43 protein-coding genes (1 of these 43 only partly in view) are annotated in these 57671 nt (G+C 72.8%); 24 read left to right on the top strand and 19 right to left on the bottom strand.

Annotation, left to right across the window (positions count from 1 at the left end; genetic code table 11):
- Together ACRX5S_RS01730 and ACRX5S_RS01725 are read left to right on the top strand one after the other, a co-directional pair.
- Window positions 1-406 carry the 3' portion of an NADPH-dependent FMN reductase gene (locus ACRX5S_RS01730; RefSeq protein WP_436770860.1) on the top strand. Its footprint begins 377 nt before the window's first position, so 406 of the gene's 783 nt are visible here — the last part of the coding sequence; the start codon falls outside the window, past its left edge; the stop codon is at window positions 404-406.
- Between the two features lie 607 nt (window positions 407-1013).
- On the top strand, window positions 1014-1505 hold the full coding sequence (locus tag ACRX5S_RS01725) for a carboxymuconolactone decarboxylase family protein (protein ID WP_436770859.1): 492 nt from the start codon (window positions 1014-1016) through the stop codon (window positions 1503-1505).
- A gap of 92 nt (window positions 1506-1597) precedes the next feature.
- Here ACRX5S_RS01725 and ACRX5S_RS01720 read toward each other — a convergent pair whose 3' ends face one another.
- A complete protein-coding gene (locus ACRX5S_RS01720; protein ID WP_436770858.1) occupies window positions 1598-3148 on the bottom strand; it encodes an MFS transporter in 1551 nt (516 codons plus the stop codon).
- 104 nt (window positions 3149-3252) lie between these two features.
- Window positions 3253-4182: an NADP-dependent oxidoreductase gene (locus tag ACRX5S_RS01715; RefSeq protein WP_436770857.1), complete on the bottom strand. Its 930-nt coding sequence runs from the start codon at window positions 4180-4182 to the stop codon at window positions 3253-3255.
- Between the two features lie 98 nt (window positions 4183-4280).
- Here ACRX5S_RS01715 and ACRX5S_RS01710 point away from each other — a divergent pair, with 98 nt between their 5' ends.
- On the top strand, window positions 4281-4928 hold the full coding sequence (locus tag ACRX5S_RS01710) for a TetR/AcrR family transcriptional regulator (RefSeq protein ID WP_436770856.1): 648 nt from the start codon (window positions 4281-4283) through the stop codon (window positions 4926-4928).
- A 123-nt stretch (window positions 4929-5051) separates the two neighbouring features.
- On the opposite strand, the gene ACRX5S_RS01705 is transcribed toward ACRX5S_RS01710, so the two are convergent.
- The 3 genes from ACRX5S_RS01705 to ACRX5S_RS01695 all read right to left on the bottom strand — a co-directional run bounded on the left by ACRX5S_RS01705 (window position 5052) and on the right by ACRX5S_RS01695 (window position 9056).
- A complete protein-coding gene (locus ACRX5S_RS01705; protein ID WP_436770855.1) occupies window positions 5052-5669 on the bottom strand; it encodes an HAD family hydrolase in 618 nt (205 codons plus the stop codon).
- Window positions 5670-5847: 178 nt separating this feature from the next.
- Complete coding sequence (locus ACRX5S_RS01700) at window positions 5848-7560, bottom strand: MFS transporter (protein ID WP_436770854.1); 1713 nt, start codon at window positions 7558-7560, stop codon at window positions 5848-5850.
- Between the two features lie 413 nt (window positions 7561-7973).
- Entirely contained in the window at window positions 7974-9056 is a 1083-nt protein-coding gene (locus ACRX5S_RS01695; RefSeq protein WP_436770853.1) for a hypothetical protein, read from the bottom strand.
- Window positions 9057-9488: 432 nt separating this feature from the next.
- On the opposite strand from ACRX5S_RS01695, the gene ACRX5S_RS01690 reads away from it, so the two are divergent.
- From ACRX5S_RS01690 to ACRX5S_RS01680, 3 genes are all read left to right on the top strand, one after another.
- On the top strand, window positions 9489-11222 hold the full coding sequence (locus tag ACRX5S_RS01690; protein WP_436770852.1) for a SpoIIE family protein phosphatase: 1734 nt from the start codon (window positions 9489-9491) through the stop codon (window positions 11220-11222).
- A gap of 710 nt (window positions 11223-11932) precedes the next feature.
- Window positions 11933-13963: an ATP-binding cassette domain-containing protein gene (locus ACRX5S_RS01685; RefSeq protein WP_436770851.1), complete on the top strand. Its 2031-nt coding sequence runs from the start codon at window positions 11933-11935 to the stop codon at window positions 13961-13963.
- A 129-nt stretch (window positions 13964-14092) separates the two neighbouring features.
- Window positions 14093-15313 carry a serine hydrolase domain-containing protein gene (locus ACRX5S_RS01680; protein WP_436770850.1) on the top strand — a complete coding sequence of 407 codons (1221 nt, stop codon included), beginning with the start codon at window positions 14093-14095 and terminating at the stop codon, window positions 15311-15313.
- A gap of 82 nt (window positions 15314-15395) precedes the next feature.
- Here ACRX5S_RS01680 and ACRX5S_RS01675 read toward each other — a convergent pair whose 3' ends face one another.
- Entirely contained in the window at window positions 15396-16085 is a 690-nt protein-coding gene (locus tag ACRX5S_RS01675; RefSeq protein ID WP_436770849.1) for a TetR/AcrR family transcriptional regulator, read from the bottom strand.
- Between the two features lie 116 nt (window positions 16086-16201).
- On the opposite strand from ACRX5S_RS01675, the gene ACRX5S_RS01670 reads away from it, so the two are divergent.
- On the top strand, window positions 16202-17164 hold the full coding sequence (locus tag ACRX5S_RS01670) for an alpha/beta fold hydrolase (protein ID WP_436770848.1): 963 nt from the start codon (window positions 16202-16204) through the stop codon (window positions 17162-17164).
- Between the two features lie 667 nt (window positions 17165-17831).
- Here ACRX5S_RS01670 and ACRX5S_RS01665 read toward each other — a convergent pair.
- Entirely contained in the window at window positions 17832-20093 is a 2262-nt protein-coding gene (locus ACRX5S_RS01665) for an MMPL family transporter (protein WP_436770847.1), read from the bottom strand.
- 324 nt (window positions 20094-20417) lie between these two features.
- Between ACRX5S_RS01665 and ACRX5S_RS01660 the strand changes: the two genes are divergently transcribed.
- The 4 genes from ACRX5S_RS01660 (at window position 20418) to ACRX5S_RS01645 (ending at window position 24421) form a co-directional block, all read left to right on the top strand.
- Window positions 20418-21842, top strand: a complete 1425-nt coding sequence (locus ACRX5S_RS01660; protein ID WP_436770846.1) for a tetratricopeptide repeat protein — start codon at window positions 20418-20420, stop codon at window positions 21840-21842.
- 32 nt (window positions 21843-21874) lie between these two features.
- Window positions 21875-22789 (top strand): SDR family NAD(P)-dependent oxidoreductase, encoded by a 915-nt coding sequence (locus tag ACRX5S_RS01655; RefSeq protein ID WP_436770845.1) that lies wholly within the window; start codon window positions 21875-21877, stop codon window positions 22787-22789.
- Between the two features lie 154 nt (window positions 22790-22943).
- Window positions 22944-23537, top strand: coding sequence for a TetR/AcrR family transcriptional regulator (locus ACRX5S_RS01650; RefSeq protein WP_436770844.1), 594 nt, complete (start codon window positions 22944-22946; stop codon window positions 23535-23537).
- Window positions 23534-24421 (top strand): LysR family transcriptional regulator, encoded by an 888-nt coding sequence (locus ACRX5S_RS01645; RefSeq protein ID WP_436770843.1) that lies wholly within the window; start codon window positions 23534-23536, stop codon window positions 24419-24421. Before ACRX5S_RS01650 ends, ACRX5S_RS01645 begins: the two co-directional genes overlap by 4 nt.
- Before the next feature lie 204 nt (window positions 24422-24625).
- Here ACRX5S_RS01645 and ACRX5S_RS01640 read toward each other — a convergent pair whose 3' ends face one another.
- Window positions 24626-25492 carry an NlpC/P60 family protein gene (locus ACRX5S_RS01640; RefSeq protein WP_436770842.1) on the bottom strand — a complete coding sequence of 289 codons (867 nt, stop codon included), beginning with the start codon at window positions 25490-25492 and terminating at the stop codon, window positions 24626-24628.
- 679 nt (window positions 25493-26171) lie between these two features.
- Here ACRX5S_RS01640 and ACRX5S_RS01635 point away from each other — a divergent pair.
- Both ACRX5S_RS01635 and ACRX5S_RS01630 read left to right on the top strand, forming a co-directional pair.
- A complete protein-coding gene (locus ACRX5S_RS01635; RefSeq protein ID WP_436770841.1) occupies window positions 26172-26564 on the top strand; it encodes a DUF302 domain-containing protein in 393 nt (130 codons plus the stop codon).
- Between the two features lie 160 nt (window positions 26565-26724).
- The gene (locus ACRX5S_RS01630) at window positions 26725-27966 is read left to right on the top strand and encodes an amidohydrolase family protein (RefSeq protein ID WP_436770840.1); all 1242 of its coding nucleotides are present in this window, start codon (window positions 26725-26727) and stop codon (window positions 27964-27966) included.
- Window positions 27967-28026: 60 nt separating this feature from the next.
- On the opposite strand, the gene ACRX5S_RS01625 is transcribed toward ACRX5S_RS01630, so the two are convergent.
- Window positions 28027-32769, bottom strand: a complete 4743-nt coding sequence (locus ACRX5S_RS01625; protein ID WP_436770839.1) for a sacsin N-terminal ATP-binding-like domain-containing protein — start codon at window positions 32767-32769, stop codon at window positions 28027-28029.
- A 278-nt stretch (window positions 32770-33047) separates the two neighbouring features.
- On the opposite strand from ACRX5S_RS01625, the gene ACRX5S_RS01620 reads away from it, so the two are divergent.
- Window positions 33048-33512, top strand: a complete 465-nt coding sequence (locus tag ACRX5S_RS01620; RefSeq protein ID WP_436770838.1) for a cell wall hydrolase — start codon at window positions 33048-33050, stop codon at window positions 33510-33512.
- A gap of 61 nt (window positions 33513-33573) precedes the next feature.
- The gene (locus tag ACRX5S_RS01615) at window positions 33574-35058 is read left to right on the top strand and encodes a hypothetical protein (protein WP_436770837.1); all 1485 of its coding nucleotides are present in this window, start codon (window positions 33574-33576) and stop codon (window positions 35056-35058) included.
- A gap of 87 nt (window positions 35059-35145) precedes the next feature.
- Here the strand turns inward: ACRX5S_RS01615 and ACRX5S_RS01610 are convergent, their stop codons facing one another.
- Window positions 35146-36444: an MFS transporter gene (locus ACRX5S_RS01610; protein ID WP_436771139.1), complete on the bottom strand. Its 1299-nt coding sequence runs from the start codon at window positions 36442-36444 to the stop codon at window positions 35146-35148.
- 283 nt (window positions 36445-36727) lie between these two features.
- Between ACRX5S_RS01610 and ACRX5S_RS01605 the strand changes: the two genes are divergently transcribed.
- Complete coding sequence (locus ACRX5S_RS01605; RefSeq protein WP_436770836.1) at window positions 36728-38923, top strand: MMPL family transporter; 2196 nt, start codon at window positions 36728-36730, stop codon at window positions 38921-38923.
- Between the two features lie 67 nt (window positions 38924-38990).
- On the opposite strand, the gene ACRX5S_RS01600 is transcribed toward ACRX5S_RS01605, so the two are convergent.
- The 3 genes from ACRX5S_RS01600 to ACRX5S_RS01590 form a co-directional block, all read right to left on the bottom strand.
- Window positions 38991-40568, bottom strand: a complete 1578-nt coding sequence (locus ACRX5S_RS01600; RefSeq protein WP_436770835.1) for a SpoIIE family protein phosphatase — start codon at window positions 40566-40568, stop codon at window positions 38991-38993.
- Window positions 40569-41067: 499 nt separating this feature from the next.
- Complete coding sequence (locus ACRX5S_RS01595) at window positions 41068-41709, bottom strand: response regulator (protein ID WP_436770834.1); 642 nt, start codon at window positions 41707-41709, stop codon at window positions 41068-41070.
- 6 nt (window positions 41710-41715) lie between these two features.
- Entirely contained in the window at window positions 41716-43038 is a 1323-nt protein-coding gene (locus ACRX5S_RS01590; protein WP_436770833.1) for a sensor histidine kinase, read from the bottom strand.
- A 181-nt stretch (window positions 43039-43219) separates the two neighbouring features.
- Here ACRX5S_RS01590 and ACRX5S_RS01585 point away from each other — a divergent pair, with 181 nt between their 5' ends.
- Window positions 43220-43786, top strand: coding sequence for a GlcG/HbpS family heme-binding protein (locus tag ACRX5S_RS01585; RefSeq protein ID WP_436770832.1), 567 nt, complete (start codon window positions 43220-43222; stop codon window positions 43784-43786).
- Between the two features lie 100 nt (window positions 43787-43886).
- Here the strand turns inward: ACRX5S_RS01585 and ACRX5S_RS01580 are convergent, their stop codons facing one another.
- Window positions 43887-44450: a carboxymuconolactone decarboxylase family protein gene (locus ACRX5S_RS01580; RefSeq protein ID WP_436770831.1), complete on the bottom strand. Its 564-nt coding sequence runs from the start codon at window positions 44448-44450 to the stop codon at window positions 43887-43889.
- Between the two features lie 143 nt (window positions 44451-44593).
- Between ACRX5S_RS01580 and ACRX5S_RS01575 the strand changes: the two genes are divergently transcribed.
- Entirely contained in the window at window positions 44594-45508 is a 915-nt protein-coding gene (locus ACRX5S_RS01575) for a metallophosphoesterase family protein (RefSeq protein WP_436770830.1), read from the top strand.
- Window positions 45509-45537: 29 nt separating this feature from the next.
- A complete protein-coding gene (locus tag ACRX5S_RS01570) occupies window positions 45538-46197 on the top strand; it encodes a 4'-phosphopantetheinyl transferase family protein (protein WP_436771138.1) in 660 nt (219 codons plus the stop codon).
- Here ACRX5S_RS01570 and ACRX5S_RS01565 read toward each other — a convergent pair.
- Entirely contained in the window at window positions 46182-46793 is a 612-nt protein-coding gene (locus ACRX5S_RS01565; RefSeq protein WP_436770829.1) for a TetR/AcrR family transcriptional regulator, read from the bottom strand. The two genes, ACRX5S_RS01570 and ACRX5S_RS01565, sit on opposite strands and share 16 nt — an antisense overlap.
- A 120-nt stretch (window positions 46794-46913) precedes the next feature.
- On the opposite strand from ACRX5S_RS01565, the gene wrbA reads away from it, so the two are divergent.
- The 3 genes from wrbA to ACRX5S_RS01550 all read left to right on the top strand — a co-directional run bounded on the left by wrbA (window position 46914) and on the right by ACRX5S_RS01550 (window position 50373).
- Window positions 46914-47531: an NAD(P)H:quinone oxidoreductase gene (gene wrbA, locus ACRX5S_RS01560; protein ID WP_436770828.1), complete on the top strand. Its 618-nt coding sequence runs from the start codon at window positions 46914-46916 to the stop codon at window positions 47529-47531.
- Window positions 47532-47847: 316 nt separating this feature from the next.
- The gene (locus tag ACRX5S_RS01555; RefSeq protein WP_436770827.1) at window positions 47848-48753 is read left to right on the top strand and encodes a LysR family transcriptional regulator; all 906 of its coding nucleotides are present in this window, start codon (window positions 47848-47850) and stop codon (window positions 48751-48753) included.
- Window positions 48754-48837: 84 nt separating this feature from the next.
- Window positions 48838-50373 (top strand): YfcC family protein, encoded by a 1536-nt coding sequence (locus ACRX5S_RS01550; RefSeq protein WP_436770826.1) that lies wholly within the window; start codon window positions 48838-48840, stop codon window positions 50371-50373.
- A gap of 63 nt (window positions 50374-50436) precedes the next feature.
- On the opposite strand, the gene ACRX5S_RS01545 is transcribed toward ACRX5S_RS01550, so the two are convergent.
- The 3 genes from ACRX5S_RS01545 to ACRX5S_RS01535 form a co-directional block, all read right to left on the bottom strand.
- Window positions 50437-51213, bottom strand: coding sequence for an ABC transporter ATP-binding protein (locus tag ACRX5S_RS01545; RefSeq protein WP_436771137.1), 777 nt, complete (start codon window positions 51211-51213; stop codon window positions 50437-50439).
- Window positions 51214-51378: 165 nt separating this feature from the next.
- On the bottom strand, window positions 51379-52446 hold the full coding sequence (locus tag ACRX5S_RS01540; RefSeq protein ID WP_436770825.1) for a FecCD family ABC transporter permease: 1068 nt from the start codon (window positions 52444-52446) through the stop codon (window positions 51379-51381).
- A complete protein-coding gene (locus ACRX5S_RS01535; RefSeq protein ID WP_436771136.1) occupies window positions 52443-53405 on the bottom strand; it encodes a FecCD family ABC transporter permease in 963 nt (320 codons plus the stop codon). The genes ACRX5S_RS01540 and ACRX5S_RS01535 overlap by 4 nt, the downstream gene beginning before the upstream one ends.
- Window positions 53406-53889: 484 nt before the next feature.
- Here ACRX5S_RS01535 and ACRX5S_RS01530 point away from each other — a divergent pair, with 484 nt between their 5' ends.
- Together ACRX5S_RS01530 and ACRX5S_RS01525 are read left to right on the top strand one after the other, a co-directional pair.
- Window positions 53890-54948 carry an ABC transporter substrate-binding protein gene (locus ACRX5S_RS01530; protein ID WP_436770824.1) on the top strand — a complete coding sequence of 353 codons (1059 nt, stop codon included), beginning with the start codon at window positions 53890-53892 and terminating at the stop codon, window positions 54946-54948.
- Window positions 54949-55159: 211 nt separating this feature from the next.
- Window positions 55160-56014 (top strand): siderophore-interacting protein, encoded by an 855-nt coding sequence (locus ACRX5S_RS01525; protein ID WP_436770823.1) that lies wholly within the window; start codon window positions 55160-55162, stop codon window positions 56012-56014.
- Window positions 56015-56207: 193 nt separating this feature from the next.
- Here ACRX5S_RS01525 and ACRX5S_RS01520 read toward each other — a convergent pair whose 3' ends face one another.
- Window positions 56208-57443, bottom strand: a complete 1236-nt coding sequence (locus tag ACRX5S_RS01520; RefSeq protein ID WP_436770822.1) for a hypothetical protein — start codon at window positions 57441-57443, stop codon at window positions 56208-56210.
- Between the last annotated feature and the right edge of the window lie 228 nt (window positions 57444-57671).

Here is a 57671-nt window from a genome sequence, read left to right as displayed (position 1 = left end):
CCTTGCACAGACCGCCTCGTCCGCGTTCACCGTGCGGCGGCGCCTCGACGCCGCCGACGCATACGTGGTGGTGACACCCGAATGCCACCACGCGTCGGCGGTGCGGCGGCTCGTGGACCGGCACGGGCGACCGTGGCAGGCGAAGCCGGTGGGGTTCGTGTCCTACGGCCGCACCGACGCGGGCGGGTTCGCGGTCGAGCGGCTGCGCCCGCTGTTCGCCGGTGTGCACGCGGTTCCGGTGCGGGAGCAGGTGACCCTGCCGTACGCCTGGGAGCTGTTCGACGAGGACGGCTCCTCACGGCAGCCCGCAGAATGCGAGGAGGCCGCGCAGGCGATGCTCGACCAACTCGCCTGGTGGGCCGTCACGCTGCGACGCGGCCGCGAACGGCGACCTTACGCCGCCTGAGTCGGGCGCACTGCGGGCGGGGCTCCGAATCTCCGACGCATGGACGGAGCGACTTCGGCCGAGCGCTTTGGGTGCGACGGCCTGGAACGAACGTCCTCGACCGAGCGACCTCCGCTGAACAACGCCGATCCCGGCGTCCCAACCAAGTACCCCCCGAGCCCGAGCGTCTGGCCCCGAGCGTCCGACACCGAGCATCCGAGACCAACGTCCGCCACCCAATGTCCGACACTGAACGTCCGACACCGAACGCCCAAGACCAAACCCCGAGCGCCGAACACCGGCCGGGGGGTGCACGTCCCCTGGGCATGTCTTCACCCTCCCGTCGGCCAGTCCGTCCGCGGGGCCGTGGTGCGTTCGCGCCGGGCCCGCTCGGCGCGCACCCGTGCGCGACGCCGCCAGCGAGCATGCGCGCGCGTACGTGCAGCCGCGTGGTTCGCGGATCCGGCGGCGGGGGCGAAGACATGCCCGCAGCGCCTCCCATCCGGTGTTCGTGCCCGTCGGGCGCACGTCCGGTGCCCTCCGCCGGACATGCGCCCGCACGTCCCGCCGCGGCCGTCGGCTTTCCGTCACGTCGACGGCCGCGGCACATCCGCCGCAAGGAGCCCCTGTGTACCGTCAGCGCATCGACCTTCCGGCGGCCGCCTCCGGGGGGTACCAGGCGCTGGCGCGGCTGGACAGCCTGATCCGCCGCGACGGGCTGGTGGACGACCGGCTGCGCGAGCTGGTCAAACTGCGGACCTCGCAAATGAACGGCTGCGCCCTGCACCTGGAACACCACTCGCGCGAGGCGCTGCGCCTCGGCGAGACCCCGCAGCGCCTGCACCAGTTGGCGGGCTGGCGCGAATCCCCGCTGTTCTCCCCGTCGCAGCGTGCCGGGCTCGCCCTCGCCGAGGCCGTGACGCACCTCGGGCCCGAGGGCGTTCCGGACGACGTCTATGCCGAGGCCGAACGACACTTCGGCCCGCAGCAGTTGGGCAACCTGATCCTGACTGTCGCGGTCACGAACGCGCTGAACCGCATCGCCGTCACAGCCCGGCTCCAACCGGAAGCGCCAGGGTTGGCGGCTCCGGGAGCGACGTCGGCTCCCAAGCCGTCCTGACCCTTCCGGATGCGATTGAGCGTCGTGCACCGTACGGGAACCGCGGACCGGATCGACGACCGGGCCAAGGCCCGCACATGCGGCGTTGGGCCTTACGTGGCAATCGGTTCGTGACCGCCGACCGGCCGGGCATCCGCCGCATCGGCTCCGGGGGCACTGGGCGCTCCGGAGGCTCCTGAGGCGCCGGAGGCACCGGAAGTTCCAGAGGCTCCGGGGGCACGGGGCGCTCCGGAAGCTCCGGAGGTGACGACCGCGGTCCCGGTCGTGGGATGTCCCGCCGCCGGGACCCGCAGGTTCCGGACCTCGGGTGCCGCCAGCGCGCCCGCGGTCACGACGGCGATCAGTGCCGCGCAGAACAGGAGTGCGGTATGCGGGCCGACTGCGTCCGCGAGGGGCGCCGCGGCGATGAGTCCCAGGGGGCCGAACATGAAGGAGCCGAGCCCGTCGTACGCCGCGACCCGCGACAGCGCCTCGCGCGGGATCTCCCGCTGCATCGTGGTCTCCCACATCACGCCGAAGACGTCGAAGGCGGCTCCGGTGACGAAGGCGCCGAGGGCGACGACGTACACCGGGGCGCCGATGCCCAGCAGCGAGATGGGCAGGGTCACCGCGAAGATCATCACGGTGGCGACCATCAGGGGCCGCCGCGGGCGGATCCGGATGGCGAGGAAGACGCCCGCGAGCGTGCCCAGGCCCTGTCCGGCGAGGATCATCGACCAGGCCGGAGCACCGCCCAGGTCGGCCTTGGCGACAACCGGGCCGAGCACTCCGAACGCCGCCTGCATCGCGGCGATCACGAACGCGAACTGGAGGACGATCACCCACAGCCACTGCCGGGACGAGAACTCCCGCCAGCCCTCCCGGAGATCGCTCACCATCGAGGTGCGGGCGCGCGAGCTCGCGGGCGGCAGGCGCAGCGCCGCGAGCAGGACGGCCGAGATCACGAACCCGGCGCCGTTGACCGCCAGCGCCCATCCGGACCCCACCAGCGCCACCGCGCCGCCCGCCGCGGCCATGCCGAGCAGTCGCGCGCTGTTGACGCCGAGGCGGAGCACGCCGTTGGCGGTCTGGAGGTGTTCGTCCGGGACGACCTCGGGCACCACGCCGGTCAGCGCCGGGTAGTAGAGCGCGAGGGCGATGCCGGTGACCGCGGCGAGCAGCGCCACTCCCGGCACCGGCGCGTGGCCCGTGACGAACATCGCGGCCAGGGTGAAGAACGCCGCGGCCGAGGCCAGTTCGGCCGTCATCATCAGCCGCGTGCGGGATATCCGGTCGGCGACCACCCCGCTGAAGAGCATCAGGGCGATCTGCGGCACCGTCTGGGAGGTGAGGACGACGGTAAGCGTCGTCGCACTCGCCCCGGGCAGGTCCAGCACGCCGAACGCCAGCGCCACCGGCCCGAAGGCGGCCGCGAGGACGGAGATCGTGCGGGCCAGGAACAGCAGCCGGAACCGTCGGTCGGCGAAGAGATCGCGTCCCCGGATACGGACCTCCCCTGCGGGTGGCGAGCCGCGCCGGGGACCGCTGTGTGTGACGGCGTCCGGCCCTCGGGCCCGGTCCGGGGCGCCGTCGGGAAGCACCGTGCCGCGCCGCGGCCGGTCGGTGCGTGTGGTTTTGTCCTCGTGTGCCTTGCGACCGAACACGTCGGCCCACCACCCTTCTTCGTGCGTTCCGTCGGGGCCCGTGCCGAGGTGCGGTTCGCGGGGCGTTGCCGAGACCTGCCGCCGTTCGGGCCGGCGGTGGCGGCTCAGGGCAGGTCGACGGCGATGACGAGCTTGCCGCGGCCGTGGCCGCCCTCGATCTCGCGGTGCGCGTCCGCCGCGTCGGCGAGCGCGTACGTGCCGCGGATGTGCAGGGTGAACACCCCCGCGGTCCACAACTTGGCCAGTTCCGCGAGGAGTTCGCCGCTGCGGACGCCGCGCCACTCCGGCAGGCCGAGTTCGCGCGCGTCGTCGTCGGAGATCATGGTGAGGACGCGGCTCCGGTCCTTGGCCAGTTCGACGGAGTCGCGCAGCGCCTCGGCGCCGGCCGCGTCCAGTGCGGCGTCGATGCCGTCCGGGGCGATGGCCCGCACGCGGTCCACGAGGCCAGGGCCGTATGTGACGGGAACCGCTCCCAGCGAGCGGAGGTAGTCGTGGTTGCGCTCGCTCGCCGTGCCGATCACCGTCGCCGCGCCGCGCGCCTTGGCGAGCTGCACGGCGATGGTCCCGAGGCCCCCGGCGGCCGCGTTGACCAGCAGGACGTCGCCGGGGCCGACCGCGAGCTGGTCGAGGGCCATGTGCGCGCCCTGGCCGTTGGCGGACAGCGCGGCGGCGATCTCCCAGGGCATGTCCGCGGGCTTGGCCGCGAGTTGGTCGGCGGAGACGACGATGAACTCGGCGTACGCCCCGGTGGTCGCGAAGCCGAGGACCTCGGCGCCGGGCGCGAAGTCCTCGACGCCCTCCCCGACTTCGTCGACGACCCCGGCGAACTCGTTGCCCGGTACGGCGGGCTTGTCAGGGAACCCGGGCGTCATCGCGGGTGGGAACCGCCCGGCGCGCAGGCCCGCGTCGAAGGGCAGCACGCCCGCCGCCCGCACCTTGACGCGCACCTGGCCGGGTCCGGCGTGCGGGGTGGGGATCTCGGCGAGGTGCAGGACCTCGGGTCCGCCGAACGTGGTGACGACTGCTGCCTTCATGGCGGTCTGCCTTTCGAGCGGGCGCACGAATAACGGAGTGGATCGCTCCGATAAACTATAACGGAGCGATCCACTCCGCAATGGCTATCCTGGTGGCCATGAGCACAAGCGAACGTCCGCGCAGGCGTGGCCGGCAGGCCGAGGCGGCGCGCAACGACCTGCGGCTGCTGGCCGCGGCCCGCGAGGTCTTCACCACCCTCGGCGCGGACGCCCCCGTCTCCGCGGTCGCCGAGCGCGCGGGCGTGGGCATCGCCACTCTGTACCGGCGCTACGGCACCAAAGAGGAACTGCTCCAGAAGCTCACGGTGTTGGCCGCCGATCAGTACTCGGCGGCGGCGCGTACCGCATTGGCCGCAAGCGATCCGTGGGAAGGGCTCGCCGGATACGTGCGGGACTGCGTCGCGTTCGGCCCGGGGTCGCTCGCACCGATAGCCGGGACCGTGCGGTTCACCGTCGAGATGGAGCAGGCGGGCCGCCGCTCGGACGAACTCGCCGAGTTGGTCGTCGCGCGCGCCCACGACGCGGGCGTGCTGCGCGCGGACGCCACGACCGTGGACGTGTTCCTCGTGATCGAGCAGTTCTCGCGCCGCCCGCCGGTGCCCACAGCCGAGGACCCGAACGCTCGTGAGCGCCTGGTCGCGCTCGTCCTGGACGGCCTGCGGGCCCGCCCGGACAACGCCGAGTTCCCGCTGCCCGGCCACGCGCCCAGCGCCGCGCGCTACGACGAACTGTGGAACGCGCCCTGAGGCCGGCGCGGCATCAAGAGAACGAGCCGCGGAACGAGCCATGGAACGAGCGATGGCACAAGCCGAGCCCGCGCTCGTTCGGTACGCCCGTCGGCCCCCACACCGGTGGCCACGCGGAAGCCGTCAGCGGACGGCCGCCTGGAAGGCGTCCAGCCAGGCCGGGAACCCGGTGAGGTCGTCGAGGACCACGTCCGCCCCGGCCGCGCGCAGGTCCGCCGCAGCGATCGGCCCGGTGGCCACGGCGACCGACGCCGCCCCGGCCGCACGGGCGCCCGCGATGTCGCCGAGGTGGTCGCCGACGTACACCGAGGCTCCGTGCTCGCGCAGGGCGGTCGCCTTGCCGTCGCTCCACAGGCCGCCCACCACGTCGTCGACGGCCAGGCCGAGGTGCCGTACGTGCACCTCCGCATTGCCGCGCGCCTTCGCGGTGACGACGATGACCCGCCCGCCGTGCCGGCGCACCGCGGCGATGGCCTCGCGCGCGCCCGGCAGCAGGATCGTGCCGGGCACGGCCAGTTCGGGGTAGATCTCGCGGTAGCGTGCGGCCAGCGGCACCACCTGGTCGGCGGGGAACCAGACGGCGATCTCCTGCTCCAGCGGCGGCCCGAGGCGCGACACCACGAGGTCGACGTCGATCGCCACGCCGGTCTCCTCCGCGAGGACCGCCCACGCCGCGCCGATGCCGACGCGCCCGTCGATCAGCGTCATGTCCAGGTCGAAACCCACCACCAAGTCGCCCATTCCAGGCACCATAGCGGGCCGCCCGGGAAAGCCCGCGGGCCCGGCCCGCGCAAGGGCGGCCCGGGGAAGGCCCGCAGGTCCGCCCCGACCGCCCTTCCACCTGAACCTGAAAACACACGCTCGAACGCACAGGGAGGGGACGGCCCCGGTGCCGTCCCCTCCCTTCTGCGAGCCGCCGTCAGTGCAGCGTGCCGCCGGTCGCGGGGGTGCGTCCGGCCCGCATGACGAACGCCAGGACGACGCTCACGAGGCCGACCGCGGCCATCGCCCAGAAGACGAGCGTCCAGCCCTCGTCGGTGTAGACCTGGGTGACGTCGATGGTCGTCGGCGGTCCGCCGGTCGGCGACGGCGCCGTGACCTGGTACGGGTGCGCCGACACGATCGCGGTGAGGAGCGCGGTGCCCACCGCGCTGCCGAAGGACTGGGTCAGGCCGAGCATGCTGGCCCCGATGCCCTGCTGCTCCTGCGGCACCGCCTCGACGATGAGGTTGTTCGCGGCGCCGTAGTACATGCCGAAGGCGATGCCGTACACGATGCTGATCAGCAGCAACTGCACCCAGCTTCCGTGCCACAGCGCGTACATGACCATGGTCGCGGTCATCAGGGTCATCGCCCAGATGTACGGTTCGCGCAGGCCGCGCCGCTTGCCCCACTCACCGGCGGCCGGGCCGGTGAACATGCCCGGGATCGCCTGCCACGCGGTGATGTGCACGGCCAGCGCCATGAGGCTGAAGCCGAGCGCGTACCCGAGGTCCCCGTCGAACACGAGCACCTGGCGCAGCGTGTCGGCGGAGGCTCCGGACTGGGCCGCGAAGCCCTGGACGACGCCGTTGTCGACGACCTCCTTGTCGATCTGCGCCATGTACGCGACGGCGTACGCCTGCACGCCGATGATCATGTTGGAGAACAGGCCGATGGCGAGCACGATCGAGACGCGCGGGGTGCGCAGCAGCTTCGGGTCCATGATCGGCTCGGGGGCGCGCAGCTCCCACCAGTAGAAGGCCACCAGCAGTGCGATGCCGCCGATCAGGTAGATGTACGCGGTGAACTCGCCCCAGCCCCACTGCTGCCCGTTGGACAGGTAGACCAGCGCGAGCGCCGCGCCCGCGCCGACCAGGATCGAGCCCAGCCAGTCCAGGTTCTGCTTGACCTTGAGCTTGGTCTCGGGGACCACGATCCAGAAGATCGGGATGAGGACCAGCATGTAGATCGTCAGGAACCAGAAGATCGAGCGCCAGCTCCAGTGGTCGGTCAGCCAGCCGGTGAGGAACGGCGAGGCGAGGGCGGAGACGCCGAAGCCGGTGGCGATGACGCCGATCGCGAGCGGCACGTACTTGCGCGGCATGAGGTCGCGGATGAGCCCGGCCGCGATGGCGGCCATGGCGAAGGCGGTGGCCTGGAGGCCGCGGCCGACCAGGAACATCGCCCAGCTCTCGGTGAGCGCGCAGATCAGCGAGCCGGCGAGGAAGGCGATGCTGCTGGCGAACAGCACGAGCTTCTTGCCGACCAGGTCGGCGAGCTTGCCGAGGATGGGCGTCGTGGCGCCGCCGACGAGGCCCAGGATGATGATCATCCAGCTCACGTTGTCGCCGGCCGTGGGGAAGTCCTGGCCGACCTTCTGCACCGCGGTGGAGACCATCGAGTACTGGAGCGGCACGACCTCGGAGAACAGCACGATCACCGCGAGCACGCTGAACACGCGGGCCTTCGAGGCGCCTTCGAGGCGGCCGGTGACGTCGTCGCCGGACGGGTCGTCCGCCACCGCGGTCTTGGCGGGTGGTTCGGGCGGGGGCGCGGCGGCCGAGCCGGACGCGGCGGGGGTCTCCCCCGGCGTCTCGGCCGGTGGCTCCTCCCCCGGCTTCCCAGTCGGCTTCTCGGTGTTGTCGGACACGCTTTTCCTCCCGAGCGGGCGGTGGCTGTACGGGTGGGCATGGCGAAGCAGACCGAGGGGACGACACGGCCTTGGGACGGAACCTGATCATCCGGTTCCGCAACGGGAGGCTTGTGTAACAGCAGCGCCGCACGATGTGAAGAGTGCCGCCGGGACCGCGGACGCGACCGAACCGGCGGTTGGCGCGCGGCAATTGACCAGGTCAACCATCGCGCGGACACCGTCCGTCACCGCAGGGCTGAGTGAAACCTGTTGCTCTTTTGACCGCAGCCCGCGAACCCCGGCCGGGCTCGGTTTCGAGCCGGGAAAAGGAAGATCACCCACGCGCCCGGACGTGCTGAAACGACCCGGCAAAACGGCAACGCGTTCTAGTACGCCGGGCCGCAGCTCTCACCCGGCCTCGGCGCCGCGCGCTACAGGCGCGGAGTGTCGAAGAAGTCCCCGGAGGTCAGGTCCCGGTAGAAGTCGCCGATCGCCTCGCCCGTCAGCGGCCGCGGCGAGAAGCCGTCGAAGTACGTCAGCGGCACGTGCACGGTCAGCAGCAGCGCCACCACCACGACGCCGAACTGCACGGACTTCAGCCCGACCTGGAAATCACCGAACCAGAACCAAAGAATGATCAGGAAATTAACCAGCAGCAGGAACGCCCAGCGCTCCCGGTCCCACCCCGCGAGCGTCGCCATGGCCGGGGCCAGCGCCGCCAGCACCGACATCACCAGCAGCTTCGCGGGACGGTTCCCCGCCCGCGCGAACAGCACCAGCGCGACGGCGATCAGGATGATGAGCGGCAGCAGATAGAGGAAGACGTCCTTCTGCGAGTACATCTTCCAACTGTCCTCCTGGGTCCGCGAGAACAGTTCGAGCGCGTCCCCCCGCACCGGGAAGTGCGCGTCCTCCAGCTTGCGCTGCAAGGCCAGCGAGGTGCCCGCCGAGGTCGGCTTCGCGGTCAGGATCAGCAGGCCGGTGGCGCACGCCGGAACCGCGGCGACGATCGTCCGGGACAGCGGCAGCGTACGCAGGCAGGCCACGAAGAACAGCGGCAGGACCGTCAGCGCGGTCAGCTCGTGCACGCACATCGCCAGGACCATCGTCAGCGACGCGGGGATCCACCAACCCCTGCCCAGCATCCACAGCGCGCCGAAGAGCAGCAGGTAGAGGACCTGGTCGAAGTACCCGACCTCGTGGAACAGGTAACCGCCGGTGGGCAGCAGGAAGAACGCCAGGATCAGGAACCGCCGCGCGGGCAGCCGCGTCACGACCGTCTGGTACACGAGCACGGACAGCAGGCCGGCCAGGATGAGGAACGAGAGCAGCGCGTACATGCGGTACCGGTAGCCGGCCGCGTCGGCGATCGGATCCATCAGCGTGCCTACCAGGAACCGGCGGTGGAACCCGTCCTGGAACGACACCGACTGGAGGGTCGCCGACCACGCGTTGGGCATCCGTATGCCGGTGTACGCGGCGACCAGCACACAGGCCAGCGCGGCCGACGTCATCGTCCAAATGTGCCGCCGTCCGAGCGGTTCCCGGACCTCGGCGGGCGGCACCTCGCCGCCTCCGCCGGACCGGGCCGCCGCCGTCTCTGGGTCGCTCGTTGCCGAGCGGGTTCGGCGAAGCACCAAGGACACGGATCTGACCTCGAATCAGGGGACCTGACGGAGTGGGCACATGAGCGGCCGGCCCGGGGCACAATAGCGTCCACGCAGCTCGGCGGCACATTTCGCGCCGGTCCGCGAACGCCTTGGTTCGCCGGATGGACGCCGTGCACAACTCTATCCGGTGGCCGTCGCCGGGGTCGGCGTCCGCGGCGCGGGCGGGACGCGCGCGTGCACCCGTCCGGGTGGGAGCACGTGCGCCCCGGCGCCGTACGGCGCACGATGGACTCCGGGCGCCCGTCCCCAAGTCGGCCGCGCCCGGGGAGGACGCCTGTGACACCGGGTGCGCAGCCGTGGGTCGACGAGCAGATGCTGGCGCTCCTGCTCGACGGGACGGCGGCCGGAGTGGGGGTTCTGGACCTCGATCTGCGGTACGCCTTCGTCAACGCCGCCCTGGCCCGCATGAACGGCGTCCCCGCGGAGGACCACATCGGCAGGCGGATCGCCGACGTGCTGCCCGGGTTCGACGCGGCCGAGGACGAGCTGCGGGCCCTGCTGCGCGACGGCCGCCCGCGCGAGATCACCACGAGCGGCCAGACCCGCGCGGACTCCCCGCACCCGACGCGCTACTGGTACGGCGTCTACCACCGCATGGAGCACGGCGGCCGGCCCGTGGGCATCGCGGCGGTCCTCGTCGAGGTGAGCGAGACGCAGCACGAGCACCACGAGCTGATCCGGGCCCGGGAGCGCCTGGAGGTCTTCGACGCCGCCATGCAGCGGATCGGCACGACCCTCGACATGGACACCACGTGCGTCGAACTGGCCGACTTCGCGCTGCCGCTGCTGGGCGACATGGTCGCGGTCGACGTCTTCCCCAAGGGACACGCCGAGATCGGACGCGGGGTCGTGCACGGGACCCTGCGGATGCACCGTGCGGCACTCGCGTACGTGCCCGCCCTGCGGCCGGTCGCGGAGGCCGTGCACCAGCCCGGCGGACCCATCGACTACCAGGAGGGGTCGGCCGTGCACCGGGGCCTGGCCTCGGGCGCGCCGGTCATGGACAACTTCGCGTCGCAGGAGTCGATGCTCCGCAACGCCCCGAACGTCGGGCGGCTCGGTCCCTACCTGGCCGCCGGGGTGCACTCCGGGCTGCTGGTGCCGCTGTCCGCGCGCGGCCACGCGATCGGAACGCTGACGGTGCTGCGGGCGGGCGACTCACCGGGGTTCTCGGCCCAGGACGTCGTGGCCGCACAGGAGCTTGCGGGACGCGCGGCGGTCGCCCTCGACAGCGCGGTGCACTACACGCACGAGCACGCGGTCGCGCTGGAGCTCCAGCAGGCGCTGCTGAACGAGCCGCGCGGCCCGCACGCGGACGTCGAGATCGCCTCGCGCTACCGGCCCGCCGGGGCGTCGGTGCTGGTCGGCGGCGACTGGTTCGACGCGATCGCGCTGCCGGGCGGGCGGACGCTCCAGGTGATGGGCGATGTCATGGGTCACGGCGTGGCCGCGGCCGTGGCGATGAGCCACTACCGGTCGATGCTGCGGGCGCTCGCGGCGGCCCATCTGCCGCCGCACGTCATCCTCGGCCGCCTGGACGAGATGATCGCCGCGGCCGGGTTCGAGCGGGCGGCCACGTGCCTGCTGGCCGTCGTCGACCCGGCCCAGGGCGCGTGCACCGTGGCCAACGCGGGGCACCTGCCGCCCGCGGCGATCCTGGAGCAGGGCGTACGCCTGCTGGACGTCCCGGCGGGCCCGCCGCTCGGCACCGGGGTCGGCGGCTACGAGTCGGTGGTGATCCCGTCGTGGCCGGGCCCGGTACTCCTGCTGTACACCGACGGACTGGTCGAACGCCGCGGCGAGGACATCGACGCGTCCCTGGCCCGCCTCACCGCCCTCCGCCTCCCGCGAGACGCGTCCCTCGACCTGCTCGTGGACACGATCCTCGACGAGCTCGGCTCCGGCGCCGAGGACGACATCGCCCTGATGGCTTCGAGAATCCGCCCGGAGGCCTGGCCCCCCGACCGACCGCTTCCCCCGCGACGTCGCAGAAGGCCGGAGGGTGGGTGAGGGAAAGGAGAGAGGGGGTGAGCGTGACCGCGTGAGGGGTGTGGGGGTGTGGGGTGAGGGGGTGGGGTGAGCGCGTGCGGGGCAGCGCGTGAGGGGGCCAGCGCGTGCGGGGCAGCGCGTACGGGGGCAGTGCGTGCGGGGCTCAGCGCGTGAGGGTGACCGTGTGAGGGGTGAGGGGTGAGCGCGTCCGGGGGGCAGCGCGTGCGGGGGTCAGCACGTGAGGTGGGCTTGATGCGTTTTGACAGCCACCGTGTGAGGGGTGAGGGGTGAGCGCGCGGGGCGTGCCCGCGTGAGGGTGGCTGCGGGAGGGCTGAGGGCTGCCGGGCGGGCGCGGGGGTGACCGCGCGCAGCGGGGTGAGGTGTGACTGCGGGAGTTGCCTGACCGCGTGAGCGGGAGACCACGTGCGCGGTGAGTACGTGAGCAAATGACCGCGACCGGCGGGTGAGCTCGGGGGCGGCGCTTCTTGCGCCCGGGTGCACGGCCTGGGCCGAGTGCGGGAGCCGGGAAGGGCGTGACCTGGGAGGGCGCTTCTGGTCCGCCGTCACTCACACATCGGCTCCTTGCGCAAGGGCGCCCGGGGCGAACTCCCCTCCCCCTTGCTGTGCTTCGCGCGCCCCCTGGGGATGGCTTGGCGGACGGCCTCGGCGCGGACAGAGTTGTGGTGCGCTTTGGACTGCTGTCGCGTGGGTCTTCCGGGGGGAGTGATCGGGTGAGCGGCTGGTGGCGGGTTTGGGGGCGGGGGCGGGGGCGAGATCGCGCGGCGGAGGCGGTCGCGGACGGGGTGGCGTCCGGGCACGAGCTCTTCGGCGGGGACCTGAAGGTCGACCACGCGTACTACCGGCACAGCGCGGCCCATCTGGAGCTGACGCTTCTCGATACGTTCCGGCAACTCCCGCGGCTGGTGGCGCAGTCCGTGCGTCTCGCCTGGCAGGCGGATCGCGGCGCGATGGTCATGGTGGCGGCCGCGGAACTCGGGCAGGGCCTGACCGGCGCGTTCAGTCTGCTGGCCACCAACCAGGTCCTGGTCGGGCTGTTCGCGCAGGGGCCGACGCCCGACCGGGTGCGCAACGCCCTGCCCGCACTCGTCGCCGTCGCCATCTCCGGCGCCCTGACGGCTCTGCTGCACGCGCTGTCGACCGTCGCCGCGGGCCGCCTCGAACCGAAGGTCGAACGCGCCGCCGAGGTCACACTCATGACCAAGGTCGCGCGCGTGGAGATGCGCACCCTGGAGGACGGCGACTTCAAACGCCTACTCCAGTCGGCCGGGTGGGGAACCGACGCGTCCCGCCGGATGATCGGGCACAGCGTCGGCATCGTGAACGCGCTGATCTCCCTCGCCGCGGCGAGCGCGGTGCTGACCGTGCTGCACCCGATCCTCCTGCCTCTCCTGATCCTCATCACGCTCCCCCAGGCCTGGGGTGCGGTACGGGACGCCCGCCGCCGCTACCGCTCGACCCAGGCCTGGATCGACCACGGACGCCAGCAGCACGAACTGGCGTGGCACCTCAAGGACCGCAACTCCGCGCAGGAAGTCCGCGTGCACGGGGTCGGGGCGTACCTGCTGCACCATTACCGCCGCATGGCCGCCGCCCGGGAGGCTGAGGAGACGCGGCTCGCCCGGGCGGAGGCCGTCACGGGGCTCACGTCGTCGTCACTGTCCGGCCTCGCGTCGCTGCTGACGTACGCGGTCCTGGCCTGGCTCGTGCTCTCGGGGCGCACCGACCTCGCAGCGTCCGGCACCGCGGTCCTGGCCATCCGCACCGGCACCGGCGGCCTGTCGCGCCTGGTCACCGAGGTCCAGGCGACGTACCGGCAGAGCCTCTACCTGGCCGACTACGAACGCGCCTGCCAACTGTGCGACGAACACGCGATCCCCGAAGGGGGCGTCCCCGTCTCGGCGTTCCCGTCCCGGATCTCCGTCGAGAACGTCTCCTACACCTACCCCGACCGCGAGAAGCCCGCGATCGACGGCGTCTCGCTGACTCTGGACCGCGGTGAAATCATCGCCCTGGTGGGCGAGAACGGCTCCGGCAAGACCACCCTCGCCAAGCTCATCGCCGGTCTGTACCGCCCCGACGACGGCCGCATCCTGTGGGACGGCACCGACGACAACGACCTCAACCGGGACGACCTCTTCTCCCAAGTCGCCCTGGTATCACAGTCGTTCACCGAGTGGCCGTTCACCGCCGCCGCCAACGTCGCCATCGGGCGTCCCCGCTCGTCGCCCGAGCGACCGGGCCTCACGACGCCCCGCGCGGCGTACCCCGACGCCCGCCTCAGCTCGGCGGCCGAGTACGCCGAGGCCGACAGTGTCATCGACGAACTCCCCAAGGGCTGGGGGACGTTGCTGGACCGCTCGTACGTCGGCGGCGTGGCGTTGTCCGGCGGCCAGTGGCAGCGCCTCGTTCTGGCCCGCGCCCGCTACCGCGACGCGGCCCTGATCATCGCGGACGAACCCACCTCGGCCCTCGACGCCCGCTCCGAGATAGCCGCGTTCTCGAAGATCCGCTCCCTCGCCGACGCCGGGCAGACCGTCATCCTGATCACGCACCGCCTGGCCAGCACCCGCCTGGCCGACAAGATCTACGTCCTCGACCACGGCCGCCTCATCGAACACGGCACCCACACGACCCTGATGGACGCCAATGGCCCCTACGCCGACATGTACACCCTCCAGGCCGCCCAGTACGGCCGCGACGCAACGAAGGCCGACGACGGCGCACCGCTTGACACGGTCTGACAACGGGACCCGGGACGTGCGGTCGGCGGGTGACGCCACGCGACGAGGGCGCGGCCGAAAGGCGGAATTTCGTCGTGTTGCACGGCCGGGTGCCGGGTGTGGGCGTACGGCGTCCTCATGCTTCCGGTGATGCCTCACGTCACTGTCTCGTCGGAAGGGCGCCGGATGGGACTCGCCAAGCGGATCACCGCCAAGGGGGCGGCCGTCGCGCTCGTGACCGGGATCGCCCTGGCGCCCGGCGCGGCGCAGGCCGGTCACGGCGGTGCGGACGGGAACGGCTACGGCGATGGAGGCGATGAGGAGCTGCGGCGGCAGCTGGTCGAGCTGACCGCACGGCCGGACGGCCCGCCCGGCGTGATCGCGGTGCTGCACGAGGACGGGCGCAGCAAGGTCTACCGGGCCGGGGTGTCCGAGGTGGGCACGACGCGTCCGCCCACACCGCACGACTTCATGCGGCTGGCGAGTGCGTCGAAGGCGTACAGCGGCGCGGTGGCGCTGTCGCTCGTCCGCTGTGGCCTGTTGGACCTCGACGACACCCTCGCCGAACGCCTGCCGCAACTGCCCGCCGCCTGGGGAGCGGTGACGCTGCGTCAGTTGCTCAACCACACCAGCGGCCTGCCCGACTTCAGCGACGCCGAGTCGTTCCGCTCCGTCATCCGGGCCGATCCGCACCACGTGTTCGACTCACGGCGCCTATTGGACTTCGTGGCCGACAAGCCGCTCAACTTCCCGGCGGGCGGCCGCTACCAGTACTCGAACTCCGACAACATCGCCGTCGCGCTGATGGCCGAGGCGGCGACCGGGCAGTCGTACCAAGACCTCCTCGCCACCCAGGTGTTCCGCCCTCTGGACCTGCGCCGCACCAGCCTGCCGTCCGGGTTCGAGATGCACGAGCCGTACATCCACGGCTACTTCGTCGACCCGCCCGACGCGCCCGAGGACGTCAGCGAGTTGTTCGGCATGTCGGGCGTGTGGGCGTCCGGCGCGGTCACGTCGACGCCGGCGGAAACCGGCGACTTCATGCGTGCGTGGGCGAGCGGACGACTGGCCGGTCCCGCGGAGTACGCGCAGCAGACCGCGTTCGTCGGCGGCGGCGCGTCCGAGCCGGCGGGCCCCGGGCACAACGACGCCGGTTTGGGCATCTTCCGCTACACGACCCGCTGCGGCGTGGTGTACGGGCATACCGGCAACACCGCCGGATACACCCAGTTGGCGGCGTCCACGCCCGACGGTCGGCGCTCGCTGACGTTCTCGGTCAGCGTCCAGGTCAACAAGACGGCCGATCCGGTGCTGTTGGAGCGGCTGCGGGCCGTGCAGGAGGACTTCGTCTGCGCGCTGCTGCGCGACTGAGCGGATCGCGGGGCACCGCGGGCGCCGGATGCCCTGAGTAGCGCTGGACTCAAGGGGGTTCGGTCGCTCGCGTCCACACCGGTCAAGGGCGCAGCAGGCCTGTGAGCACGCCTGTCACGATGCGGGTGAAGAGTTGCTCCACCGGCTCCGGTTCCGCGCTCTGGTCGGCGAACGCGGCGGCCAGGTAAGGGTGTTCGCCCGCGGCGGCGACGTGGGTGAGGTACGCGGCCTGGGCCTGCTGCCACTCCGGGATCGTCCGGCCGCCGCGGGCCTGGGCGACCTCGGTGCGCGCCAGCGCCGCCACGACCGCGCTCAGTACCGCGATGGCCTCCAGTTTGTCGCGGGTCGGGACGTCGACCTCCGCGACGGCGGCGAGGGCGTGTTCGAGGTAGGCGACGGTGCTGGGGCCGAGCGGTGTCCGGGTCGCGGTCGCGTCGAGCAGCCAGGGGTGGTCGAGGGTGACGCGGCGGGTCTCGCGGGCCAGCGCGAGCAGGTCGGCGAGCCAGTCTCCGGTGCGCTCGGGGAGGCGGATCCCGGCGTGTGCGCGGTCGACCATGAGTTCGACGAGTTCCTCGCGGGTGGCGATGTAGCGGTACAGCGAGGCCGGGCCGGCTCCGAGCGCGTCCGCGACGGCCCGCATGGTGACCGCGGCGAGGCCCTGGGCGTCAGCGAGCGCGATACCGGCCGCGGCCAGGGCGTCCCTGTCGTAGCCGGGCGCCGGGCCGCGCGAGGCGCGTTCGGGGCGGAGCCAGATGCTGTCGGCGGCGGCCACGGCGACCTTCCCCTTTCTGCGAACGGCGTATGCAGTAGGGTACTGTGCAATAACTGCGAACAACGATCGCAGTTATTGACCGGGTGGACCGCCGACCCCCGGGAAGGGAGACCACCATGACCACGGCCGCCACCGACGGCTCCGGGCAGACCGACACGCCGGTCCCGCCGATCCCCCGCACCTGGACCGCGACGCAGTACGCCCGCAACGGCGGCGTCGACATCGCGTACGACCGCCTCGAAGGCTCGCGCGGCGAACCGCTGCTCCTCGTCATGGGCCTCGCCACCGCGCGCTTCTGGTGGCCGGACGGGCTGAGCAACGCGTTCGCCGATGCCGGGTTCGAGGTCGTCCGCTACGACCAGCGCGACGCCGGCGAGTCGACGCGGATGCCGGAGACCAAGACCGGAAACCCCTTCAAGGCGCTGTTCGGCAAGCGCGGCGAGGCATACACCTCGGAGGACATGACCGACGACGCGGTCGCGGTGATGGACGAACTCGGCTGGGAGCGCGCGCACATCTTCGGGCACTCGATGGGCGGGCTCATCGCGCAGCGGGTCGCGCTGCGGCACCCCGACCGCGTGCTCAGCGTCACCTCGTCGGCCGCGGTGCCGAGCGACGTGGCGGGGCTGCGGGTGCTGCGCTACCTGCGGTTCGGGCTGCTGGCGAAGCTGGCGCGCACCAAGTTCCCGGACGGCCGCGAGGGCGACATCGAAGCCTCGCTCGCGGTGTGGCGCGGGGTCGCGTCGCCGGGCCACCCGTTCGACGAGGAGGCCGCCCGCGCGTGGGTGGAGGCCGAGGTCGACAGCGGGCCGCGCGACAAGAAGGCGCAGAGCCGCCAGATCGGCGCCCAGTGGCACGGCGCCAAACTGTCCGAACTGCGCCACCCGACCCTGGTGTTGCACGGCGAGGAGGACCCGATCCTGAAGGTGCGGGCCGCCCACGCCACACACAAGCTGGTACGCGGCTCCCGCCTCGTCACCCTCCCGGGCGTCGGCCACGACCTCCCGGCGGCACTGTGGAACGACGTCGCCGGGGAGGTCGCAGCCCTGGCCGCACGCGCCGCCCAACCACGCACCTGACGCCCCGCGCCCTCACCACCGATCAGGATCCGCACCCGCCGACTGTGCGGGAACAACCCCCACCCACGCGGCCGCCGTCCGACCGTTCGCCTCCGGCGCGGGCGGAGAGGGAAGGGCGGACAGCAGGGGCAAAAGGACGACGACGCGCGCACTCCAAGTGGCGGCCTCGACAGCAGCGGGCGCTCCACATGCTCTTCCGCGTCACCCATCGCCCCGGCCGTTGCACGAGCAGATCGCCGCCTCAAGGGCGGCGAGCAAGGGGAGAGGCATGACGCGGAAGGGCGAGTCGGAGAGCGAGAGCGGAACGGGAGCGGGGAGCCCGAGCGGAGGGGGCACAGAGCGGAACGGGGGCGGGGAGCGGGAGCGGAGAGGGTGGAGCGGGAGCGGAGGATCGGAGCGTGGTTGGGGGCGGCAGAGCACGGGGGCGGGGGCCTGGCACGCGGATCGCGGCGGCGTAACTCAACGCCTTCGTCCAACTCCTGCGGGTCGGCGCATTGTTCGGTGATGACGAGCGAGGCGTTCGGACACCGCGAGACCCGAGGAGATGCGTACCGCATGAGGATCCTGCCGGGGGCGGGCGGCGTCGGGTCAGGGCCCGCAACTCCCCTGCGGTCAGGAGGAGTTGCGGGCCCCGGTGGCACGGTTCACGCGTCCGACATTCGACCCGTCAGCCTACGTGCCCGCTCGGGGTGTACGGCGGCGTCGGAGGCGCGGCAGGCGCGGTCGGCACCGCGCGGCGCCCGGCACCGGGCAGCTTGCCCGGCCACCAGTTGCGGTGCCCCAGCAGGACCATCAGCGAGGGCAGCACCACGATGCGCACCACGATCGCGTCGATCAGGACCGCGGCCGCGAGGCCGACGCCCATCTGCTTCATGTCCAGCATGCTGAGCGTCGCGAAGACCGCGAACACCGACACCATGACGATCGCCGCGCTGGTGATGACACCGGCCGAGGACGTGATGCCGCGTTCGACCGCGTCCCGGGTGCTGAGCCCACTCGCCGCCGCCTCGCGGATCCGGCTGACGACGAACACGTGGTAGTCCATCGACAGGCCGAACAGCACCACGAAGAGGAACAGCGGCAGCCACGAGATCACCGCGCCGTTGGACTGGAAGTCCAGGATGCCTTCCGCCCACTGGTTCTGGAACACGACGACCAGCAGGCCGAACGCCGCGAGCGCGGACAGCAGGTTGATCGCGATGGCGCTGAGCGCGATGACCACGGACCGGAAGGTGAAGGCCATCATCACGAACGTCAGCAGCAGCACGAAGGTGATGACGAGCGGCAGCTTGTCCATGACGTGCTCGGCGTAGTCGCGGTTCTCCGCGGTCTCGCCCGCGACCGCGGACTCGGCGCCCTCCACGGTGCCGACGGTGGACGGCAGGATCTCGTCGCGCAGTTCGGTGAGCGCGTCCTTGGCGTTGCTGCTGTTGCTGCCGTAGGGCGAGGTCACCTGGACCGAGAAGGCCCGGCCGTCGGCGGAGGTCTTGACGTCCGTGCGCTCGTCCTTCACGAACAGCGGGTTGTCGTGGATGCGGGCGACGGCGTCGTCCAGCGCGGCGCGGGTCGCGGCCTCCTTGCCCGCGGGGGCCAGGACCACGATGTCGGTCGCCGCGTGCTCGCTCGGGAACGCGGCGGTCATGCGGTCGTACGTCTGCATCAGCGGCATCTCGCGCGGGAAGTCGTCGAACGAGGTCTGCTGGAGCTTCATCCCGAACGCCGGCAGGGCGAGCAGGCCGAGCGCGACGACCGAGATGCCGAGCGTGCGGCGCGGGTGGTTCAGCGCGGGGCGCAGCAGGGCCTTCCAGACGCGCGGCTCGCGGTCCTCGCGGGCGGTGAGGCGCCACAGGACGGGGACGCGCGGTCGGTCGATCTTGTTGCCGAGCTTGGCGAGCAGCGCGGGCAGCACGGTCAGCGATCCGCCGCAGGCGACGATGACGACGATGATCCCGGCGGTGGCGAGGCCGGAGAAGATCGCGTCGCCCGCGACGTACATCCCGGCCATCGAGACGGCGACCGCGACGGCCGAGACGACGACGGCGTGCCCGGAGGTCGCGGCGGCGATCTCGATGGCGTCGAGTCGGCCGCGGCCCTTGGCGCGTTCCTCGCGTTCGCGGCGCACGTAGAAGAGGGAGTAGTCCACGCCGACCGCCATGCCCATCATCATGATGATGCTGGACGCGGTGCCGGGGTCGGGGAAGACCGCGGAGGCGAGGCCGTACAGCCCGACCGAGGCGCCGACGGCGGTGATCGCGAGGACGACCGGGACGGCGGCGGCGATCAGCGCGCCGAAGGCGACCATCAGGATGACCAGGGTGACGGGCAGGCTGAACAGCTCGGCCTGGCCGAGGTCCTTGCCGATCTGTTCCTCGATGGCCTTGGCGCCGGTTCCGTCGCCGATCTGCTCGACGCGCAGGTCCGGGAACTCCTTGGCGACCGACTTGGTGGCCTTGACGAGCGACCCGATGTGGTCGGTGGCCTTGTCGGGGTCGCCGGCCAGGTCGACGGGGACCAGGTACGCGCCGCCGTCCGCGGACACGAGCGTGGTGCCGACGGACGCGACGTGCTCGGCGCCCTTGGCCCGCTCGGCGGCCAGCGCGGCGGCGCGCTCGGCCTCGGCCTTGTCGAGGCTGCCGTCCTTGGCGGTGATGAGGATGTTCTCGGTGGCGGGCGGGACCAGCCCGTATTCGCGGGCGATGTCCCCGGCCCGGCCGGCCTCGCCGACACCCAGGTCGCTGTTGGTGGCCTTCTCGGTGCCGGCGATGCCGCCGACCACGAGGCAGGCCACGACGAGCGCGACCCAGATGCCGATGGCGCGCCACGGGTTGGCGGCGCTCCAGCGGGCGACCCGCACGGTGGCGGGCTTCTTGCGGGTCCGCTGCCGCGGTACTTCGTACGGCCGTTGCTGCGGCGTTCCGTGCGGGCTCATGCCGACCCCGTCCCCTCGTCCATTCGTGGTCCCCGGCGTGTGCGATGCGTGCGATCTGTGCGTGTTCCTCGACGTGTCGTCCACGGATTCGAGTCTGTTCGCGGGTCGGGCGGCGGACATTGCCTCCAGCCGCCGGTCGGGGTGGGGCTAGACCCACTGTTGGGCGCTGCCTGGACCCACCTGGTGCGCCGACCGCGAACGTTCGCCGGTTCTCGGCGAGAACCGGCGAACGTTCGCGGTCACCGCACCAGTGACCTGGAAGGGGGTTGAATCGGTACAGATGGCACTGCGGCCTCCGTGGGCGGGGCCGGGATGGGAGTGGCGATGACCGCCGACCGGCACGGACAGCCGATGACGGAGACGGGCGACGAGGCCGCGGGGCACCTCGAACGGGCCCTGGACGCCCTGGTGTTCTTCCGCCCGGAGGTCGGCCGCGAGACGTCCGCGGCGGTGGCGGCCGCGCCGCGTTCGCCGCTGGCGCAGGTGTTCTCCGCGTACCTGGGCCTGCTGGGCACCGAAGAGTCGGACGCCGCCGAGGCGCGCGAACGGTTCGGGCGCTTCCGCGCCGGGCTGGACCGGGCAGCGTCCACCCCGCGCGAGCTGGCGCACGTGGATGCGGCGTCGGCGTGGTTGGACGGCGACTTCCACACCGCCGGGCGGCTGCTGGGCGACCTGGTGGTGGCGCACCCGCACGACCTGCTGGCGCTCGCGGTGGGCCACCAGATCGACTTCTTCACCGGCGACGCGGGGCGGCTGCGCGACCGGGTCGGCGGCGCGCTGTCCGCGTGGGACGAGCAAGACCCGCACCACGGGCCGCTGTTGGGGATGTACGCGTTCGGCCTGGAGGAGTCTGGGCACTACGACCGGTCCGAACAGGTCGGGCTGGCCGCGGTCGAGGCGAATCCGCGCGACGTGTGGGGCATCCACGCCGTGGTGCACACGTACGAGATGCAGGGGCGTTTCGCGGAGGGCATCGCCTACCTCGACGCGCGGACCGACGATTGGTCGAGCGGCAACTACCTGAACGTGCACAACTGGTGGCACTACGCGCTGTACGCGATCGAGTCCGGCGACGCGGCGCGCGCGCTGGCCGTCTACGACGCGGCGCTGCACAACGAGGAGTCCGAGGGCCTGGCGATGGAACTCCTGGACGCCTCCGCGCTGTTGTGGCGGCTGCTGTTGGCCGGGGAGGACGAGTCCGAGCGGTGGTCGAAGCTGGCGGACGCGTGGGCGGCGCGCCGGGACGGCCCGTTCTACGCGTTCAACGACGTGCACGCGGTGATGGCCTACCTGGGCGCGGGCCGGGTCGCGGAGGCCGAGGCGCTGGTCCGCGACCGGCAGGCGTGGCTCGCGACGCCGCACCCGGGGGTGTCGAACCACGCGATGACCGAGGACGTCGGGGTGCCGGTGTGCCGGGCCCTGATCGCGTACGCGCAGGGGCGGTACGACCAGGCGACGGACCTGCTGCTGCCGCTGCGGACCCGGCTCAACACGTACGGCGGCAGCCACGCGCAGCGCGACGCCGTGCAGAAGACGCTGCTGGAGGCCGCGATCCGGGCCGGGCGGGACGACGTGGCGCGGACGCTGCTGAGCGAGCGCATCGGGGTGCGGCCGAGCAGCCCGTACAACTGGCTGACCCGGGCCCGGCTCGCCGAGCGGCTGGGCCGGGCGGCCGAGGCCGCAGCGGCGCGCGACCGGGCCGGGAAGCTGGCGGCCGGAGAGGCGCCGGACCCCGGCGCGAAGTACTAGACATGGTCAACTAAATCTGCCAGGGTGCGATCATGAGCACTCCCACTCAGCCGGACCAAACGGCAGGCGCACCCGTCGCTTTCGTCACCGGCGGCAGCCGGGGCATCGGCCGCTGCGGCGCCCTGGCCCTCGCACGGGCCGGGTACGACGTGGTGCTGACCGCGCGCACCCTCCGCGAGGGCGAGGGCCGCACCGGACCGACCACGTCCAGCGGCCCGCAGGAATCGGTCGCCGTCCCGGGCAGCCTGGAGACCACCGCGCGCGAGGTCGAGGCGCTCGGCCGCCGCGCGCTGCCGCTGCGCATGGACCTGATGGACCAGGACTCGATCGCCGCGGCGTGCGACGCGGCCCTCGACGCGTGGGGGCGCGTCGACGTGCTGTTCAACAACGCCATCTACCAGGGCCCGGGCGCCATGGACCGGCTCCTGGACCTGCCGCTCGACGCCGCGCAGAACATGCTGACCGGCAACTACCTGCACCAACTGGTGCTGATCAAGAAGCTGGTGCCGCACCTGCTGCGGCAGGAGCGGTCGTACGTCATCAACATGACGTCCGGCTCGGCCACGCTCAACCCGCCGGGGCCCGCGGGCGCGGGCGGGTGGGGTGTCGCGTACGCGGCCTCCAAGGCGGCGTTCGCGCGCGTCGCGGGGGTTCTGCACGCGGAGTACCGGGACCAGGGCCTGCGCGCGTACAACGTCGACCCCGGGCACATCATCACCGAGGCGCAGAAGGCCCGCGGTTCGGCGAAGCACCTGAGCGCGCACTTCCGCAGCGCCCCGGCCGAGGTGCCGGGCGAGGTGATCGGATGGCTCGCGTCGTCGCCCGACGCGGACGCGTACTGCGGCGAGATCGTGCGCGCGCAGAAGGTGTGCAAGGACCTCGGGCTGGTTCCCGGCTGGCCGCCGCCGCGGCCGAGCGGCCAGGAGGCGGCCGAAGTCGTCAACTGAACCAGGTCGTTTCCTGCGGATCCCGTTGCCGCAAAGCTGATTTGCGACGGATCCCCTCCCCTCGCCTGCCCTTCACCCGCCCGCCTCCCGGAATCTGTGTACACGTGTTCCGGTTCTCGGTACGGTGTCACGGCGTCCGAGGGAGGGGGTCCCGATGTTGTCGCGCGACCGTACGCCACGAGGGCCTGCCGACCCCCGGCGCCGCGAGCGGGTCATCGCCGCCACCGAGGAAGTCCTGCTCGAACACGGCCTCGACGGCCTGACGCACCGCGCGGTCGCCCGGCAGGCCGGGGTGCCGCTGGGTTCCACGACGTACTACTTCGCGACCATCGACGACCTGCGCTACGTCGCGCTGCAACGCGTCGTGCGCCGCTACGTCGCGTGGATGCACGAATGGGCCGAGTCGCTGGGCGACATCGGCCCGGAAGGGCTCGCGGACGCCATCGCGGACCTCATCGTCTTCGCGCACGCCGGGTACCAGCGGCAGGTCGTGGTCGACTTCGAGCTGACCGTCGCGGCCATGCGCCACCCGGAACTGCGCGAACTCGCGACGGTCTACTCGACCGCCACCGCCGCGATGCTCGCCCGCCGCACCACGCCCGCCCAGGCGATGGCGCTGACCGCGGCGATGGACGGCATCTCGATGCTCGGGCTCGTCTCCCCCGAGCCGCTGCGCACCGACGACATCCGGGCGGCGTTCCGGGCGATCCTGGTCCCCGGGGCGGACGCCGGGCGGGAGGCCGAGTGACCCTCCAGCAGCTTCGCTATCTGCTGGCGGTGGTCGAACACGGGGGCATGACCGCCGCGGCGAACGCCTTGTTCGTGGACCAGTCCGCACTCTCGCGCGCCCTGCAATCGCTCGAACGGGAGCTGCGCACCGAGTTGTTCGTCCGCGGCGGGCGCGGCGTCGTGCCGACCGCCGAGGGCGCGCGCATAGCCCACCTCGCCAAGCGCATCCTGAGCGGGGTGCGGGCGATCGAGGACACCTTCCAGCCCGAGGACGAGACCGGCAGCGGCGGACGGCTGGTCGTGGGGGCCACCCAGAGCCTGGCGATCGAGCTGATCAGCCACATTCTCCCGGCGTTCCGCACCCGGCACCCGGACATCGCCGCCGACGCGTGCCCGTACGAGGGGCCCGACCTGGCCGTCGAGGCGATGCGCAAGGGCGAGGTCGACATCGTGCTGGTCGACCTGCCGGTCCCGGCCGACCTGCGGGTGCAGCCGCTGCACCACCACGAGATCGTGCTCGTGTCGCCACCGGGGGCACGGCTGCCCGACCCGGTGCCGTGGCAGGCCCTGCACGGCGCCGACATGATCCTGCCGACCCCGGGCAGCGTTCGCCGCCGGCAGTTCGAGCAGTGGTTCACCCGGCACGAGGTGCGGCCGCGCGTGGTCATGGAGACGGACGAACGCGGCGCCTGGGTCGCCTGCGTCGCCGCGGGCCACGGTTCGGTGCTGTGGTACCGCGACCTGGCCCACCGCTTCGCCCCCTCCGTCGCCGTACGCTCCCTGTCGCCGCCGCTGGTGCGTACGGTCGCCCTGGTGTGGACCCGCCGCCCGCTGTCCCCGGAGGCGCGCCTGCTGTGCGCGTACGCGCAGGCGCGGGGGGTGGAGGAGACGGAGTACATCTGAGGAGGGACGGGAGCGGCGTGGTCGGGCCGGGTAGCACGCGCTGAACCGTCGCCGCCTCCAGATACGCGTTGTTCGGCCACGGGACGGGGCGGGGCCGAGGCGAAAGGTGGGGCTGCTCGGGCCGGGCGGTGCGAACAGTGTGGCCACGCAAGGTAGTTGCGGATCCGACGGGCGGTGGCTGCGAGGCTCGCAACAGCGTTTGCCTCAGGGGGACTTGGGTCGGACGACGCCGAGGATCGGGAGGGAGTCGACCTTGGCGGTCGTGACGTGGCGGCCGGGCCGTGGAGCGTGCACCATCATGCCGGCACCGAGGTACATGCCGATGTGGGTGGCGTCCGGGAAGTAGACGACCAGGTCGCCGGGACGCATGTCCGCCGGTGCCACGCGCGGGAGTTGCGCCCACTGCTCCTGCGACGTCCGCGGCAGCGTCGCGCCGACGCTCTGCCACGCGCGCAGCGTCAGGCCCGAACAGTCGTACGCGTCAGGGCCCGTCGCACCCCAGACGTACGGGCGTCCGATCTGCGACACCGCGAACATCAGCGCGCCGCGCCCCGCCGGGCCCGGATCCAGCCCGGGCCCGGACGGGTGCCCGGCCGGGTCGAGGCCGGTCAGATCGAGACCGGTCAGCAGACGCATCGCCTGCGCGGACGCCTCGCGCAGGGTGGCGAGTTCGCGGTCGGCGGCACTCTCGCGTTCGGTGAGGGTGCGCGTCGCGGCACGGGATTCGGCGAGCACGGCTTCGAGTTCGCGATGCCGGGCGGCGTACGTCTTCTCCAGCGAGGCCTGCGAGGAGGCGATACGCGCGTACACCGCCCCCATGTGCAGGCGGTCGGTGCCGCCGCCGCGCAGCATGAAGTCGGCAGCGGGCGACATTCCCGCGGATCGATAGCGCAGACTGGCCAGTTGGCCGATCTCGGCGCTCATCGACTCCGTCCGCGCGCGGGCCGCGCTCTCCTTGAGCTGGAGCTCGGCGATGCGCTGCCGCTGCCTGTCGGCGGCCGAACGGGCGGCCTCGGCGCGGGCACTCGCCTCGTCGATGGCCTTCGAGAGCGCGGCCACCTGCTGTCCCACGCGCAGCAGATCGAACCGCGGCGCGGCAGGCGGGACGGAGGCGGGGTGCGTCGATGCCGGAGTCGTCGGGACTGGTGGCGTCGACGCGGAAGTGTTCGCTGCGCGAGGGGTCGCTGCGGGAGGGGTCGGTGCGGGCGGGGTCGGTGCGGGCGGGGTCGGTGCGGGCGGCCGGGGTGCCGCGTGTGCCGTCGCCGGCAGCCCGGCCGCGAAGGCGGTCGCGGCAGTCGCGGCGGCGATCACCCTGCGCCATCGGGCCGTTGCGGCAACTGTCACACCGGGTGCCCGCATTCGTACTCCGCGAAGTCGTCCTGCCACCCGGCCAATGGATCACGCCGCCGGACGGCAGGCGGTACGCGACGCCCTGAACCGCGGGCAATCCCCCCGTTCGGCTTACCAGCGGGACGCGGTTGCAGGGAGGGTGCGGTGCGGGGTTCCGGTGCGTCATCCGCTCGTGACGCGGTGTCGGACCCCGCGTCGGGTTCGACACGGCATCCGGCGCCGGACGTCGTGTCAGATCCCGCGTCCGCTCAAACGCGGCGTGCTCGCGGTGAACTGCGCGTGGACCGCCCCGCTCCGGTTAACCGAAGACGCACTGATGCTGACCCCGCCTTTATCGCCGTTCAGGGCATGCTTCGGGGAGGTGGGGGCCCAAGGGACCATCAAGAGAGGCTGCTGTCCCATGCCTTATGACCGCACGATTCGCGTCAGCCGCGACTTCGCCACGACCGTGGCCGACGTCCGCGAGGCACTGGCCGCCGAGGGCTTCGGCATCGAGAGCGAGATCGACATGGCCGCGACGCTCAAGCAGCGGCTCGGCGAGGACATGGAGGACTACCTCATCCTCGGTGCCTGCAACCCGTCGATCGCCCGTCAGACGCTGCGCGTCGACCGCTCCATAGGTGTGATGCTCCCCTGCAACGTCGTCGTGCGGCGGGACGGCGACGCCACCGTCGTCCAGGCTCTCGACCCCCACGTGATGCTCGCGGTCACGGGCCGCCCGGAACTGGAGGCGGCGGCGACCGAGGCGACGCTGCGGCTCGACGCCGCGCTGAGCTCGCTGACCTGCGCCTGACGCGGCCGGACGCGCGCGTCGCGCCCCGCGAGTACGCGGCGGCGTGCCGCGCCGCCAACCGGTCGGTGACCTTGCTCCTTCACCCGCCGCGTGACATACAGGCAGGCAAGTCACGCAGGTACGGAGCGGCGACGGCGCTCCCCGGGGAATCGAGGCCGCAGTGGGTAGACTGCTCCTGACCAACGCCACCGTGCTGGACGGCGTCAACGGTCCCGCGGCCCGACGCACGGTCGTGGTGGCGGACGGGCGCATCGCGGACGTCGCGGCCGAGGCCCCCGCCCCCGAGGACGGCGACGAACTGGTCGACCTCGCCGGGCGCACGGTGATGCCCGGGATGTGGACCTGCCACTTCCACGCGACCTACCACGAGCTGGGGTCGCGGCCGAACGTCCCCTACGGCAACGACTTCCCGCCGTCGTACCAGGCCCTAGTCGCGGCGAAGAACCTGCGTACCGCACTGGAGCACGGCTACACCGGCGTGGTCGGGGCGGGCGGGGCCAACGAGGTCGAGCCGGGGGTCAAGAAGGCCATCGAGGACGGGCTGGTCCCCGGCCCGCGGTTCTGGCCGTCGGGCCGGGAGCTGTCCACGACCGGCCACGCCAACGACGCGGTGCCGTGGCACTGGGGCATGCCCGCCCCGGGCGCGGTGCGGATCTGCGACGGCGCGGACGGGTTCCGGTTCGGCGTCCGCGAGGAGATCAAGCGCGGGGCCGAGGTCGTCAAGCTGTTCGTCACCGGCGGTCACGGCACCCTCGCCCCCAAGGACCGCATCGAGATGACGCGCGACGAACTCGCCGCCGCGATCGACGCGGCGCACTCGCGCGGGGTGCTGATCCGGGCCCACCTGGTCAACAAGCCGGCCATCATGATGGCGCTGGAGCTGGGCATCGACATCGTCGACCACTGCGACGAGATGGACGACGAGATCATCGCGGCACTGGTGGAGACCGGCGCGTCGGTCGTCCCGTCGCTGCACTTCCCGAAGCATTTCCTGGAGTTGATGGGCGACGGCTTCGGGTTCGGCGCGGCGGCGATCCGCGCGGATCTCGCGCACATGTACGAGGCGATCCCCAAGGCCCAGGCGGCCGGCGTGCGGTTCGTGCTGGGCGACGACTACGGTGCCATCGGTTTCGCCCACGGACTGTACGGGCGCGAACTGCGGCTCTACACCGAACACGCGGGCGTCTCGCCGCTTGAGGTGATCGGCTGGGCCACCCGCAACGGCGCGGAACTCGCCCGGCGCGGCGACGACCTGGGCACGGTCGAGGCGGGCAAGCTCGCGGACCTGCTGGTGGTCGACGGCGATCCGGTGACGGACATCGGCGTACTCGCCGACCGGCCGCCGATGGCGGTGCTGAAGGGCGGCGACGTGGTGGCGGGGGCGTTGCCTTCGGGCGGGTGACCGTGGTTGCCCGGTTTGCGGGCGGGTGGCGGTAGCGGGGGCGCGTCGGGGGCGCGTCTTTCACGCGTCGACTTCCGCCGCCGTCTCATCCCCGGGCGACTCTGGCCCAGGGAACTCCGGCCCGGGCGACTCCGGCCCGGGCGACTCCGGCCCGGGCGGCCGCCATTCGTGGACGATGGCGGCGTCCGCCGTCTCGTGCAGACCGGTAACCCTGATCACTTGCGAGCGTTCGACGCCGAGGTGCCGGAGCGGGTCGGTGATGATCCGCAGTCGGGGAATCCCCGCACCTGCCTCCAGATTGGCGGCGACGACGAGAGAGAACCGCTCCCCCGCGACGAGGGCGCGTTCGAACTCGGCGACGGTCAGCGTCACTTCGCGGGGCTCGGCGCCCGCGTGGGCCTTGATCTCGTAGAACTGCCCGAGCGAGTCCACCGCATCGGCCCCGAGCCCGGCCTGCGCGCGGTGGTCGGAGAGGCTGATGCCCTGCCGCGCCAGCACCATGCGCAGCAGCTCGTACGCGGTCGACTCGCGCTCCTGCGGCGTGTACGCCGGTGCCCCGCTGTGCTGCTGGGGCGGCACCGCGGACGCGAGCGGCGCGGGGAGCCCGTCCGTGGCGCCTCCGGGCCGGTCGGTGCGGGGACGCGTCATCGCAGCGTCGGACGCGGGCGCCTCTCCTGACCCGGCCGAGGGGATCGTGGTGGGCTCGGGCAGTGTGGCGGGGTCGACCAGGTGCCGTTGCGGCATACGGGGTGGAGTGCGAGGTGCAGGGGTGCGCGGCGGGCCGGCATCGACGGAATCCGGCGCCGGTGCTGGGACCGGGGGTGGCGAGGCCGGGGAACTCGGCTGCGTAGGAGCGCTGTTCGCGACACCCCCCTCGGTCCGCGTCCGCAGCAGATGTTCAATCCGCCTGGCCTTGGCGTCGTCGCGTGCACGGGCGGACGGCAACAGGGGCGCGGCCTTGGCGGTGTTCTCGGGGCCGTCGGTGCGGGCGTGTTCGTGCTCCCACACGTCCCGCCAGACGTGCCCCACGCGCGTGCGCTCGCGCGTGAACCACGCGGCGACGGCCTGGCCGGCGCCGCGCGTGGTCTCCAGAGCCTCGGCGGAGGCGATGTACAGGACACCGCGATGGGCGTCGGCGTGTGCGTCGGTGGGGAGTTCGACCATGGTGGCGCCATCACCGGTGAGCGGCAGGGCAATTCGTGGCGTCGGGAGGACACGGACTTCCAGCGCGGACAGGCGTGACCAGTCGGTGCAGGCCGCGGCGGCCTCGGGTTCGTCGCGCACCAGCGTGTCGCGGAGGCGCGCGATCGCGCGGCGGTAGGCGGTGGTGAGTGCTGGGGCGGCGGCCGACCGGCTGCCGTCGAGGACGACGGCGTCCAGCGGTTCGACGCGGGTCACGCGCAGCGGATTGCACCCGGCGGCGGTGTCCGGGCCGTCACGGGGTGCGAGCAGTGCGGCGAACTGCTGGAGGTCGCCGCCTGGTTGCCACACCGGGACGTGGCGGGACAGGGCGCCGGCGAGGTGGCGGTTGTCGAGGGCGTACACGGGTCGGCGGGCCGTCCAGCCGCCGCGCACGCGCAGGGGCAGGGTGCTCAATGTGGCGGCCGACGCCGGGGACGGCGTGCGACCGTCCCCGAGCAGCAGGGCCAGGCGGCGCAGCGCCTCCAACGTGACGCCGAGCCTTTCCTCCTCGGGACGCGACGTGTCCACGGCCGCCTCGTGGAGAACGGCGGCGAGGTCGTCTTCGACCGGCTCGCGTACGCCCAGGGCGTCCCACAGCACCGACAGGCCCGGTTCGGGTGGGACGAACGCCCGGTATCCGCCCAGGATCGACGGCCCACACAGCACCTCGGCGGGACGGCGCCATCCCAAGTCGGTGAGGACGAAGGGCTCACGGGCGGCGGCGCGCAGCGTGCGTTCGGTGTCGGTCCGACGGTGGCCACTGCCGAGCAGGACGGCGAAGGCCCGGTAGACGGCGACCGCGTCGGCGACGACCGCGTCGAACGGCGTTCCCGGCCGATCGCCGGGAGATCGCGCACCGGTCCGGCGGCGCAGTTCGCGCAGGCGGGCCACCAGGTCCTCCGCGCCGGGGTCGCCGGTGAGGCCGAGTGCGACGAGCGTGTCCGCGTGGACGCGGGTGGCCTCGTGGATCCCCGGGTGCAGGTAGCCCGGGTCCTCGTCGCCGAAGAGGGCCGCGGACGCCGGTGTCGGCAGGTGGAGTTCGCCGGGGCGTGCGGGCGTGCCGTCGGCGCGTTCGAGCCACGCGACGTCCCGTACCCGCCAGATCCACAGCGGCGCGGTGCGGCCCTTGCGGTGCCAGCCGTAGTAGCCGTACGCCGCCTCGACCGTGAATGCGCGCCGCCCGTGGGCGCGGGCCAGGGTGTGCACCAGGGCGACCGCGCGGCGTCGGCGGCGTTCGCGGTCGGGGTCGGCGGCGATCGACGCCGCGACGGCGGCCAGGTCCGGGCTGTCGTGGTCGTCGAGCGTGTGGTCGGCGCCGAGGCGGCGGAGTTCGCGCGTGCGGGCGGGCGTTCCGCACCACCCCTCGGCGGGCAGTCCGGGCAGCGAACACCGGTCGCCCGTATACACCTTGCCGACCGCGCGGGGACGCACGAGCCTCGGCGCGTCGGCCGCGCCGAGCACCTTGAGGAAGGCGGCACGGTCGGCGGCGGAGCCGATCGGCAGGTCGGCGTACGCGGGGTGCAGCCACGTCAGCGCAGGGGTGTCGTACGCGGCGAACGCGAACGGATGCGTCTCGCCGGGTTCCAACTCCGCCGACAGGTAGGCGTCTTCGGGCGCCGCCGTGCCGTCCGTCGTACGCAGTCGGACGGCACGCCCGGCAACGGGGCCCAGTTCGCGCCGGTCGGACTCGCCGACCGCGGCCAACGCCTCGTGGAGAGCAAGGAGTTGCGCGGTGGCAGTACACCCCGTCCCGTCGTCTCCGAGGATGTAGGCGCCCCCGCCCGCGCGGCGCAGGACCGCGTCCGTGTCGTCGGCGTCCGCAAGGCAGCCTTCGGCGTCGAGCCAGGCAAGCACCGTGCGCGCGGCCGCCGTGTCCGTGTGGTGCAGCGGGTGCAGGTCGACGGCTGTGCCGAGGCGGTGTGCGAGGCCGGGCCGGGAGGTTCGGCGTACGAGGACGAGGCCGGAGGCGGCGGACGGCGGTTCGCGGCGCACGCCGTGCCGGTCCGCGACCCACGGAAGGGCACGCAACTCCGCGTCGAGCCCGGCCTGAACCGCCACCGCGGCGAGCCGGATCCCCTGGTCGACGCCGATGGCGGGGCCGTCCGTGTCGGCGCCGCGGTTCCCTGCCCCGCGCGCCGTGAACAGCCCGAGTGCGCACCGGGCGGTGACCTCTTCGGGGATGGGCGCCGATCCGGCCGTACGCCAGTCCGCGAGCACGCGGCGCCACCGCCCGGCCCGGTCCCGCGACGCCGGCGGAAACGCCGCGGGCAGCTCGGCCAGGCGGGCCGTCTGCGCGGGTCCCAGGACTCCGGTCAAGCGGCGTTCCTCGACCGCGAGTTCGGCGATCGGACGACGGACACCGTCGGGGCAGGCGAGCCGCAGGCGCGCGGCGACCTCGGTTCGGGCCCGTTCGACCAGAGCCGTGCGCAGGGCGTCGGCGAGCGCGGTGGCGACCGGCGCACCGGCCGGCGTCTCACCGGGGATGAGGTGCCATGCGGCGGGCCCGTCGCCGCCCAGCACGCCCGGCACGGCCGCGGCCCAGAGGTCCGCGACGCACCCGGCCATCGCGTCGTTCCACGCGCTCGCGACGAAGTCCCGGCGGCTGACCAGCGGATCGAACTGCGCGTGGACGCGTACCGGGACGTCGAGAGCGGCCATCGGCAGTGCCGCGTGGACCATTCCCTCGGCGCCCGGGGCGACGGGGAGGGCCACCGCGACGGGAACCGTCGGACCCTCGGCCTTGTGCCGTCGCAAAAGCCCTTCAGGGCAAGGCAGTTCGGCGTCATAGACACGCCACGCCGCACCCGTCGACGTCTCGGCGCGGCGGATGCACACCTCCGTGTCGTGCGCGCCGACGCGCATACGCACCCGCGATCCGGCGGACGACCAGCGCAGCCGCAGCGTCCGCAACTCCCCCGCAACACCCTCGACCCGGACCTCACGGAGGTTGCGCAGGAACAGCAGAGCACCGTCGTCCCACCGCTCGAACCAGCGGGCGACCTCGCCCTCGGACAGCGCGACCCCGGCGAGGGGCACTCGGAAGACCGTCCAGCCTTCTGAAGCAAGTCCGTTCGCGAATCCGTCGGCTCCGGCGTCCAGTTGCTCCGCAACACCGATGCCGATCCCGTCGAACCGCACGCGGTAGGGCGGGCTGTGCACCTCCCACACGCGCGACAGCGCCCGTACCGTCGCCAACCCGATCCCGAACCGCCCGGTCGCGTCCGGGTCCTGGGCCTTGCCGCTCAGTCCGGGCAGGGCCATCAGCAGCACATCGCCGAGCCCCACACCCCGTCCGTCGTGCGCGACCGCGAGCGCGTCCGGCCCCACGCGGAACCGCATGCGCCGCGCCCCAGCGTCGTCGGCGTTCTGGACCAGTTCTGCGAACACCTGGAGCCGGTCCCCGGAAAGGCAGTCGGCCGTCTCCTGGGTGCGAAGCACCGCCGCCCGCATGGCCGCGGGCCCCTCCCGCAACCCCGCGTCCAGCAGCCGCACGGCCGCGGACGCCTCCTCCTCATCCCGCGCCGTGAATCCGGCCGCCGACGTCGGACGTTCCAACAGCCGCCGCACGGCCTTGCGTACGGCACAGCGACGATCCTCCGACCAGCCGTCAAGATCCACCACAACGAAGCATCGTGCCCGCCGCCGCTGCTTCTCCGCCCGGCCCACTGCGCCGTCCGGGCTACGACTGTCGGGGGACCGCGTTGTTTCGGCCAGGGGGCATTCCGCCCACCCCGGGGGCGAAGGGCGCGAATGCCTGTTTTGCGGGCTCCGGCGTCGCCTTGTTTGATATCTGGCGGGCGGGGGGTGCCAACTGACAGAGTTGTTGTGTGGCCAAGGGGCAGGGCACGCGCGGGCGGCGCGAAGGGCACGGTGGACGGGGCGGTTGGGGAGATCCCGACTTGGGGTTCCTGCCACCGCATCTGCGGCGTGTTCCCTACGTGTTCGCGCGGCATCCAGGTGCCACGGCGCCGGGCGACGTGGCCGGCGGGGCGAACTGCCAGGTGTACGCGTACGCCGTGCTCGCGCACTTCGGGCGCCATGTGCCGCCGCTGCATTCGTCGGACTTATGGGCGGACCGTGCGGCGACCGAGATCGCGGAGGTGGCTGCGCCGTTGGACCTGGTGCTCTTCGACAGCGGCGGCCTGCCGGACGCCGCGGAGGGCTACGCGGCGCATGTCGGCATCCATGTGGCGCCCGGGCGCGTTCTGCACCTGTGTGCCGAGGTCGGCGTGCCGGTGGTGTGGTCGTACGACGAGTTCGCCGCGCGCCCGCGCTACGCGCGCCTCCTCGGGATCAAGCGCGTGCGCCCCGCCGTGCACGCCCGCACGTCCGACTCGGGCGGACGCGGCGATGGTGTGGGGTAGGCGCAAGGCACAACGTCCCCGCCGGCCCGCCGCGCTGCGCGGGCAAGATCTCGTGGAGCGCATGTTCGAGTGGCACGATCGTGCCGATCTCGCGGTCGCCGTCGAGGACTTCGCGGCGGCGCGGACCGCGCAGACACTCGCCCTCGACATCGCCACGGCCCTCGCCGCCCGCACCCCGGACGACGTGCGCGCCCGGCACGCGGTTGCGGCGACCCGGTATGCCCTGGTCGAATCCTGTTGCCGCACCGGGGACTTCGCCGCGGCGCTGGAGTACGCCGACGCCAGTCTGGCGGGGTACGCCGAGGTCGCGGCCTCGGCCGGCGAACACGGCACGGGCCCGCGGAACCAAGGCTCGCAAGGCGAAGGCGCACCCGGCGGGACCGGGCAAGAGGCGGACACAGTCCGCGACTTGGCCCTGCTCCTTGCCGACATACGCGCCCGGCGCGCGGTGGCGCTGGCCGGGAACGGCCGGATCACCGCGGCGCTGCTGGAGGCCGACGACGCGGTCCGGACGTACACCGACCTGGGCGCCGAGTCCTGGGAGAGCGGCCGCCTCCCGGATCTGGCATGGGTGTTGAGCACCGTCGCGCCGGTGCGTGCGCGCTACGGCGAGCCGGATCACGCCGCCGCGACCGCCGACTACGCGATCCGCCTGTACGTCGAGAACGCCGCGCGCATCAACCGCCGCACCGACGCACCGACCCATGCCCGCTGCCTGTTCGAGGCCGCCCAGTTGGCGTCCGACCTGCACGCGGCGGCAGGACGCACCGACCTCGCGCTGAGCGCCGCGAACGTGGGGCGCCAGACCGCCGCGGCGCGCCGGATGGACGGGTTCGCACCGCGCGAGCACGCGTACGCGAGCGCCCTGGCCCGCTACGCGATCCGCCTCACCGAAGACGGCAAGTCCGACGAGAGCGAGAGCTTCCTCGCGGAGAGCTGCGCGATCGACCCGGGGGCGTACGCGCTCGTTGCTGCCGAGGCGTATCCGCTGACGCGCGCCCGCGCCGACATCCCGCCGCTCGCCGAGGCCCTGCGCGCGGCCCAGGCCATGCTGGGCGCCGCCGAACTCCCGGAACTCCTCGATCGGTTGATCGCCGACCCGTGGTCGGTGAAGCCGTCGCTGTCGACGGCCGACCGGTGCCCCGGGGGCATGGCCCCGGAGATCGCCGGGACCCTGGCTGCGGCGGCCGTGCGGATGCTCGGCGAGGGCGACCCCCACGGACTGCGGCTGTGCCTGGAGGCGAACGTGGTCTTCGCCGGCGCCTCGGCCCGCGACGCCCCGGCGCTGCGCCACGACTTCGCGGAGCACGGCACGCTCTGGGCACAGGCCCTGGCCATGGCGGCGTGGCGGTTCCACGAGTCCGGTTCGGAGGCCGTCCGGTGGTACGCCGAGGACTTGACCTCGTGGCTGCTCGCCGTCCTCGACCGCCTCGCGCCCCTGGCGGCGGCGCAGCCTGACATCACCGAGCTGATCCGCGTGGGGACCACGGTCGCCCGGTCGATAGTGGACACGAAGCCACGGGGACGGCACGAACCCACGGGCTAAGAAGGGGCGTTCCCGGGAACGTGCACCCGCGCGGCGAACCCGCCCGGCCCCTCGGGCCGAGCCCCCTCAAGCCCACCCCCTTCCCCTTCAAGCCCGCAGCGCCCGCGCCTCGCGGTCCAGGCCGAGCCGTACCCCCACCGCGAGCATCGGCACCGCCGCCATCACGAAGGCCCACCGCACGTCGGCGGCGACCAGCACCCCCATCAGCGCGATCGACACCGGCTCCAGCGCCGTGCGGGGCAGGTAGACGACGCTGTTGACGCGGCCGAGGAATTCGACGGGCGTGCGCGACTGCACGAAGGCCGGCAGCGCCACGTCGCTCGAGTAGGCGACACCGAACCCGAGCACCACGAGGACCGCCGCCGCGCCCCACGCCGTCGGCGCGAAGCCGAGGGCGGCGAAGGCCGCGCCCTCGCACAGGGTCATGCCGATGATCAGCAGCCCCCAGCGGGCGGGCAGCCCGGTGAGGGCCGCCGACACCGAGCCGAGGAGCTGGCCGAGACCCCATGCGGAGATGAGGATGCCGAGTGTCAGGGAGCCGTCCGGGTAGGTCGCGGCGAGTGCGGGCAGGCCGACCGCGAACAGTCCCGCGTACGCGAGCGTGGCGGCGGAGATCAGAAGCAGCACGGCACGGACTTCGCGGCTGCGGCGGGCGTAGGCAAGGCCCTCGGCGATGTCGCGGCGGAGCACGCCCATGGCCGACCGGACGGCGGCGCCGGACCGCACACCGGACTCCGCCCCGCCCTCGTCCTCCACCGGCGCGCGCTCCACTGGCAGCCGTGCCAGCGTCAACGCCGCCACCAAGAAGGTCGCCGCGTTGAACCACGCCGCCTCCGTCGTCCCGAGCGTGGTCACCAGGACGCCGCCGAGCAGCGGTCCCACCAGGCGGCCGCCCTGCTCGCCGAAGCCGATCCAGGCGTTGGCCTTGGCGAGGTCGCCGCGCGGCACGATCAGCGGCAGGATGCTGCCCCCGGCCGGCACCGAGAAGGCCTCGGCGATCCCGACCACGACGCCGAGCGCGAAGAACTGCCAGGTCTGCACCCGTTCTGCGGCGGAGGCCACGGCGAGCGCCACCACGGCGCCCGCGCGTACGAGGTGACATGCCATCAGGACCGCGCGCGGGGACACCCGGTCGGTGACGGCTCCACCGAGCAGCATCAACACGCCGCGCGGCACGGCCTGGGTGACCAGGACGGCCGCCAGCAGCGCCGTGGAGCCGGTGTGTTCGAGGACGAGCCAGAGGAAGGCCACCTCGAAGCTGTAGTCGCCGAGCATCGAGAGCGATTCGCCCGCCCACACGCGGCGGAAGGCCGGCCGGGCGAAGGGTCCGTGCCGGCGAACGCGCCCACCGGAAGGGCCGTCCCCTCCGCGCCGTGTGCCCCGCACAACGCCGAGGAGTCCCCTGTGCTCGTCCCCGGCCACGGTTTCGCCTCCTCGTCGACGCCCCCGGCACCGTACGCCGTCACGTCCCCATACGGCCTGTGGTTTTGCGCCGACTTCCGCCCGCGCCCACCGCGTCACCCACCACGACAGCCCGTGGTCACCCCCTCACCCACCCCTTCACCCGCCGCATAGCTCGCTCGGCGCAGCGCACGACCCTCCGGGACGCGCGCCCCACGAATCCCCCTTAATGTCGCAAAAGGTGCTGATCGTACGAGGGAGCCTGCGCATGTTCGGACGACTCGGCCGCATGGTGGTGCACAACCCCTGGAAGGTCATCGGCCTGTGGGTCGTCGCCGCGATCGCGTTGGTCGCGTTCGCCCCGAAGCTGTCGGACATCACCGACCAGGACACCGCGAGCTTCCTCCCGGACAAGTACGAGTCCGTGCAGGCCGCCGACCTCGCCGACCGGCAGTTCCCGCAGTCGCAGGACCAGACCGCGCAGATCGTCGTGAAGCGGACCGACGGCGGCCCGCTGACGCCCGAGGACGTCGTCGCCACACAGGGCATCATGACGCGCCTGGCCGCCGAGACCGTCGCGCGTACGCCCGCCCCGGCGGTCGGCGACATCACGTCCGTCAGCCAGGCCCAGGTCTCGCCCAACCGGCAGATCGCGGTGGCCACCGCGACCATCAAGGGCACCGCGCAGGACACCGCCGTCAACGACGCGGTCAAGCGGCTGCGCGACGCGACCAAGCCGCTCGTGTCCGACACCGGGCTGTCGGTCGGCTACGCGGGCGGCCCGGCGATGTCCCTCGACAACGAGCACGCGTTCAAGCGCGCGGAGGCGATCGTCGGCATCGCCACGGTCGTCCTGATCCTGATCCTGCTGCTGGTGATCTTCCGCAGCCCGGTCGCCGCCCTGATGCCGATCGTGATGGTCGGGGTGGTCGCCGCGGTGGCGCCGTCCGTCATCGCGATGTTCGGCAAGGCGTTCGACCTGCACGTCGAGCAGTCGCTGATGACGATCCTGATCGTGGTGCTGTTCGGCATCGGGACCGACTACATCATCTTCCTGCTCTTCCGGTACCGGGAGCGGCTGCGCGTGGGGGACGACGCCAAGCAGGCGATGGTGGTGGCGGTCGAACGCGTGGGCGAGGCCATCGCCTCGGCCGCGGGCGCGGTCGTCGTGGCGTTCGGCGCGATGATCCTGGCGACGTTCGGCGGCTACCGGTCGATGGGCCCGGGCCTGGCGATCGCGGTCGTGGTGATGGCGATCGCCGCGCTCACGCTGGTCCCGGCGGTCGTGTCGCTGCTCGGGCCGAAGGTCTTCTGGCCGTCGAGGAGCTGGAGCAGCCGGCCGCAGGGGCACGGCTTCCAGCGCCTCGGCCGCGCGGTGGGCCGCAAGCCGGTGGTGACGGGGGTCCTGGCGCTGCTGGTCATGCTCGCGCTCGCGGGCGGCGTGCTGGGCTTCAAGGCCGACTACGACCAGCTCGGGCAGCTCCCCGGCAACACCGAGTCGGCCAAGGCCGCGAAGGACATGGAGAAGGGCTTCCCGGCCGGACTCCTCAACCCCACCCAGGTGTTCGTGTCCTCCACCGACGGGACGCCGCTGGACAAGGCCGGGGTCGCGGGGTTCGCCCGCTCCCTGGAGACGGACCAGGACGTCGGCGCGCTCAAACCGGTGAACCCGGGGGCGGAGGTGCCGGAGTACGTGACGTACAGCGGGGACGGCACGGCCGCGATGGTGCAGGTGGTGCTGCGGGAGAGCCCCTATACGAACCAGGCGCTGGACGCGATCGCGCCGCTGCGCGAGACCGCCAAAGCTCAGGCCCCGCCGAACACCGAGGTGCTGGTGAGCGGCGGCACGGCGCAGTTCGCGGACATCCGGGACGCCACCAACCACGACATGAAGGTGATCTTCCCGGTCGCGGGGGCGCTGATCATCGTGATCCTCGCGCTGCTGCTGCGCAGCCTGGTCGCGCCGTGGTACCTGATGCTCGCGGTGGTCCTCGGCTTCGCCGCGACGCTGGGCGCAACCGTGTACGTCTTCCAGGGCGTCCTGGGCGACGCGGGCGTCATGTTCTCGCTGCCGATCATGATCTACATGTTCGTCGTGGCGATCGGGACCGACTACAACATCCTGATGGTCGCCCGCCTGCGCGAGGAGGCCCAGGAAGGTCACGAGCCGCGCGAGGCGGCCGCGCTGGCTGTCGAGCACGCGGGCCCGTCGATCGGCGCGGCGGGGGTGATCCTCGCGGGGACGTTCGCGTCGCTGATGTTCGCGGGGATCGCGATGATGACGCAGATGGGCTTCGCGGTCTCGATCGGCATCTGCATCGCGGCGTTCGTGATGTCGATGTTCCTGGTGCCGTCGGTGACCGCGCTGGTGGGGCACGCGGCGTGGTGGCCGGGCCACGGCGACCGGGCCAGGGCGCACGGCGGGTCGCCGGACCCGGACGAGCGCGAGCGCGTCCGGGTGTGACCGCCGGTTGACCTGCGGGGGTCGGTCTGGAACCGCCGGTCTGCGCCACGCGGTTCCCGGACCCCGGTCAGGTTCCCGAGGCGCGGCGGGCGAGGAGCAGGGTCGCGTCGTCGCGGTGGCCGGTGGCGTCGGCTCGGGCGAACATCGTGGCCGCGAGGTCGTCGAGGGGCGCGCCGCGGTGCGCCTCCAGGTCGCGGGCCAGGCGTGCGATGCCGTCGTCGAGGTCGAGTTCGGGGCCTTCGAGCAGACCGTCGGTGCACAGCGCGAGGATGCCGTCCGGCGGGAGCATCAGCCGGGTGGAGATGAAGCGCTGGTCGGCGACCACCCCCAACGGAAGGGTGTCGCGCGGGTGTTCGACGGCCTCGACGGCGTGGCGGGCGGCCACGAGCAGCGGCGGGTGGCCCGCGCTCGCGACGACGACCTCGCCCGTTCCGGTGTCGAGGTAGGCGAGCAGGCAGGTCGCGTGGACCGGGGTCGGGAAGCGGCCGAGGAAGTCGTTGACGCGGGTCAGCACCATGCCGGGGTCGCGGTAGTCGATGGCGTACGCGCGCAGCAGCGTGTGCAGGCGCGACATCATCGGGGCCGCCTCGGGGCCATGGCCCTGGACGTCGCCGACGGCCAGCACGACAAGGCCGCCGCGCAGGGCGAACACGTCGTACCAGTCGCCGCCCAGGTCGGCGGCCTCGTGGGCGGGGCGGTGGCGTACCGCCGACTCGATGCCGGGGACGTCGGCGGGCTCCTCGAACGACGTGCCGGCCCGAAACGCCTCCACGAAGTCGAGGTAGGGCTGCGTCTCGACGGTGCGTACGAGGGCGTGCCCGGCCATGCGGGTGACCTCGCGGATCGCCGCCTGGGACGCGGCGGCGGGCCGGTGCGGGTCGCGGAAGCCGAGGGTCCAGGCGCCGACCGCGCGGCCTGATCCGTCGGTGAGCGGGAGCGTCCACCACGCGCGGGTGTCGGGGGCGGCGACGAGCGGCTTCGGGTCGCCGGGCAGGGCCTCGTGCTGTTCGACGGTGAGGAAGCGGTCCTGGCCGGTGCGGGCGGCCACCGCGACGGGGTGCGGGGCGTCGAGCGGGACGAGGCGCGGCGCGACGGCGCCGGGGGCGGGCTCGGGGACGCGGTGCATGTGCAGGCGCGTGCCGTCGCCGAGCGCGACGGCCGACTGCGTGGCGCGCAGCAGCGGCGGAAAGGTGCGCAGCAGCAGGTCGAGGACCTCGTCCCGCGACGAGGTGCGGATCAGCGACTCGGAGGCGTGCCGGGCGAGGGCTTCGGCGTGGTCCGTACGCCGGGCCACGGGCGGTCCGGGGGCGGCGGACGCGTCGGGGTCGTGGGCGAGTTCGCCCAACGTGACGAGGACGGTGGCCGCGTCGCCGTCGTGGGTGCCGCACGGGTGTGCGACGGCCCAGACGTGCCGGTCGTCCGCGTCCTCGGATGCGAGCACGAGCCGAGGCACCGGGAGCCCGTCGGGAGCGGCGGTCATCGCGGCGACCGTGAGCGCGCCCGCGGCGTCGAAGAGGGTGGCGAGCGGCCGCCCGAGGACCCGGTTGAGGTCGTGCCCGCCGAGGGTCGCGGGCGCGGGGGCGATCGCCGTCACGGTCCCGGATCCGTCCACCAGGAGGCGGACGGTGCTGTCACCGTCGTTCAACGTACGGGTCTTTCTGTGCCGGCGGCATGACGGACGGCACGCCGCATCTGCGCGGGCGCGTCGGAGGCGTGCCCCGAACCCCGCCGCACCGGACACGCGGGCACGGACCTCGAAGACACTCCCCCAGACCTATCCCACGCAATCGCCCCAACTTGTGCGGGCATTCGGGTGAAGCACCGAGCGGAGGCGCGGACCGGTCGACGGCAGCGCCGCTCCGCCGCACGATGCGGCGGGCGAACGACCGGGCGCGGCGCGCGGCGAATGCACCGCCGGATGGGCTGGTCGGTCGGCGAACAGATGAAAGTCGGCCTCGCGACGCCCACGCTCGGCCGTCACACCGTGGCCGTTGGTCAGGTGTCGCACCCTCCGGCGGCCGACGAACCGTCGGACGGGCGGGCCGGGCGGAGCTGGGGTGCTGCCGGAGGAGCGCTGTTGCCCGGCGCGGCCGTCGCGCCCGCACGCGTCAAGCCGGGTCGCGTCAACGCGCCCGGGTCACCGGCTATTGCAGCAAGCGCTGCTCCTTCGCCACGGCCACCGCTCCCGCCCTCGTGTCGACGCCGAGTTTTGTGTAGATGCGGACCAGGTGCGTCTTGACGGTGGCCTCGCTGATGAACAGCGCCCTGGCGATCTCGCGGTTGCCGAGGCCCCGGGCCAGTTGGCCGAGGATGTCGCGTTCGCGGTCGGTGAGGGACGCTCGGGGGCTGCGCATGCGCTCCATGACGCGGTTGGCCACCGGGGCCGAAAGCGCGGCGCGGCCCTCGGCCGCCGCGCGAATGGCCGCGAAGAGTTCGTCGGGGCGTTCGGCCTTCAGGAGATAGCCGGTCGCCCCGGCCTCGACGGCGCGGGTGACGTCGGCGTCGGTGTCGTACGTCGTGAGCACCAGCACGCGCGTGCCAGGGATTTCGGCGACGATGCGGCGGGTCGTCTCGATGCCGTCGATCCCGGTGCCGAGGTGCAGGTCCATGAGCACGACGTCGGGGCGCAGTTTGGCAGCGGCGGCCAGGGCCTCCTCGCCGGTGGCGGCCTCGCCGACGACCTCGATGCCGGGCGCGCTGGACAGCAGTGCGAGCAGACCCGCGCGGACGACGGTGTGGTCGTCGCACAGGAGGACACGTACATCCTGCGAGGGGGACGCGGACATGCCTGGCTACTCCTTGGGTCCGGAGGCGGAGTCGGGGCGGGGCTGGTCGGTGAGCGGGACGGACGCCGAGACCACGGTGCCCTCGCCGGGCGAGGACTCGATCGTCAGTGTGCCCCCGAGCTGCCGCAGGCGCGCCCGCATCGCGCTGAGGCCGTGCCCGCGTCCGCCGCCGTCGGCGGGTTCCGGCTCCGACCGCCGGGCCGTTTCGGGGGTGAAGCCGCGCCCGTTGTCGGCGACGTCCAGCGCCACCTGGTCGCCGAGGTAGCTCAGCGTCAGGGTGGCGTCCGTCGCGTCGGCGTGCTCGCGGATGTTGGCCACCGCGCCCTGGGCCACCCGCAGCAAAGCCGCCTCGACGGTCGCGGGAAGCGAGACGGGCCGGCCGTCGGCGGTGCAGCGGACGCGCAGCGCACGGCGGTCCGCCGCCTCCCCCGCCGCCGACTCGCGCTCGGCGAGCGCCCGCAGGGCGGCCTCCAGTCCGCCGCCGTCTGCGAGGTCGGCCGGGGCGAGGTCGTGGACGAAGCGACGGGCCTCGGCGAGGTTGCGTTCGGCGATCGCGGACGCCGTCTCGACGTGCCGGTGCGCCGCACCCGGATCGGTGTCCCAGACCCGGTCGGCGGCCTGGAGCAGCATGCGCTGGCTGGACAGGCCCTGGGCGAGGGTGTCGTGGATCTCCATGGACAGGCGTTCGCGCTCGGCGAGGGTCCCGGCGCGGCGTTCGCTCGCCGCGAGTCCCGCGCGGGTGCGGATGAGGTCGTCGATCAGGACGCGCTGGCTCTCGGACTGCCGCCGCATGTGCAGGAACACCGCCGAGGCGAGGCCCGCGACCGCCGGCGGTCCGAGGATGAGCAGCGGGTCGGCGCCGCTGATGCGCACCTGGGCGACGACCACCAGGACGGTGAGCAGCCCGATGAGCACGAGGGCGGCGCGCTCGGAGAGCAGCCGCAGCGCGGTGTAGACGATCGGGACCGCGCTCCACGCGAAGCTCGGGGCGATCCCGACGAGGACGATCCACGCGCAGGTGAAGCCGGCCAGCCACAGCCGGGTCCAGTGCGAGACGGGTGCGTCGCCGACGCCGGGGCGTACCACGTACGCGAGGGCGACCACGGCGGTCAGCGTGACCACGACGGGAGTGTCGGAGGCGCCCGGGTGGCGGATCAGGAACCGGGCCATGGCGCCCACGAGCAGAACGACGAACGACACCGACATCGCGGTGTCCATCCAGCCGGGGCCGGCACCGAGGTCGTCGGCGGCGTCCGGTCCGGCACCGGGCCCCGCCGCCGGGGCGGGGGCGGTGTCGTCGCGCCGGGGGCGCAGGTGCTTCACGTCCATCCTTGCTTTGTAACCCGCGATCCGGCCGGCACCATCGACCGATCGGTTGACACGGGTGTCCTCCATCATGCCCCGCAGGGGCATCCACTCCGGGGACCTGGGCGGCCCGGATCCGGCCCGACGATGGATTCACCGCGGCAAAACGTGCCGCTCTCCCGTACGAATCCCGGAGTCGAGAACCATGAAGAAGCTGTCTGTGCGTGCCCGTGTCCTGACCGGTTCCGCCGCCCTCGTCGCGGTGGGCGGCGGAGCGTTCGGCGCGGTGGCCGCAGCCGCCCCGTCCGACGCGTCCGCGGCCGGCGCCAAGCCGCCGGCCGCGGTGAGCGAGGTGAAGAACAAGGACACCTTCAACACCGAGCACCTGACCGTGGACGCCGCGACCCGCGCCGCACAGGCCGCGCTGGACGCCGCGAAGCAGGCGAACCAGCGGGTCACCGTCGCGGTCGTGGACCGCAACGGCAACACCGTCGTGACGCTGCGCGGCGACGGCGCGGGCCCGCAGTCGTACGAGTCGGCAGAGCTCAAGGCCTACACCGCGGTGTCGTGGAACGCCCCGACCTCGGTGCTGGCCGGGCGCCTCCAGCAGGCCCCGAACCTGAAGGACATCCCCGGCACGCTGTTCCTCGCGGGCGGTGCCCCCGTCCAGGCGAAGGGTGCCCCGATCGCGGGCATCGGTGTCGCGGGTGCGCCGAGCGGCGACCTGGACGAGCAGTTCGCGCAGGCGGGCGTGGCGGCGCTCAACAAGTGAGGCATGCGGCACGCGGCAAGTGCGCGTGCGTGCGCGGCGCGGCGGCGTACGGGTTCCGGTCCGGGACCGGTGCGCCGCCGCGCCGCGTTCGGGCCGGTGTTCAGGCCGCCTGCCGGCGCCAGGCGAAGGCCAGCATCGGCTCGTCGACGGGGGCGTCGGTGAGGCGGTTGGCGAAGGTGGACAGGGTGTAGGCACCGATCCCGAGCACGACCTCCAACGCGTTGCGGGTGGTGAAGCCGTGGCCGAGGAACTCCCGCATGCGGTCCGGCTCGACGGCCCCGGAGGTGTCGAGCACGTGGAGCGTGAAGCGACGGACGGCCTCCAGGCGCGCGTCGGGCAGGACGGCCTGGTCGCGCAGCGCGGCGATGAGCTCGGCATCGGCCCCGGCCGCGGTCAGGAGGCCGGTGTGGAGGGCGACGCACAGCTCGCAGCCGTTCCGGGTGGCCACCGTGAAGATCACGGTCTCGCGCGCGAGTTTGTCGAGGGTGGTGTTCTCGAACGTCGCGTTGATGCGTAGGAACGCCTCGAACGCTTCCGGGGATTCGGCCATGCGCGCGGCCCCGGACGGCAGGTACCCGAACTTCGCGGCGGTGCCCTCCAGCGCGCGCCGGGCGGCGGCGGGGGCGGAGTCGACGGTGTGGTCGGGGAAGAAGCCCTCGGTCATGGCGGTCCTTTCGGGGACGGGAGATAGACAATGAGGTTGTCGATAAAGGTAACCAGGTTGTCCATATGTGGCAAGCCCCGGAGTTCGGCCGGACTTGGCGTGGCCCCCTCGCCCAGCGCCGCGACCGCGCATATCGTCGCCGAATGACCGCAACTCCCGTGCCCGCGACCGGGCCCGCCCTGTACGCCGTCAGCGACGTGCACACCGCCATCCCGGCGAACTTCGCGATCGTGGAGGGCATCCACCCCCGCACGGACGGCGATTGGCTCATCGTGGCGGGCGACGTCGCCGAGCGGCCCGACGACATCGCCAGGACGCTCGGGCTGTTCCGGGACCGCTTCGCCCAGGTGCTCTGGACGCCCGGCAACCACGAACTCTGGTGCTCCGAACCGAGCGACGCCGACGCCGCGGCCAACGGCCCCACCCCCGACGCGCTGCGCGGCGAGGCGCGCTACCGCCATCTGGTCGACCTGTGCCGGGAGTTGGGCGTGCACACCCCCGAGGACCCGTACCCCGTCTGGACGGGTGCGGGCGGCCCGGTGACCGTCGCGCCGCTGTTCGTGCTGTACGACTACACCTTCCTGCCGCCCGGGACGACCACGCGCGAGGAGGCGCTTGCCGCCGCACACCGCGCCGGGGTGGTGTGCACCGACGAGTTCGTGCTGCACCCGGACCCGTACCCGAGCCGGCAGGCGTGGTGCGAGGCGCGCGTGGCGTACACCGAGGCGCGGCTCGCGGAGTCGGCGGACCCGGAGGCGCCGTACGTCCTCGTCAACCACTTCCCGACGGTCCGCACTCCGACCGACGTCATGTGGTACCCCGAGTTCGTGCAGTGGTGCGGCACCGTGCACACCGCCGACTGGCACACCCGGTTCCCGACCGCGGCCGTCGTGTACGGGCACCTGCACATCCCGCGGACCACGTGGTACGACGGCGTGCGCTTCGAGGAGGTGTCGCTCGGCTACCCTCGCGAGCGACGCGACGGGCTCCGGCGGCCCGTGCCGCGACGGATCCTGCCGGAAGAGGTGGCGGAGGTGGCGGAGGTGGCGCCCGCATGACCGGGACGTACGACGAGTCCGCCGTACCGCTGCTCGCGTCGATACTGCCGCAGGGCGTCATGGCCGTGGAGTGCTTCACGGACCCGCCGGGGACGGTGCTGTTCCCCGAGGAGGAGGCGCACATCGAACGGGCCGTGGACAAGCGGCGCCGCGAGTTCACCACCGTGCGCCGGTGCGCGCGCATCGCGCTCAGCCGCCTCGGCCACCCGCCCGCACCGCTGCTGCCGGGCCTGCGCGGCGCCCCGGGGTGGCCCGAAGGCGTCGTCGGGAGCATGACGCACTGCGCCGGCTACCGGGCGGCGGCGGTCGCGTCCGCGGCGAAGGTTCGGACCATCGGCATCGACGCGGAACCCGCCGAGCCGCTGCCGCCCGGCGGCGTCCTGCACTCGGTGACGTCGGAGATCGAGCGGGCGCGGCTCGCGGAGTACGCCGCGAGCCACCCTGAAGTCGCCTGGGACCGGCTGCTGTTCAGCGCCAAGGAGGCGGTCTACAAGGCGTGGTTCCCGCTGACGCGGCGGTGGCTGGGTTTCGAGGAGGCCGACGTGGCGTTCGACCCCGACGAAGGGACGTTCACCGCCCGGCTCCTGGTGGCCGACCGGCCGGTCGACGGCTTCACCGGGCGCTGGGCCGTCGCCGAGGGGATCGCGGTCACGGCGATCGCGACGACGGTGGATCACGTCAGGCCGTAGAGCCCCAGCGCCTCGTCGACCGTCGCCTTGATCCGCGCGGCGGTCATGCCGCGGTCCGCCATCAGGTGGTGCAGCATGCTGGGACTCACCGGCGCGAGGACGAATTCGGCGAGCGCCGCCGCGTCCGCGTCCGGACGCAGTTCGGCGACGAGCGTCGCGACGTGCGTCTGCATGGTCCGGTAGGGCGGGGACGTGTAGCGCGCGCACGGGTCCGCGACCTCGGCGGAGAGCAGGACGCCGTGCTGCTCGACGGTCCGGTCGACCAGCGCGTGCAGGAAGGCGCGCAGCCGCTCCCCCGCGGGCGCCCCGGGGCCGAGCGGCGGCGGGCCCGCGAGGAAGTCGCCCTGGAACCGCCGCTCCCGCTCGTCGAGCAGCGCGTTCAGCAACTGCGAGACGTCGCCGAAGCGCCGGTAGACGGTGCCGACGCCGATGCCGCCGGCGTGCGCGACGGCGTTCATGGTCAGCGCCTCGCTGCCCCGCTCGGCCACGATCCGGGCCGCCGCGTCGAGGATCCGACGGCGGTTGCGGGCGGCGTCGGCCCGCTCGGGGGGCGCCTCCCCGGCGATCGGGAGCGGGCTTTTCGGGGCTCTGTCCATGCCCCCCACCGTATCGGATAGCTATCCACTTGCCCTTGCCAAACGGATAGTGATCCGTTTAACTGGGCGCACCGCGAACCGGATAGCAATCCGCTTCATCGCCCTCAGGAGGGGTCCGCAATGACCGCCAAGATCGCCGTCGTCTACTACTCGTCGACCGGCAACGTCCACCAACTCGCCCAGGCCGTCGCGGAGGGCGCCGAGAAGGCCGGCGCGGAGGTGCGCCTGCGGCGTGCGGCGGAGCTCGCCCCCGACCCGGTCGTCGACTCGGTCCCCGCGTGGCGCGAGCACGTCGAGACGACGCGCCACATCGAGGTCGCCACGCTGGACGACCTGGCCTGGGCGGACGGGTACGCGTTCGGCTCGCCCACCCGGTTCGGCAACATCGCGTCGCAGCTCAAGCAGTTCATCGACACGACCAGCGGGCTGTGGGCCGACGGCGTCTTCGCCGACAAGCCCGCCACCGGCTTCGTGAGCGCCGGGAACATGCACGGCGGCAACGAGTCCACGCTGCTCGCGCTCTACAACACGCTGCACCACTGGGGTTCGCTCATCGTCCCGGTCGGCTACACCGACCCGGTCGTCTTCGGCGCGAACGGCAACCCGTACGGCACCGCGCACGCCTCCGAGGCCGGGGCCCCGGGCGACAACATCCTCGACGCCGCGCGGTACCAGGGGACGCGCCTGGCCACGATCACCCAGCGGCTGTTGGCGGGCCGCGCGGCGACGGCGGCCTGACGACTCTCCCCGCTGCCCGCTCCCCTCTCTTACGCCCCTTCCGCTCCCCCGCTCCTGCGTCCCCTCCGCGTGCCGCCCGGCACAGCGGCCTGACGCCCGATCCGGGCCGGGCCGCTGTGCCGGTCGCCGTGGCGGAGTCGACCGCGCCGGGCCCCGACCGAGGGCCGCGATGTGCCGGTGGGGCGAACGTTCACCGCCGATGATCATCCCGCTAGGGTTGCGTCCACGCCGACCGCACAAGGCTCGTGATCGGCTAGGGGGTGGGCGTCGCTGATTGTTCATCACAAGTGAACGATCGCGGGAAATGGGGTCGGGCGTGGAACGCCATGAGATGGAGATATTCCTGACGCTGGCCGAGGAGCTCCACTTCGGCCGCACCGCAGAGCGCCTGCACCTCTCGGGCGCGATGGTGAGCCAGACCCTCAAGAAGATCGAACGGCGGCTCGGCGGCCCGCTGTTCGAGCGCACCAGCCGCCGCGTCGTGCTCACGCCGCTCGGCAGCCAGCTGTACGACGACATGCGCCCGCACTACGACGCGCTCCAGGCGGCGGTACAGCGCGCCACGAGTGCGGCGCGCGGCATCGAGGGCTCCCTGCGCGTGGGGTTCCTGGGCATCATGTCCGGGATCCGCGTGCACCAGGGCGCCGCGCTGTTCCGCGAGCGCCATCCGGACTGCGCGGTGGAGGTCGTCGAAGTGCAGCTCGACGAGTACGTCCACCCGCTGCGCGACGGCACGCTCGACATGCTCGTGACGCTGATCCCACTCGACGAGCCGGACATCACCGTCGGCCCGATCGTGCTGGACGCCCCGACCTACCTCGCCACCGCCGCCACCAGCCCGCTCGCCGCGCGGGCGTCGGCGACGCCCGAGGACCTCGCGGGCCTCGCCTTCCCGGCGGTGAGCGAGCGCGTCCCGTCGCACTGGCTGGACCAGTACCTGCCGCCCGCCACGCCGAGCGGCGTGCCGATCGCACGGACCGAGCAGGTGTGTTCGACGTACCAGGAGATGCTGGCGCTCGTGTCGGCGGGCAGGTGCGTCACGATCGGCGACAACCAGCTGGTGCAGTACTACGCGCGGCCGGACATCGCGTACGTCCCGCTCCTCGGCGTCCCCAATCTGCGGCACGCCCTGGTGTGGCGCACGGCCGCCGAGAACGCCCGCATGCGCGCCTACGTCGAAGCGATGACCGACCTGCTGCGGGAGCGCGCGCAGGCCGCGTGAGGCGTCCGGTCGGACCGCGGGCCATCCGGGTGAACAGCGGGGTGTCTGGCCGCCGCGAGGGGTCGCGGTCCTGATGCTGCCTGCATGAGCAGCACTGCCGGACCGGCCCCGAACACCGACGACCAACCGCCCGAGACGCGCGGGTTCCGCTTCCCGAGCGCGCTGACCGTGCTCGCGATCGTGACGATCGCGGTGTGGGCGCTGGCCTTCCTCATCCCCTCCGGGGAGTACGACCGCGACGCCGACGGCAAGCCCGTGCAGGGCAGCTTCCGGGAGGTCTCGTCGCCGCAGGACTTCGTCCAGCGTCTCAACGACCTGTTCCTCTCCCCGGTCAACGGCCTTTACGGCATCCAGGACGGGCAGAGCGGCCAGGTCGCCCCGGACAACTCGGGTGATCTGTACGGCAGCGCGGGGGTGTTCCTCTTCGTGCTCGCCATCGGCGCGTTCATCACCGTGGTGTTCGCCACCGGCGCGCTGGACCGCGGCATCGCGCGGCTCGCGCACCGCCTGCGCACCCGGGGCGCGGTGCTGATCATCGCCATCATGGCGGTCTTCTCGCTGCTCGGCTCGGTCGAGGGCTTCGCGGAGGAGACGCTCGGCTTCTACGGCCTGATCGTGCCGCTCATGCTGGCGCTGGGGTACGACCGGATGGTGGCCACCGGCACGATCATCCTGGGCGCCGGGGTCGGCGTCATGTGCTCGACGGTCAACCCGTTCGCGACCGGCGTGGCGTCGTCCGCGGCCGGTATCTCACTCGGCGACGGCATCGTCCTGCGGCTGCTCATGCTGATCGTGCTGACCGCGGTGACCATCGCGTACGTGGTGCGCTACGCCTCGCGCGTCAAGGCCGACCCGTCCCGCTCGATCGTCGGGTTCCTGCCGGGCGACCGCGAGCAGGCCGCGACGTCCGCGGACAGCGAGCCGGAACCGCTCACCCGGACGCACAAGATCGTGCTGGTGGCGGTGACGCTGACGTTCGTGTTCATGATCTTCTCGATCATCCCGTGGGCGCAGGTACTGACCGGCGACGCGGACGCGACTCCCTACGGCTGGGAACTGGGCTGGTCCTTCGCGCAGTTGGCGGCGCTGTTCATCGTCGCGGCGGTCGTCGTCGGGCTGCTTGCCCGGCTCGGCGAGAAGCGGCTGAGCGCCACGCTGATCCAGGGGGCGGGCGACTTCGTCTCACCCGCGCTGATCATCATGCTGGCCCGCGGTGTCACCGTCATCATGAACAACGCCAAGGTCACCGACACCGTGCTGCACTCGATGGAGGGCGCGGTGTCGGGGACCTCGTCGGCGGTGTTCGGGATCCTGATCTTCGTGGTGAACCTGCCGCTGGCGTTCCTGATCCCGTCGACGTCGGGCCACGCCACGCTGGCGATGCCGATCCTGGCGCCGCTCGCGGACTTCGCGGACGTGACGCGCGCGCTGGTGGTGACGGCGTGGCAGGCCGCGTCGGGGTGGATGAACCTGTGGGTCCCGACGACGGCCGTCATCATGGGCGGCATCTCGCTGGCGAAGGTCGGCTACAACGAGTATCTGCGGTTCGCGGCACCGCTGTTGGCGATCCTGTTCGTCCTGATCTGCGGGTTCGTGGCCTTGGGCGCGGGGTTGTCGTAGTGCCGGCGGGACGACCGCCTGGGTGGCATCCGGGGTGACCGCGGACGCGGCTGCCCGCGGACGCTAGCGGATGCTCAGCGGCGTGCCGGGGGCGGCCGGGATCACCAGCGGGGTGCCGGTCTCCGGGTCGTCGATGATGCGGCACGGCACGTGGAAGACCTCCTCGACGAGTTCGGCGGTCACGATGTCGCCGGGGCGGCCCTCGGCGACGACGCGGCCCTCGCGCATGGCGATGAGATGGGTGGCGTACCGCGTGGCCTGGTTGAGGTCGTGCAGGACCGCGACAAGCGTGCGCTCCTCCTCGCGGTGCAGTCGCGCGCACAGGTCCAGCACCTCGATCTGGTACGCGATGTCCAGGAACGTGGTGGGCTCGTCGAGCAGCAGCAGCGGCGTCTCCTGCGCGAGCGCCATCGCGATCCAGACGCGCTGCCGCTGGCCGCCGGACAGTTCGTCGACCGCGCGGTCCGCGAGCTCGGACACGCCGGTGGCGCGCATGGACGCGTCCACGACGCGCTCGTCCTCCGGCGACCACTGCCGCAGCAGCTTCTGGTGCGGGTAGCGGCCGCGGGCGACCAGGTCGGCGACGGTGATGCCGTCGGGCGCGATGGAGCTCTGCGGCAGCAGGCCGAGGGTGCGCGCGACCTGCTTGGCGGGCATCGAGGAGATGTCCCGGCCGTCCAGCAGCACCTGGCCCGAGGACGGCTTGACCATGCGGGCGAGGGCGCGCAGCAGTGTCGACTTGCCGCACGCGTTCGGTCCGACGATGACGGTGAAGGACCGGTCGGGTATGGCGACGCTGAGGTCCTTGGTGATGACGCGCTTGTCGTACCCGAGAGTCATCGCGTCGCCGTGCAGGCGGCTGGACGCATGCGCGGGTTTGTCGGCCGTGGCTGTTGCGGTGGCCCTTTGGGGGGCCGTTTGAGTGGCCGTTTCGGTGGTCGCTTGGGTCGCCGCGTCCGCGGCGTTGCCCGAAGTGCCGGTCGTGCCTGTGGTCTTCACTGTCCGTCAGATCCTTCCCGCGCGGCGCTGGGCCGCGAGCATCGCCACGAGATAGCCGCCGCCGAGCAGGCCGGTCACCACGCCGACCGGCAGCGGGTCGTCGGCGAAGGCCCGCTGCGCGATCCAGTCCGAGCCGACCAGCAGCACGGCCCCCACGCACAGGGAGGGCAGCAGGTTGGGCCCCGGCGCGGCCGTGAAGCGGCGGGCGAGCTGAGGGGCCGTCAGCGCGACGAACGACACCGGTCCGGCGGCCGCGGCGGCCAGCGACACCAGCAGGATCGCGCCGAAGAGCAGGGTGAGGCGTACGCGTTCCACCCGTACGCCCAAGGCGGCCGCCGCGTCGTCGCCCATTTCCAGCATGCGCAGCGCGGGACCGCAGCCGATCAGGATCGCCGGGACGAGCACCGCCATCGCGATCGCGAGCGGCGTGACGTCGGTCCAGTCGCGCCCGTCCAGGCTGCCGATCTGCCACAGCAACGCGCGGGACGCTTCCGCGAGTTGGGCGCGGGTGAGCAGGTAGCCGTTGACGCCGGTGAGGATCGCGGTGACGCCGATGCCGGTGAGGATGAGCCGGAATCCGTGCACGCCGCGGCGCCAGGCCAGCAGGTACACCAGGACGCCCGCGGCCAGGCCGCCCGCCCCGGCGCCGAACGCCACGGCCGCGCTGCCGCCGCCGAGCACGACGACGGCGAACAGCGCGCCGGTGGCCGAGCCCGCGGTGAAGCCGAGGAGGTCGGGGCTGCCGAGCGGATTGCGTACGACCGCCTGGAAGACGGCGCCGGACAGGCCGAGGGCGGCGCCGACGAGCAGGGCGACGCCCGCGCGCGGCAGCCGGAGTTCGCGGACGATGAACTCGTCGGCGGGGGTGCCGTGGCCGAGCAGGGCGTCCACGACGCGGCCGAAGCCCATCGGGTAGTCACCGCTGCCGATGCACAGGACCGCCAGGGCCAGCGCGGCGAGCAGACTGAGGGCGCCGGCGGCCATCGCGCGCGGGCGGTAGCGCACGGACATCGGGCCGACGCGCAGGGCGCGGTCCGGGGACGAGGACTTGGGGACGGCGAGGCGGGCGGTCATGCGCGCACCACCTTCGCGCGGCGCAGCAGGATGAGGAAGCAGATGCCGCCGACCACGGAGGTGACGGTGCCGACCTGCACCTCGGCGGGGCGGGCGATGAGGCGTCCGAGGACGTCGGCGAGGAGGAGCAGAGCCGGGGTGAGGACCGCACAGTACGGGATGAGCAGGCGCAGGTCGGGGCCGGTGAAGGCGCGTACCGCGTGGGGCATGATCAGGCCGACGAACACCAGCGGCCCGCAGGCGGCGGTGGCCGCGCCGCACAGCAGCGTGACGGTGAGCATGGCCCCGGCGCGGGTGCGGGCCGGGTTGCCGCCGAGTCCGCGGGCGGCTTCGTCGCCGAGGGCGAGGGCGTTCAGCGGGCGCGCGAGGGCCAGCGCGAGCAGGAGGCCCCCGGCGATGAAGGGGCCGACCTTTGCGGCGGTGCCCATGTCGGCGCTGGCGAGCGAGCCGATCGTCCAGAAGCGCAGGTCGTCGAGGGCCGAGCTGTCGAGGAGCATGACGGCCTGGACGTACGAGTAGAGCGCCGCGTTGAGGGCGGTGCCCGCGAGGGCGAGGCGGGCAGGTGTGGCGCCGCGGCCGCCGCTGACGGCGTACACGAGGACGGACACGATCGCCGCGCCGATGAAGGCGAACCACACATATCCGGAGAAGGTCGACACACCGAACGCGGCAATTGCCGTGACCACGGCGGCGGATGCCCCCGCGTTGATGCCCAAGAGGCCGGGGTCGGCGAGCGGATTCCGGGTCACGGCCTGCATGACCGCCCCGGCGACGCCGAGGGCGAGGCCGACGATGAGGCCCAGGACGGTGCGCGGGAGGCGCATGTCGTGGACGACGGTGTACCCGGTGGAGTCGGCGTCGAACAGGCCGTTCCAGACCTGACCCGCCGTCAAGTGCCGTGAGCCCAGGGCCAGGCTGAGCACGACGGCGGCGAGGAGGAGGCCGAGGGAGAGCGCCATGCCGAGCGCGGTGGGGAGGCGGCGGCGGGAGGTCGCGTCGGGGCTGGTGGACAGGGCCGGGGTTTCGCGGGCGCGCTCGGCGGCGTCCTCGGCAGCGGCGTCCTCGGCGGCGTTCTTGGCGAGAGCGGGCCGGATCTTGTCCGCCTTGCCGGACTTGTCGGCCTGGTCGGCGGTGGTGGCCGTGGCGCCCCGGCCGGGCAACGGGCTTGCCCCGGCGCCCTCTTCGGGCGATGCCGAATCGGCCCGTCCGGGCGCCGGCGGGCTACTGGACTGCGCGGGTCCCACTCACGTGCTCCGATCGCGCGCCTGTCGGGCGTTCCCCCACAACCCGCTCTGGACAGAAACAAAGGTTAGGTTAACCTAAGCCTTCTGACCCGCCGGTAGGTACCCGCCGCGGCCGTTTTGCCGCTTTACCGCGGTCGCGTGCGTGCGCCTGCCGGTCCCCCGACACCGTCACCGCGCGTCCACCGCAAGGAGCACGTCCATGCCGCACCTTCCCGCCGCCTCCCCGACCCGGCGCAGAATCCTCGCCGCGGGCGCCGCCCTCGGCATCGGGGCACTCGCCACCGCGTGCGGCGACGACAAGAAGGACAGCGCGGCCGACACCGGGAGCACCGGCGGTTCGACGGCACCGAACGGAGGTTCCGCGGACGGGGCGTGGAGCTTCCGCGACGACCGCGGCCAGGACGTCTCCGCCAAGAAGCGGCCCAAGAAGATCGTCGCCTTCGTGGGCAGCGCCGCCGCGCTGTACGACTACGGCGTCGAGTGCATAGGCGTGTTCGGGCCGACCAAGGGCACCGACGGCAAGGCCAACGTCCAGGCCGGGGACATGGACATCAGCAAGCTCACCATCCTCGGCGAGGAGTGGGGCCAGTTCTCGATCGAGAAGTACGCCGCGCTCCAGCCCGAACTGCTCGTGTCCGCCGTCTACGACGACAACACCCTCTGGTACGTCCCGGACGACAGCAAGGACAAGATCCTCCCGCTCGCCCCCAGCGTCGGCATCCGGGTGGCCAAGGTCTCGCTGACCGAACCGCTCGCGCGCAACGCCGAGTTGGCCGCCTCCCTCGGCGCGGACCTCAACGCCCCGAAGGCGGTCGAGGCGAAGAAGCGCTTCGAGGCGGCGTCCGAGACGCTGCGCCAGGCCGCGAAGGCGGCGGGCGGCCTGAAGGTCATGGCGGCGTCCGGGGCCGCGGAGCAGTTCTACGTCTCGACCCCCGACCCGTCCGCCGACCTGCGCTACTTCAAGGAGCTCGGCGTCGACTTCGTCCTGCCGAAGAACGTCGACCCGGCCGGCTACTTCGAGGTGCTGAGCTGGGAGAACGCCGGGGCGTACCACGCCGACATGATCATGATGGACAACCGCTCGGTGGCGTTGCAGCCCAAGGACCTCACCGGCAAGCCGACCTGGAACGAACTCCCCGCGGTCAAGGCCGGACAGGTCATCCCGTGGGCGAGCGAACCGCGCTTCACGTACGCGGGTGTCGCCCCGCTGCTGGAGCAACTCGCCGCCGCCATCCAGAAGTCGCGCAAGCTCGCGTGACCACCGCCGGGTGCGCGGGGCTGCCGGGCCCGGGTCCGAACCTGGGTCCGCTGGGTCCGGGCCTGTCAGGGCCGAACGGACGGCCGGGTCCGCCGAGGCCCGCCCGCTCTCGACCCGGCGGGCGCGGCGGCCCGCGCACCCGGACCGTACGCCACTCCCCCGACCGCCGCCGGTGGCGGTCGGGAACCCGTACCACGATCGGAGTCACGCGATGGGCAACCCCGAGGTCCCGTTCCGCTTTTTCGACCTGCACGTGCTGCGCGTGGCGCAGGTCGGTCCCGGCATGGTCCGCGTCACCTTCGGCGGCGAGGACCTGAAGGCGCTCGTCAGCGACGGCCGCGACCAGCGGCTCAAGCTCTTCCTCCCGCACGAGGGGCAGGACGTGCCGGTCGTGCCCGTCGAGGCGGGCGACGACTGGTTCGGCGCCTGGATGGCCCTCGACGCGAACGAGCGGGCCGTCATGCGCACTTACACCATCCGTGAGGCGCGCCGGGATCCGCACGAGATCGACATCGACTTCGCCATGCACGGCGACACCGGCCCCGCCTCGCGCTGGGCCCGTCGCGCACAGCCGGGCGCCCGGGTCACCGTGATCGGCCCGTCCGCCCTCAACAACGGCGGTGCCGACTTCAACCCGCCGGACGGCTCGGAATGGGTGCTGATCGCCGCCGACGAAACGGCCCTCCCGGCCGTCGAGGGCATCCTGCGCTGGCTGCCCGCGGACCTCCCGGCGCGCGTCTGGCTGTCCGTCGCCGATGAGGGCGACAAGCGCGAACTCCCCAGCGCTGCCCCGGTCGACGTCCAATGGCTCGTCCGCGACGGCGCCCCCGACACCCTCGCCACCACGGTCGAAGGCGCCGAACTCCCGAACGGCACCGTCTACGCCTGGATCGCCGGCGAGGCCGGCATGGTCCGCGCCGTCCGCCGCAACCTCGTCCGCGACCGCGGCATCGACCGCAAGTCCGTGACCTTCACCGGCTACTGGCGCCGCGGCGCCACCGACGACGACCTCCTCGCCGAATCCCTCGCCGGCGAAGAACCCCACCTTCCGGGCGCGGACGAGTAGTTCCCGGCAGCGACGGCCAGGCCGTCCCGGGCCCGACGGCTCAGGGACGCGCCTCGCCGGTCCGGTGGTCCAGGGCGCAGAGACGGTTGTCGTCGCACACGACATAGGTCCACCCCCCCCGCCACCGGCGCACCCCGCGCCCCATCAGGGAGTTCGAGCCACCACACGACCTCGGCCGGGATGGGACGGAGGGTCAGGCGACGCCGTCTATGCGGAGGAACATGGCTTCTTCGGGGCCTATGAGGGCTACGTAGACGCGTTGTTCGATGTCGAACCAGCCGTATTCGCCCATGGAGGCGGCTGCGTGGACGGGGGTGTCGCCGGTAGGGGTTGCGGCGGTGATGCGGGCCACCGGGGCGTCCAGGAGGTCGTGGAGCAGGGCGTCGGCGAGGAGGTCCGGTGAGACCGGGGCGGGGTCGTGGGTGTCGTTCTCGGGGTCGGTGCCGGCGTCGTAGTCGGCGTCGTTGTCGGGGTTCAGGATGCCTTCGTCGAACCACATGCTGTAGGTCTCGCGGCACTCGGTGCGGAAGTCGGCCAGTTCGGTGCGCCATGAGTCCTCATCGAAAACTGTGTTGAACTCGACTTCCCAGTCGGCCAGTTCGTCGTTCCACGGGGAGTCTTCGAGCCAGGCCGCCGCTGTGGTCGCGTCGGGGGCGGCCAGGCCGTGGGGTGCGAGCCTGACGCTGAACGAGATGTGCGTGTTGTTGTTCACCGGCATGTGCATGCTCAGTACGGTGCCGGCGCTCATCGCGCGCAAAGCCGTGTGTGCGCGGTCGAGTTCGGTGTCCGACAGCAGGTGCCCCTCGGCGCACCCGTGGCCGCCGAACGCGCAGCCGGGGTGCGGGGTGAGCCCGCCGCGGCGCACCGCGTCGGGGGCGGGGTCGAGCACGCTGAGGCGGATCACGTCGGTGCTCGTCGCGGACAGGACATGCAGTTCCCCCGGCGTGGGGAGGCTGTCGGTGAAGTCCACGGCCTCCACGATGCGGAACTCCGAACGCCATTCGGTCAGCAGGCCCAGGAGTTCGCCGAGGAGTGCGGCCACCCGGGGGCTGGGTTCGGTTGCCTGGTCGTGCCACGGTCGGAGGACGGCCGCGGTGACGGACTTGCGCAACTCGTCCTCGTCGAGCGGTCGGCAGCCCAGGGCCTGGCGCGCCGTGCCGGAGTCGGGGTCGATGTGCGGGAACAGGCCCGTTTCGTAAACGGTCGCGAGGTTCGCCCAGTCGTCTGGGCTGTCATTGCGGTGTCCGTGCGCGCCGCCCGTCGCGTGGAGACCGGGGACGCGTGCTCCGGGCGGGGCGTCCTCGGCGATCCAGCGGGAGAGCAGGTAGGCGTATGCCGCTGCGGCGAGCGGCATGTGGTCCCACGCGGGTTCATCCGCAGCGCCGGGACAGCTGTGGTCGAGGAAGGCGCAGTGGCGGGCCTGGTGCACGGGGACTCCTGGTGGTGGCACGGGTGATCGTCCGTCAGTTTGCCGTTGTCCCCTGACAGCAGGACGAGTTGGCTGCGCGAGATGGCCGACGGGAGGACGGCGAAGCGGCGACACGTTCCGGGCATGTTGGCCGGGTCGCCTTCGGCATGGGGTATGGGGGTCACAAAATGGACACCGAGAGCGCTGTACGAGGCCCGGGTGGGGTAAGGGCGGGGCGAGCGGGCGACC

The organism is Yinghuangia sp. YIM S09857 (genome assembly GCF_051388915.1).
Lineage (GTDB): Bacteria > Actinomycetota > Actinomycetes > Streptomycetales > Streptomycetaceae > Yinghuangia.
Note: the sequence above shows the minus strand (reverse complement) of the source record. Positions and strands in the feature narration are given on the sequence as shown.

Bases quoted from the DNA above. Each gene is read 5' to 3' on its own strand.
- ACRX5S_RS01680 (WP_436770850.1), top strand. From the start codon at position 14,093: ATGCCTCACGTCACTGTCTCGTCGGAAGGGCGCCGGATGGGACTCGCC.
- ACRX5S_RS01595 (WP_436770834.1), bottom strand. From the start codon at position 41,709: ATGTCCGCGTCCCCCTCGCAGGATGTACGTGTCCTCCTGTGCGACGAC.
- ACRX5S_RS01580 (WP_436770831.1), bottom strand. From the start codon at position 44,450: ATGACCGAGGGCTTCTTCCCCGACCACACCGTCGACTCCGCCCCCGCC.
- ACRX5S_RS01545 (WP_436771137.1), bottom strand. From the start codon at position 51,213: ATGACTCTCGGGTACGACAAGCGCGTCATCACCAAGGACCTCAGCGTC.
- ACRX5S_RS01695 (WP_436770853.1), bottom strand. From the start codon at position 9,056: ATGACGTCGGCCGCGCTGGCCTGTGTGCTGGTCGCCGCGTACACCGGC.
- ACRX5S_RS01535 (WP_436771136.1), bottom strand. From the start codon at position 53,405: ATGGCGCTCTCCCTCGGCCTCCTCCTCGCCGCCGTCGTGCTCAGCCTG.
- ACRX5S_RS01540 (WP_436770825.1), bottom strand. From the start codon at position 52,446: ATGACCGCCCGCCTCGCCGTCCCCAAGTCCTCGTCCCCGGACCGCGCC.
- ACRX5S_RS01710 (WP_436770856.1), top strand. From the start codon at position 4,281: ATGAGCACAAGCGAACGTCCGCGCAGGCGTGGCCGGCAGGCCGAGGCG.
- ACRX5S_RS01615 (WP_436770837.1), top strand. From the start codon at position 33,574: ATGTTCGAGTGGCACGATCGTGCCGATCTCGCGGTCGCCGTCGAGGAC.
- ACRX5S_RS01655 (WP_436770845.1), top strand. From the start codon at position 21,875: ATGAGCACTCCCACTCAGCCGGACCAAACGGCAGGCGCACCCGTCGCT.
- ACRX5S_RS01650 (WP_436770844.1), top strand. From the start codon at position 22,944: ATGTTGTCGCGCGACCGTACGCCACGAGGGCCTGCCGACCCCCGGCGC.
- wrbA (WP_436770828.1), top strand. From the start codon at position 46,914: ATGACCGCCAAGATCGCCGTCGTCTACTACTCGTCGACCGGCAACGTC.
- ACRX5S_RS01660 (WP_436770846.1), top strand. From the start codon at position 20,418: ATGACCGCCGACCGGCACGGACAGCCGATGACGGAGACGGGCGACGAG.
- ACRX5S_RS01585 (WP_436770832.1), top strand. From the start codon at position 43,220: ATGAAGAAGCTGTCTGTGCGTGCCCGTGTCCTGACCGGTTCCGCCGCC.
- ACRX5S_RS01605 (WP_436770836.1), top strand. From the start codon at position 36,728: ATGTTCGGACGACTCGGCCGCATGGTGGTGCACAACCCCTGGAAGGTC.
- ACRX5S_RS01550 (WP_436770826.1), top strand. From the start codon at position 48,838: ATGAGCAGCACTGCCGGACCGGCCCCGAACACCGACGACCAACCGCCC.
- ACRX5S_RS01705 (WP_436770855.1), bottom strand. From the start codon at position 5,669: ATGGGCGACTTGGTGGTGGGTTTCGACCTGGACATGACGCTGATCGAC.
- ACRX5S_RS01590 (WP_436770833.1), bottom strand. From the start codon at position 43,038: ATGGACGTGAAGCACCTGCGCCCCCGGCGCGACGACACCGCCCCCGCC.
- ACRX5S_RS01530 (WP_436770824.1), top strand. From the start codon at position 53,890: ATGCCGCACCTTCCCGCCGCCTCCCCGACCCGGCGCAGAATCCTCGCC.
- ACRX5S_RS01715 (WP_436770857.1), bottom strand. From the start codon at position 4,182: ATGAAGGCAGCAGTCGTCACCACGTTCGGCGGACCCGAGGTCCTGCAC.
- ACRX5S_RS01665 (WP_436770847.1), bottom strand. From the start codon at position 20,093: ATGAGCCCGCACGGAACGCCGCAGCAACGGCCGTACGAAGTACCGCGG.
- ACRX5S_RS01565 (WP_436770829.1), bottom strand. From the start codon at position 46,793: ATGGACAGAGCCCCGAAAAGCCCGCTCCCGATCGCCGGGGAGGCGCCC.
- ACRX5S_RS01525 (WP_436770823.1), top strand. From the start codon at position 55,160: ATGGGCAACCCCGAGGTCCCGTTCCGCTTTTTCGACCTGCACGTGCTG.
- ACRX5S_RS01575 (WP_436770830.1), top strand. From the start codon at position 44,594: ATGACCGCAACTCCCGTGCCCGCGACCGGGCCCGCCCTGTACGCCGTC.
- ACRX5S_RS01635 (WP_436770841.1), top strand. From the start codon at position 26,172: ATGCCTTATGACCGCACGATTCGCGTCAGCCGCGACTTCGCCACGACC.
- ACRX5S_RS01670 (WP_436770848.1), top strand. From the start codon at position 16,202: ATGACCACGGCCGCCACCGACGGCTCCGGGCAGACCGACACGCCGGTC.